The sequence below is a fragment of the Salipiger sp. PrR002 genome, from assembly GCF_010500775.1.
Classification (GTDB): domain Bacteria; phylum Pseudomonadota; class Alphaproteobacteria; order Rhodobacterales; family Rhodobacteraceae; genus Salipiger.
This window is the reverse complement of the sequence record NZ_JAAGOU010000036.1, coordinates 1-50,108: the sequence shown is the minus strand read 5'-3', so window position 1 is coordinate 50,108 and position 50,108 is coordinate 1. Positions and strand designations below refer to the sequence as shown.

42 protein-coding genes and 1 pseudogene are annotated in these 50,108 nt (G+C 66.7%); 16 read left to right on the top strand and 27 right to left on the bottom strand.

The genetic code is table 11. The features are described 5' to 3' along the window. Positions 1-755: calcium/sodium antiporter (locus G0A00_RS22660; protein ID WP_164184893.1), on the bottom strand; the 755-nt coding region annotated here is incomplete at its 3' end. A 654-nt stretch (positions 756-1,409) separates the two neighbouring features. Between G0A00_RS22660 and G0A00_RS22655 the strand changes: the two genes are divergently transcribed. After that, positions 1,410-2,624: an MFS transporter gene (locus G0A00_RS22655; RefSeq protein ID WP_164184892.1), complete on the top strand. Its 1,215-nt coding sequence runs from the start codon at positions 1,410-1,412 to the stop codon at positions 2,622-2,624. Positions 2,625-2,658: 34 nt separating this feature from the next. On the opposite strand, the gene G0A00_RS22650 is transcribed toward G0A00_RS22655, so the two are convergent. Beyond that, positions 2,659-3,555 carry a LysR family transcriptional regulator gene (locus G0A00_RS22650; RefSeq protein WP_164184891.1) on the bottom strand — a complete coding sequence of 299 codons (897 nt, stop codon included), beginning with the start codon at positions 3,553-3,555 and terminating at the stop codon, positions 2,659-2,661. Positions 3,556-3,661: 106 nt separating this feature from the next. Between G0A00_RS22650 and trxB the strand changes: the two genes are divergently transcribed. The 6 genes from trxB (at position 3,662) to G0A00_RS22620 (ending at position 8,711) form a co-directional block, all read left to right on the top strand. Continuing rightward, entirely contained in the window at positions 3,662-4,621 is a 960-nt protein-coding gene (gene trxB, locus G0A00_RS22645) for a thioredoxin-disulfide reductase (RefSeq protein ID WP_164184890.1), read from the top strand. Between the two features lie 39 nt (positions 4,622-4,660). Beyond that, positions 4,661-4,984: a co-chaperone YbbN gene (locus G0A00_RS22640; protein WP_164184889.1), complete on the top strand. Its 324-nt coding sequence runs from the start codon at positions 4,661-4,663 to the stop codon at positions 4,982-4,984. Positions 4,985-4,998: 14 nt separating this feature from the next. Continuing rightward, entirely contained in the window at positions 4,999-5,430 is a 432-nt protein-coding gene (locus G0A00_RS22635; protein WP_164184888.1) for an OsmC family protein, read from the top strand. A 110-nt stretch (positions 5,431-5,540) separates the two neighbouring features. Then, positions 5,541-5,798, top strand: coding sequence for a glutaredoxin 3 (gene grxC / locus G0A00_RS22630; protein WP_164184887.1), 258 nt, complete (start codon positions 5,541-5,543; stop codon positions 5,796-5,798). A gap of 139 nt (positions 5,799-5,937) precedes the next feature. After that, on the top strand, positions 5,938-6,423 hold the full coding sequence (locus tag G0A00_RS22625) for a DUF2938 family protein (RefSeq protein WP_164184886.1): 486 nt from the start codon (positions 5,938-5,940) through the stop codon (positions 6,421-6,423). Positions 6,424-6,875: 452 nt separating this feature from the next. After that, positions 6,876-8,711 carry a TniQ family protein gene (locus tag G0A00_RS22620; RefSeq protein ID WP_164184885.1) on the top strand — a complete coding sequence of 612 codons (1,836 nt, stop codon included), beginning with the start codon at positions 6,876-6,878 and terminating at the stop codon, positions 8,709-8,711. Positions 8,712-8,881: 170 nt separating this feature from the next. Here G0A00_RS22620 and G0A00_RS22615 read toward each other — a convergent pair whose 3' ends face one another. Further along, a complete protein-coding gene (locus tag G0A00_RS22615) occupies positions 8,882-11,170 on the bottom strand; it encodes an adenosylcobalamin-dependent ribonucleoside-diphosphate reductase (protein ID WP_164184884.1) in 2,289 nt (762 codons plus the stop codon). Between the two features lie 222 nt (positions 11,171-11,392). Here G0A00_RS22615 and G0A00_RS22610 point away from each other — a divergent pair, with 222 nt between their 5' ends. Next, on the top strand, positions 11,393-11,824 hold the full coding sequence (locus tag G0A00_RS22610) for a DUF1489 family protein (protein ID WP_066110429.1): 432 nt from the start codon (positions 11,393-11,395) through the stop codon (positions 11,822-11,824). 3 nt (positions 11,825-11,827) lie between these two features. On the opposite strand, the gene G0A00_RS22605 is transcribed toward G0A00_RS22610, so the two are convergent. The 10 genes from G0A00_RS22605 to G0A00_RS26910 all read right to left on the bottom strand — a co-directional run bounded on the left by G0A00_RS22605 (position 11,828) and on the right by G0A00_RS26910 (position 23,213). Then, the gene (locus tag G0A00_RS22605; protein WP_164184883.1) at positions 11,828-12,331 is read right to left on the bottom strand and encodes a YdcF family protein; all 504 of its coding nucleotides are present in this window, start codon (positions 12,329-12,331) and stop codon (positions 11,828-11,830) included. Between the two features lie 174 nt (positions 12,332-12,505). Beyond that, the gene (locus G0A00_RS22600; RefSeq protein ID WP_164184882.1) at positions 12,506-13,579 is read right to left on the bottom strand and encodes a BMP family ABC transporter substrate-binding protein; all 1,074 of its coding nucleotides are present in this window, start codon (positions 13,577-13,579) and stop codon (positions 12,506-12,508) included. Between the two features lie 72 nt (positions 13,580-13,651). Then, positions 13,652-14,560, bottom strand: a complete 909-nt coding sequence (locus tag G0A00_RS22595; RefSeq protein WP_066108872.1) for an ABC transporter permease — start codon at positions 14,558-14,560, stop codon at positions 13,652-13,654. Then, on the bottom strand, positions 14,560-15,645 hold the full coding sequence (locus tag G0A00_RS22590) for an ABC transporter permease (RefSeq protein WP_164184881.1): 1,086 nt from the start codon (positions 15,643-15,645) through the stop codon (positions 14,560-14,562). The genes G0A00_RS22595 and G0A00_RS22590 overlap by 1 nt, the downstream gene beginning before the upstream one ends. After that, positions 15,642-15,818 carry a hypothetical protein gene (locus tag G0A00_RS22585; protein ID WP_164184880.1) on the bottom strand — a complete coding sequence of 59 codons (177 nt, stop codon included), beginning with the start codon at positions 15,816-15,818 and terminating at the stop codon, positions 15,642-15,644. The genes G0A00_RS22590 and G0A00_RS22585 overlap by 4 nt, the downstream gene beginning before the upstream one ends. Next, positions 15,805-17,328: an ABC transporter ATP-binding protein gene (locus tag G0A00_RS22580; protein WP_164184879.1), complete on the bottom strand. Its 1,524-nt coding sequence runs from the start codon at positions 17,326-17,328 to the stop codon at positions 15,805-15,807. Before G0A00_RS22580 ends, G0A00_RS22585 begins: the two co-directional genes overlap by 14 nt. After that, on the bottom strand, positions 17,295-18,245 hold the full coding sequence (xdhC, locus tag G0A00_RS22575; RefSeq protein WP_164184878.1) for a xanthine dehydrogenase accessory protein XdhC: 951 nt from the start codon (positions 18,243-18,245) through the stop codon (positions 17,295-17,297). Before xdhC ends, G0A00_RS22580 begins: the two co-directional genes overlap by 34 nt. After that, complete coding sequence (gene xdhB, locus G0A00_RS22570; protein WP_164184877.1) at positions 18,235-20,661, bottom strand: xanthine dehydrogenase molybdopterin binding subunit; 2,427 nt, start codon at positions 20,659-20,661, stop codon at positions 18,235-18,237. Before xdhB ends, xdhC begins: the two co-directional genes overlap by 11 nt. Beyond that, positions 20,658-22,070 (bottom strand): xanthine dehydrogenase small subunit, encoded by a 1,413-nt coding sequence (gene xdhA / locus G0A00_RS22565; protein ID WP_164184894.1) that lies wholly within the window; start codon positions 22,068-22,070, stop codon positions 20,658-20,660. Before xdhA ends, xdhB begins: the two co-directional genes overlap by 4 nt. Before the next feature lie 240 nt (positions 22,071-22,310). Beyond that, positions 22,311-23,213 (bottom strand): alpha/beta hydrolase, encoded by a 903-nt coding sequence (locus G0A00_RS26910; protein ID WP_164184876.1) that lies wholly within the window; start codon positions 23,211-23,213, stop codon positions 22,311-22,313. Positions 23,214-23,446: 233 nt separating this feature from the next. Between G0A00_RS26910 and dnaE the strand changes: the two genes are divergently transcribed. Then, a complete protein-coding gene (gene dnaE / locus G0A00_RS22555) occupies positions 23,447-26,944 on the top strand; it encodes a DNA polymerase III subunit alpha (protein WP_066108850.1) in 3,498 nt (1,165 codons plus the stop codon). A gap of 152 nt (positions 26,945-27,096) precedes the next feature. Then, positions 27,097-27,870: a hypothetical protein gene (locus tag G0A00_RS22550; RefSeq protein ID WP_164184875.1), complete on the top strand. Its 774-nt coding sequence runs from the start codon at positions 27,097-27,099 to the stop codon at positions 27,868-27,870. A 43-nt stretch (positions 27,871-27,913) separates the two neighbouring features. On the opposite strand, the gene G0A00_RS22545 is transcribed toward G0A00_RS22550, so the two are convergent. Then, positions 27,914-28,120 (bottom strand): SlyX family protein, encoded by a 207-nt coding sequence (locus tag G0A00_RS22545; protein WP_193789530.1) that lies wholly within the window; start codon positions 28,118-28,120, stop codon positions 27,914-27,916. Between the two features lie 339 nt (positions 28,121-28,459). Between G0A00_RS22545 and G0A00_RS22540 the strand changes: the two genes are divergently transcribed. The 4 genes from G0A00_RS22540 to hisG all read left to right on the top strand — a co-directional run bounded on the left by G0A00_RS22540 (position 28,460) and on the right by hisG (position 32,657). Beyond that, the gene (locus G0A00_RS22540) at positions 28,460-29,320 is read left to right on the top strand and encodes a bestrophin family protein (protein WP_164185076.1); all 861 of its coding nucleotides are present in this window, start codon (positions 28,460-28,462) and stop codon (positions 29,318-29,320) included. A gap of 102 nt (positions 29,321-29,422) precedes the next feature. Continuing rightward, entirely contained in the window at positions 29,423-30,895 is a 1,473-nt protein-coding gene (gene hisS / locus G0A00_RS22535) for a histidine--tRNA ligase (protein WP_066107600.1), read from the top strand. A gap of 2 nt (positions 30,896-30,897) precedes the next feature. Next, positions 30,898-31,968, top strand: a complete 1,071-nt coding sequence (locus G0A00_RS22530; RefSeq protein WP_235953332.1) for an ATP phosphoribosyltransferase regulatory subunit — start codon at positions 30,898-30,900, stop codon at positions 31,966-31,968. After that, on the top strand, positions 31,965-32,657 hold the full coding sequence (gene hisG / locus G0A00_RS22525; RefSeq protein WP_164185080.1) for an ATP phosphoribosyltransferase: 693 nt from the start codon (positions 31,965-31,967) through the stop codon (positions 32,655-32,657). Before G0A00_RS22530 ends, hisG begins: the two co-directional genes overlap by 4 nt. Positions 32,658-32,715: 58 nt before the next feature. Here the strand turns inward: hisG and G0A00_RS22520 are convergent, their stop codons facing one another. Next, positions 32,716-33,642: an AEC family transporter gene (locus tag G0A00_RS22520; RefSeq protein WP_164185082.1), complete on the bottom strand. Its 927-nt coding sequence runs from the start codon at positions 33,640-33,642 to the stop codon at positions 32,716-32,718. Between the two features lie 126 nt (positions 33,643-33,768). Then, complete coding sequence (gene yghU / locus G0A00_RS22515; protein WP_164185090.1) at positions 33,769-34,626, bottom strand: glutathione-dependent disulfide-bond oxidoreductase; 858 nt, start codon at positions 34,624-34,626, stop codon at positions 33,769-33,771. Positions 34,627-34,847: 221 nt separating this feature from the next. Between yghU and G0A00_RS22510 the strand changes: the two genes are divergently transcribed. Together G0A00_RS22510 and pdeM are read left to right on the top strand one after the other, a co-directional pair. Next, positions 34,848-37,256 carry a ligase-associated DNA damage response DEXH box helicase gene (locus G0A00_RS22510; protein WP_164185092.1) on the top strand — a complete coding sequence of 803 codons (2,409 nt, stop codon included), beginning with the start codon at positions 34,848-34,850 and terminating at the stop codon, positions 37,254-37,256. Between the two features lie 85 nt (positions 37,257-37,341). After that, positions 37,342-38,004: a ligase-associated DNA damage response endonuclease PdeM gene (gene pdeM / locus G0A00_RS22505; protein ID WP_164185110.1), complete on the top strand. Its 663-nt coding sequence runs from the start codon at positions 37,342-37,344 to the stop codon at positions 38,002-38,004. 187 nt (positions 38,005-38,191) lie between these two features. Here the strand turns inward: pdeM and folD are convergent, their stop codons facing one another. From folD to G0A00_RS22450, 11 genes and pseudogenes are all read right to left on the bottom strand, one after another. Beyond that, a complete protein-coding gene (gene folD, locus G0A00_RS22500) occupies positions 38,192-39,094 on the bottom strand; it encodes a bifunctional methylenetetrahydrofolate dehydrogenase/methenyltetrahydrofolate cyclohydrolase FolD (RefSeq protein WP_164185094.1) in 903 nt (300 codons plus the stop codon). A gap of 5 nt (positions 39,095-39,099) precedes the next feature. Beyond that, on the bottom strand, positions 39,100-39,396 hold the full coding sequence (locus G0A00_RS22495) for a chorismate mutase (RefSeq protein ID WP_164185096.1): 297 nt from the start codon (positions 39,394-39,396) through the stop codon (positions 39,100-39,102). Positions 39,397-39,561: 165 nt separating this feature from the next. Next, positions 39,562-41,232: a formate--tetrahydrofolate ligase gene (locus G0A00_RS22490; protein ID WP_164185098.1), complete on the bottom strand. Its 1,671-nt coding sequence runs from the start codon at positions 41,230-41,232 to the stop codon at positions 39,562-39,564. 95 nt (positions 41,233-41,327) lie between these two features. Beyond that, positions 41,328-41,927, bottom strand: a complete 600-nt coding sequence (locus tag G0A00_RS22485) for an MOSC domain-containing protein (RefSeq protein WP_164185100.1) — start codon at positions 41,925-41,927, stop codon at positions 41,328-41,330. A gap of 117 nt (positions 41,928-42,044) precedes the next feature. Further along, entirely contained in the window at positions 42,045-42,758 is a 714-nt protein-coding gene (locus G0A00_RS22480) for a methyltransferase domain-containing protein (RefSeq protein WP_235953334.1), read from the bottom strand. A 59-nt stretch (positions 42,759-42,817) separates the two neighbouring features. Beyond that, a complete protein-coding gene (gene ftsH / locus G0A00_RS22475) occupies positions 42,818-44,731 on the bottom strand; it encodes an ATP-dependent zinc metalloprotease FtsH (RefSeq protein ID WP_164185104.1) in 1,914 nt (637 codons plus the stop codon). 92 nt (positions 44,732-44,823) lie between these two features. After that, on the bottom strand, positions 44,824-46,146 hold the full coding sequence (tilS, locus tag G0A00_RS22470) for a tRNA lysidine(34) synthetase TilS (RefSeq protein WP_203595482.1): 1,323 nt from the start codon (positions 46,144-46,146) through the stop codon (positions 44,824-44,826). Between the two features lie 35 nt (positions 46,147-46,181). Continuing rightward, positions 46,182-47,027, bottom strand: coding sequence for a tol-pal system protein YbgF (gene ybgF, locus G0A00_RS22465; protein WP_164185106.1), 846 nt, complete (start codon positions 47,025-47,027; stop codon positions 46,182-46,184). Positions 47,028-47,038: 11 nt separating this feature from the next. After that, a complete protein-coding gene (pal, locus tag G0A00_RS22460) occupies positions 47,039-47,569 on the bottom strand; it encodes a peptidoglycan-associated lipoprotein Pal (protein WP_066107637.1) in 531 nt (176 codons plus the stop codon). A 168-nt stretch (positions 47,570-47,737) separates the two neighbouring features. Further along, complete coding sequence (gene tolB / locus G0A00_RS22455; protein ID WP_164185108.1) at positions 47,738-49,072, bottom strand: Tol-Pal system beta propeller repeat protein TolB; 1,335 nt, start codon at positions 49,070-49,072, stop codon at positions 47,738-47,740. A gap of 203 nt (positions 49,073-49,275) precedes the next feature. Continuing rightward, positions 49,276-50,108, bottom strand: a pseudogene (locus G0A00_RS22450) (cell envelope biogenesis protein TolA); the annotation flags it as partial.

Here is a 50,108-nt window from a genome sequence, read left to right as displayed (position 1 = left end):
ACGATATTGCCGAAGGCCACATCCCCCTGCCGCTTCAGCGCGGCGATCACCGAGGTCACAAGCTCCGGCATAGACGTGCCAACCGCAACGATGGTCAGGCCGATCACCGTCTCGCCGATGCCGAAGGCACGCGCGAGGGCGACTGCCCCATCGACGAGCAACGCGCCGCCGAGCACCACGAGGCCAAGCCCGGCAAGCGCGAGCAGCAGCGGCAGGATCAGCCCACGGCGCCGCGAGGGTCTGCCAAGGCCCGGATCGGCCTGTAGAAGGGCCGCGCTCTTATCGTGGATCGCGCCGTGTGCGCCCGTTGTGCGCTCCTGCCGGATAACCATGACGATGTAGGCGACCAGACCCGCGACAAAACCCGCGCCGAGAAGGCGGCCCATGGGCAGCGCGATCGCCAAAGCCGCGAAGAGCGCCGCCACCCCGAGCATCAGCGCCGCATCCCGGCGGAGCGCGGCCTCGGCGACGATCACCGGACAGATCAGCGCCGAGATGCCGCCGATCAGCAGGATGTTGGCAATGTTGGAACCGACGATATTGCCAAAGGCAATCCCGGGCGAGCCGCTGAGCCCGGCCTGCACCGAGGTCACAAGCTCCGGCATCGAGGTTCCGAAGCCGACGAGCGTGAGGCCGATGACCAGAGGTGAGACACCCAGCCGCTCCGCGGCCTGCACCGCTCCTCGCACCAGCAACTCGCCGCCAGCAACCAGCAACACAAACCCCGCGATGAGCGGCAGCCAAGTCTCGACCATGTTGAACTCCGACGCCGACCAGCCGGCGCATCGCGGATGGAAGTGGCGATGCCTGTGATGGCCTTCAAGGTCCGGGAGGTCGGCTCGTGGAGGAATTCACTGCCTCACGGAATTGCTGAGTTGAGGCAATCAAGAATGATCTGCGCTCGATGCATAGTGGTACTGCCGGCCAATCAACGTTTATGTCCGTGTTGAGGAAGACCGCGACTGCCGCGGTTGCGAGGATAGGCCAAAAGTAAATGTCGCGTTTGGGCTCGAACCGGTCATGCGGCACTGCCGCGTGCCGCCTGGCCACTCCATCGGGGCCGCATGACACGACCGGCCCTGAACGGCCATTCGATGTCCTGATGGACGCTGCGGCGCGGTTTCACGGAAGCGGCCGTTCGGGCCTCGGCGCAGCATTTCCGATGGCCCGAGGTCGGCAGGGCGGCCTCTGCGAACATTCGCTGCATTGCGGCAGCTCTTCCCTTGGAATGGAGAGTCTCGCTTTCGCTTGCGCGCGTGGGGCACTCGGCGGTCGCAACCAGAACCACCCACCAAACAGAGCATCAAAACTGATGCCAACTTGGAATTTAACTTGACACAACAGCTTCGGTATCGCTCCGGCATCCCGCTTGCCCTCCCGGCGAGCCCCTCAAGATATCGGAGTATTCCATGCCTATCGGAGTCTGGGCCCTGACGGCCGCGGCGCTCGCCATCGGAATGGCGGAGTTCGTGATCGTCGGCATCCTTCCCCAAATCGCGCGCGACACCGAGGTGAGCCTCGCCACCGCCGGTCTCACCGTCAGCATCTACGCGCTGGCGGTGGCTGTCGCCGCCCCGCTTCTCACCGCCGTCACCGGGCGGTTCGACCGCAAGAAGCTCGTGCTCGGGCTGATGGTGCTGTTTGTCATCGCCAACACGCTCTCGGCCCTCGCGCCGACCTTCGGCACGCTGCTGATCGGGCGCATCCTGTCGGGCGTGGTGCAGGGCGTTTTCTACTCGGTGGCCACGGTGGTCGCAGCGCAGCTGGTGCCCAAGGAGAAGGCCGGGCAGGCCATCGCCACCATGTTCACCGGCATCACCCTGTCGCTGATCTCCGGCGTGCCGGTCGGCACGTTCATCGCGAATTATTTCGGTTGGCGGGCGACCTTCGTCGCTGTGACCGGCATCGGCGTGCTGTCCTTCCTCGCGCTGGCCTGGCTGCTGCCGCGCAACATCGAACGGCCCGCGCCTTCGTCCTTCCTTGAGCAGATGTCGGTTGTGCTGAAGCCGCGGCTGGCGCTCCTGTTCGCGATCACCCTCGTTGGCTATGGCGGCTCTTTCGTGGCCTTCACCTATCTCTCGCCGATCCTCGAGCAGTTCACCGGCATGTCCCCGAACGGCATCGGCACGCTGCTGTTCTTCTACGGCGTCGCCGTGGCGATCGGGAACCTGATCTGTGCCCGCATCGCCGACCGGGTCGGTGCCATGCCGGTGCTGCTTGGTATCTACGGCGTGATGGCGCTGGCGTTGCTGCTGCTGATCCCCTTCGCCGGGAATCTGATGACGGTCGTGCCGCTGGTGATCATCTGGGGCATCGTCGCCTTCGGCTCGGTGTCGATCCTGCAGCTCTACGCGGTGAACCAGGCCAGCCTGATCGCCCCGCGCCTCGTCAACGCCACCTCGAGCATGAACATCTCGGCCTTCAACCTCGGCATCGCGCTTGGCGCGGGCGGCGGCGGCTGGGTTGTCGATCACCTCGGGCTCGGAATGACCGGGCCGGTGGCCGGTGTGGTCGTTCTGGCCGGTCTCGTGCTGGCGCTGGTCAGCGCGCGCGTCGACCGCCGCTATTGTGCCGCGCTGCGCGCCGGGAACGGAGGCACCTGCCCGGACGAGGTTGCCGCCTGATCGGAAAAACCCCTCAAGCAGCGAAGCGGCGGCCCTATGCGGCCGCCGTTTCCGTGTTCAGCGCCAACTGCCGCAGCGTTTCCAGCAGCGGCGACGGGTCCTCACGTCGCCAAGCCAGCGCCACGCTGAGTGTCGGTGCAGGCTCTTCAAGATCGACGATGCGCATGTCGTCGCTGGTGGCGCAGTCGATGCGGTTGGTGACGAAGCTCACCCCCATGCCCGCCTCGACGAGGCACAGGCAGGTCTGCCCCTCGGTGCAATCTTTCACTTTCGGCCGGAAGCCGGAGACCGCACAGGCGCGGATGATCTCGTCATGCACGCCGGGGTTTTCCGACCGCGGCGGGATGATGAAGGTCTCGCCCGCGAAGGCCGAGAGCGGCATCGGCCCGAGGCCGAGCGATTTCAGATGCGGATGGCTCGTCGGCACCGCGAGGCGCATCTGCTCGGAGTGAATCTCCCGCACCTCCAGCGCGTCATCAGCCGCCGGAGCGAGCAGGAAGGCGGCGTCGATCTCGGCGGCCAGCAGCGCCTTCACCTGCGCATCGGTGGGCAGCTCGTGGATCGTCACGTCGATCCCCGGATGCGCCTCGCGGAAGCCGCGGATCACCGCCGGGAACACTGTCTGCATGGCAAGCGGCGTCACCCCGATGGCAAAGCGTTTGCTCTCTTCGGCGATGGCGTGGCGGACGGCGCGCTGCACCTGATCGAGATGCGCCAGCAGCCCCTCGGCCTCGCGGCGCAGCACCACGCCAGCGGCGGTCAGCGCGACGCGGCGGGTGGTGCGGTCAAAGAGCTTCACCCCCAGCTTGTGCTCGAGCTGGGCGATGGTCTTGGTCACCACCGGCTGGCTCATGTTCAGCTGCTCGGCGGCCCGGTTGAAGTTCAGAGTCTCGGCGACCCGCACGAAGCAGCGCAATTCCTTGATTTCCATGGCGCCCTCATTGATGCGATATGAGAATATATGGCGATAGCGTATTAGAACTTAATCATTCGCCTTTGGGGCATATATGACCGCCGTAGCAACAAACGGCAAGGTCATGCACAGAAGACTCATCATCCTCGGCTCCGGCCCGGCAGGCTATACGGCGGCGATCTACGCGGCCCGCGCCGGGCTGTCGCCGCTGCTGCTGACCGGGCTCGAGCCCGGGGGACAGCTCACCATCACTACCGACGTGGAGAATTACCCCGGCTTCGCCGATCCCATCCAGGGCCCCTGGCTGGTCGAGCAGATGCGCGAGCAGGCGCTGCGCATGGGCACCGAGATCGTCACCGACATCGTGACCGAGGCTCGGCTGACCGGCAAGCGCACGCTCAAGGGCGACAGCGGCACGACGTATAGCTACGACGCGCTGATCATCGCCACCGGGGCACGGGCGAAATGGCTCGGCCTGCCGTCGGAGGCACATTTTCAGGGCGGCGGCGTCTCGGCCTGCGCCACCTGTGACGGGTTCTTCTACCGCGGCCGCACCGTGGTCGTCGTGGGCGGCGGCAACACCGCCGTGGAAGAGGCGCTGTTCCTCGCGGGCATCGCCGGGCGGGTGATCCTCGTGCATCGCCGGGACAGCCTGCGCGCCGAGAAAGTGCTGCAGGATCGGCTCTTCGCCCATCCGAAGATCGAGGTCATATGGAACGCCGAGGTTGCCGAGATCATCGGCACCGAGACCCCGCGCGTGGTCACCGGCGTGATCCTGAAAGACCGGATCGCGGGCACGGTTGAAAAGCTCGACGCAGAGGGCGTCTTCGTGGCCATCGGCCACAGCCCGGCGACCGAACTTTTTTCCAACCAGCTGCCGCTCAAGCCCGGTGGCTACCTGCGGACCAAACCCGGCAGTACCGCGACGGCGCTGCCCGGGGTCTTTGCCGCCGGTGACGTGACCGACGACCAGTTCCGTCAGGCGGTGACCGCCGCCGGACAGGGCTGCATGGCGGCGCTTGAGGCCGACCGCTACCTCGCGGGGCTGCCTCTCGACCTCCCGGCCGAGCCCGCCTCGGCCTGACTCAATCCCAACCCAAAGTTCAAGCCAATGGAGAGAGACATGGCAGATGTAACGACGCTCGATACGAGCAATTTCGAAGGCTTCATGCAGGCACCCGGCACCGTGAAGGTGGTGCGCTTCTGGGCCACGTGGTGCCGCCCCTGCATCGCGCTCGAGCCGACCTACAACGAGGTCGCGGGCGAGATGAAGGACAGCGCCAACTTTGGTGAGGTCGACATCGACCTCGCCCCCGAGATCGCCGGAGCCTTCGGCATCCGCTCGGTGCCGACCGTGCTGGTGTTCAAGGACGGCAAGCCGGTCGACATGGTCGTCGGCCTGAACCCCAAGGACAAATACACCACCGCCGTGAAGAGCGCGGCGTAAGAGGAGTAGAGCAAATGGCTGATATCAAAATGACCTCCACCTGGACTGGTGGCTTCAAGGGCGAAGGCAAGATCACCGGCGCGGGCTGGGACGTGGGTATCGGCATCCCGACCGAGCTTGGCGGCAGCGGCGCGGGGGCCGACCCCAAGTCGCTCTTCACCGCCTCCACGCTGGCCTGCTTCACCGCCACCCTGCGCGCGATCACCGAGGGCAAGAAGGTTCCGGTCGAGACGATCTCGGTCGAGACGGACGCCCAGGCCGGTGACGACGATTTCGCGATCCGTCACGTGGCGCGCGTCACCCTGGCCGCAGGCTCGAGTGACGCGGACACCGCGGCCGCCGAGGCAGCGATCGAACGCGCCGACGCGATCTGTGCCGTCGGCAACATCGCCCGCAAGGCTGGCGTGACCATCGCGGTCGAAGCCGACGTGCGCATCGCCGCCTGAGGTCGTACCGCTCTGACCGGTCCCGGCCTCGCTCCGGGACCGGTATCAACGCGAGGCGCTGTCGCCCCGCACCTTTCCCGGTTCAGCCAAACAACGCCCAGGAGGCTTTCATGCCCAAGATCGACATCTACACCTCGCCCTTCTGCGGCTACTGCTCGCGCGCCAAAATGGTGCTCGACAAGAAGGGGGCGGAGTACACCGACATCAACATCATGGTGGTCCCGGAGGGACGCCGCGAAATGCTGTCACGCTCGGGCGGCGCCCACACCGTGCCGCAGATCTTCATCGGCGACATCCACGTCGGCGGCTGTAGCGAGCTTCTGGCGCTCGAGCGTGCCGGAAAGCTGGACGCGCTGCTGGCGGGCTGAGCCTGGCCTGCCGGGGGATCGGCGACTGATCGAAAATCGCAATCAATCAAAGCGCCGGAAAGAATTTATCTTTTGCTGCCCCGACAGATACGCCTGTGCCGCTGCGGCACCGTTCCTGTTTCCCTGTGGAGAGTCCCCCATGACGTTTGACCTCATCACCTTCGTCCTTGTGGTCGGCATCGGCTCGACCGTCGCGCTCGACCTCTGGGGCCTCATCACCGCGAAGATCGGCTGGATGCCGGGCACGCATTGGCCCTCGGTGGGGCGCTGGCTGCTGGGCATTCCCGCGGGCCGGCTGGTGCTCGACGGCAGTGATGACCGCTCGCACAGCCTGAGCGAGGCTTTGACCGGCTGGGTCTTCCACTATGCGATCGGCATCGCCTATGCTGTCATGTTCCCGCTCTTTTGGGGCGTTGATTTCATCTCCGCTCCGACCGTGTTCCCCTTCGTCCTGATCGGGGTGATCATCAGCACGCTGGCCGGTCTCGTCATCCTGATGCCCGGCATGGGCGGCGGCATCTTCGCGCGCAAGTTGCCCAACGCCGGGGCGATGATCACCTACGTGCTCGTGGCGCATGTGGTCTTTGCCATTGCGCAATACCTGCTGGCGCTGTTGGTCGCCTGAAGATGTGCCACGCAATTGAGGGACCATTTCCTCGCCACTCAAGGCAGAGCGGCGGAGCGATTACGGAACTTCCTACCTTGCGCTGTGATCGCACAGTTCTTGCCGAGGCGAATGTCGTGAATGGGCTGGCAGCGGTCATCTGCCGCGGCTGGCACGAAAGTCGGCTCTGGGCCGCAAGCTGCCCTGAAAGCCTGGCACAGCAAGGTCGACTTGGCTGGCTCCGCTGTGAATGTCCCCTGTCGCAAAAGCCGTCGGGTGGTTTCGCGGTTGTCGCGAGCTCGTGTTTCCCGCCCAGCGGCCGGACAACTCGATGAAGCGTGGAGCTATTTTGGCGCTCAAGCATCCTTTTCCGCCCGGCTCAGAGGCCGCCAGTGAACCCTCCTCGGCTCTTCTTGGCATGGGGTACATCCTGAACCTTTGACAGATGAAGTCCCGGCTCATACCTGACCTGCATGACAACTCCGCAGTTCCGATCTCCACTTCACACCACGCTCCGCGACCGGGAGCCTGCTTTTGCCGCGATGTCTCGACTAGCAGCGGTAGGGGGCGTCTCCGCAGCTGATTTCGGCCGCGATGTCGAGATTCCCTTTACCGCCGTGCTTAAGGGTGAGCAGTCGAGTCTGGAGGCTCTCGGCCACCTTTGTGGGCAGCCGGGCGGAGTTTTCCGCGAGTGGACACCCAAGATTGTTGGATCGGCCAAGCGCGGCATTCGGGACCATCTCTTCCCAGTGCGTCCGTTACTGACGTCCGAAGTGCGGGGTCTCCCTTGCTGCCTTCGCGAAGACATTGAAGGCTCAACCCTACCGTCGCATCGAGCGATGACATTCCGGTCCCACTGGCTGATCCACCATGTCAGCCTTTGCCTGCGTCACGAACGCGAATTGGTCGTCTTGTGGAAGGTCTCTGAACAGACACAGCGCTACGACACATCAACACAGTTTCGCCTGATTGCCGATCGCGTAATGGACGAGAGTCTCGGCGGTGATGAACGCGAAGCGACTGACTTCGAGATCTGGTTCGATCAAAGACTGACCGGCGGCCCTCACGAAAAAACGTGGCTGGATGACCACCCCCTGCATGCGGCATCCGTTTTCTGCCGGCTTCTAGGTACCGCGCTCCTGCGACTTCAAGGCATCAACGCTTCGCAAATCGCACCTGGCTCGGTGTGGGCCTGCTATCAATCCGGCTTCGATGTTGCGCGACACGGCGCGCAAGCAATTCTCAGGGAGCTACAGAAACTGAACCACTGCGCCGAACCGCGCCGTGGCCCGAAGGCCGTGTTCCCCTCACTCTACGATGGCCTGGCATACGATTACGTTGATGATCCAGATTTCGCGCCATATCGAGAAGTCTTCACGCAGCACCTTCGAGAAAGCTGGCCTTTAGGGCCTGGAGACGAATTACTTGGCACAGCTGTGACGGTGCGGAAGCTGCATTCGGTGCGAACTGCAGCCGAGGAGACCGGGATCGATTCCCGCCGTCTGCGCAAGTTGCTCGAGGCATCCTCCATGATCGATGCCAGTTTGCCGGACGCATGGGCTGTCTTCGAGGCCGAAGCCGCGAGGCCGATGCTTGCATCTTTGATCAACTTGATGTCCGCGAAAGAATTTTTCGATGCCTTTGATATCGGGCGTTCCCAGTTCAACCTTTTGGTTGAAGACGGCATTTTGCAGCCCTCTCTGGTGGACGCAGATACCAAGCACGTCTGGGATCCGCGTGAAGGAAGGGCCTTTATGGACCGCCTGTTGATCGGGGCCGAAACTATTCAGCAGGCCCAGCATGGTTGGGAAAGCATCGCAAAGTCGGCGCAGCGCCTGAAGCTACGTCCGGCCGATATCATCCGCGCGATTTGGGACGGCAGAATTCAGCGGGTAGCGCGCAACGCGCAGTTTGATGGATACGCGTCGATCCACGTCTACCACGATGAAGTTGCTCAGGCCCTTGCCCAAGAGACACCGTCGGCCGTGTCGCTGGAACTGTTCACTAAGACGGTCGGACTGGGCAACCCGGTCTACCTGAACAGACTGGTGCGTCAAGGGCACGTGCCCACAACTGAGATGCGTAATCCCCGGACCGGGGCGATGCAGCGGTTCATTGGCACTGAGGACGCTGCTGCCTTCTACCTCCGCTTCACCACCCTTAGGCTCCTCTCCCGGGCGAAAGGGACCACCTGGCAGTCATTGTCCCACAGGCTGCGTGCGGCAGGTGTCACCCCTTTTAGCCCGGATGGTTTTGACTACGGTCACGTGTACCTCAAGAAGGACGTTGAAGCGGCGCTTGCGGACTGACCAAGCGGGCCAGCTTCTCGAAAGAAAAGGGCGGTGCCTCACGGCACCGCCCTTTCTTCACCCTCCAGCCAGAAGACTGCCTTGAACCTCGCTCCGGTTTAAAAACCCGGTTTTTGTCGCAAAGACGTAATCCCGATGTCGGACGATAGACTCTACGTCTCAACCCCATCTCACCCGCACTTGGAATGCCCGCAGCTCGAGCAGGTCATGCAGCCTTCGACCATCATCATCGAGAACTGGCCGCAGGAGGGGCAGGCTTTGCCGCGGGGCGCGTCAAGGCCGACGACCTTGGCGGTGGGATCCGCCTTCAGGCCCTTGCCCTCGCCTTCGAGGAAGCCCGTAGCGATCAGGTGCTTTTCGATCACCCCACCAATCGCCGCAAGGATCGAGGGGATGTATTTGCCCTGAACCCAGGCGCCACCGCGCGGATCGAACACCGCTTTGAGTTCCTCGACCACGAAGGAGACATCGCCGCCGCGCCGGAACACCGCCGAGATCATCCGCGTCAGCGCCACGGTCCAGGCATAATGCTCCATGTTCTTGGAGTTGATGAAGACCTCGAACGGACGGCGGTGGCCGCCGACGATGATGTCGTTGATCGTCAGGTAAATGGCATGCTCGCTGTCGGGCCATTTGAGCTTGTAGGTGTGCCCTTCGAGCGACTGCGGACGGTCCAGCGGCTCGGACATATAGACCACCTCGGCCCCGGCCTCGCCGGTTTCCGTGGCCACCGAGGGGCTCTCGGCGGGGGTCTTGTCGGCGCTTTCCGAAACCGACAGCACCGAGCCGGTCACATCGTTCGGACGGTAGGTGGTGCAGCCCTTACAGCCGGTCTCATAGGCTTCCATATAGACGTCCTTGAAGCCTTCGAAGGAGATATCCTCGGGGCAGTTGATCGTCTTGGAGATCGAGCTGTCGATCCATTTCTGCGCCGCCGCCTGCATACGCACATGCTCGAGCGGGGCCAGCGTCTGGGCGTTGACAAAATAGTCGGGCAGTTCGGCGTCGCCAAACTTGTCGCGCCACATCTGCACGGCGTAATCGACCACCTCTTCCTCGGTGCGGGTGCCGTCTTTCTGCAGCACCTTGCGGGTGTAGGCATAGGCGAACACCGGCTCGATGCCCGACGACACGTTGCCCGCGTAGAGCGAGATGGTGCCGGTGGGCGCAATGGAGGTCAGCAGCGCGTTGCGGATGCCATGGGTGCGGATCGCCTCGCGCACGTCATCGTCCATTTGCTCCATATTGCCCGAAGCGAGGAACTTCTCGGCATCGAAGAGCGGGAAAGCGCCCTTCTCCTTGGCCAGTTCCACCGAGGCCAGATAGGACGCCCGCGCGATGCGCTTGAGCCAGCTTTCGGTCTGCGCCGCCGCCTCTTCCGAGCCGTAGCGCAGGCCCATCATCAGCAGCGCGTCGGCAAGGCCGGTGACGCCAAGGCCGATGCGGCGTTTGTTCTGCGCTTCCTCGGCCTGCTGCGGCAGCGGGAAGTTCGACGCATCCACGACGTTGTCCATCATGCGCACCGCGAGGGCCACCAGTTCGTCGAGCTTTGCCTCGGGGATCTCCGCGCCGGTCTCGAACGGCGTGTCCACCAGCCGCGCGAGGTTGATCGAGCCCAGCAGGCAGGCGCCATAGGGCGGCAGCGGCTGCTCGCCGCAGGGGTTGGTCGCGGCGATCTGCTCGATGTAGCTGAGGTTGTTGGCCTTGTTGATCCGGTCGATGAAGATCACGCCCGGCTCGGCGTAATCATAGGTGGCCTTCATGATCTTGTTCCACAGGTCGCGCGCCTTGACCGTGTGGTAGACCTTGCCATCGAACTGCAGATCCCACGAGCCATCTGCCTTCACCGCTTCCATGAAGGGATCGGTGACCAGCACCGACAGGTTGAACATGCGCAGCCGCGCGCTGTCGGCCTTGGCCGAGATGAACTGCTCCACATCCGGGTGGTCGCAGCGCATGGTGGCCATCATCGCGCCCCGGCGCGAGCCCGCCGACATGATCGTGCGGCACATGGCGTCCCAGACATCCATGAACGACAGCGGCCCCGAGGCGTCGGCGGCGACGCCCGCCACATGCGCGCCCTTGGGGCGGATGGTCGAGAAATCATAGCCGATGCCACCGCCCTGCTGCATGGTCAGCGCGGCCTCTTTCAGCATGTCGAAAATGCCCGACATGCTGTCGGGGATCGTGCCCATGACGAAGCAGTTGAACAGCGTCACCGAGCGCGCGGTGCCAGCGCCAGCGGTGATCCGACCCGCGGGCAGATACTGGAAGTCCTCGAGCGCGCCGTAGAATTTCGCTTCCCATGCGTCCGCATCCGTCTCGACCGAGGCGAGCGCGCGCGCGATGCGGCGCCAGCTGTCCTCGACGCTTTGGTCGATCGGGGTCCCGTCCGCTTCCTTGAAGCGGTATTTCATGTCCCAGATCTGTTCGGCGATGGGGGCGGCAAAGCGAGTCATGGCAGCAGACTTCCTTGTTGGCTCGTCGGATGGTGAGGCGCGGCGGCAGAGTCGCGCAGCAGGTGGCAGGCCGGAGGGACTATCGCCAGCGCCCAGCCGATGCAAGAACGCATGATACGAAAGGATACACGTTTTTTCACGGTAGTCCTACCACTGCTTGAAGCTCCTCTCGCAAAGGCTACAATATATATCCATCTTTTTCACGACTCCGTGGGGCACTGCGTGGCTCAGCATATCCATCTCATCAAGCTCAGCGTCGGCACTGAAAGCGTCAAGACATTGGCGGCATGGCAATCGGGCCGCGCGGCGCAGACCGCCGACGGCCTGCCCTGCCATGTCACCCGCATGTGGCCCAAGCGCGAGGCCGAGCTGCTGAACGGTGGCTCGATCTACTGGGTTTTCAAGCGGATGATCCAATGCCGGCAGCGCGTTCTGCGGCTCGACGAGGTGACCGGCAGCGACGGCACCCGCCATTGCGCGCTGGTGCTCGACCCGCAGATCCACCGCGTCGCCGCGGCGCCGCGCCGCCCGTTTCAGGGCTGGCGCTACCTCTCGCCCGAGGATGCGCCGCCCGATCTGACCGAGTCGCGCCCCGATGACGACGAGCTGCCGCCGGAACTGGCTGGCGCGCTGGCCGAGATCGGGATTCTCTGAGGCTCACGCCCGCAGCGTCAGCGCGTACCACAGATAGGCGGGCACCTCGCGCAGACCGGCACGGATCCGCCGCCCCGACAGCGCCACCTTCGGCGAGGCGCTGCGCAGCCCTCCGACCTGCCGCGCCAGCCCCAGCCGCCGCGCCGCCAGACGCGCGCGCGGCGCGTGAAACCCATCGGTGACAAGCACCACCTCCCCTGCCCCCATCTGCCGCAGCAGCGGCAGCGAGAAACGCAGGTTCTCCTCGGTGCTGGTCGACCGCGCCTCAAGGCAGATCGCCGCATCCGGCACCCCCGCTTCCCGGCAGAGCCTTGCGATCACCTCGGCCTCGGAGGGGCCATGCCGCCCAAGCCCGCCCGAGGCGAGCACCAGCGAAACCTCCCCTGCCCGCCAGAGCCGCGCGGCATGCAGCGCCCGCCGCTCCAGCGTCGGCGAGGGCCGCCCACCGGCCCAGACCGCCGCCCCCAGCACCAGCGCCACGCGCGGTGCGCCTTGCTGCGCCGCCATCTCAGGTCCCTTCTTCTCTTTCCAAATACGCCCGCCGGAGGCAGCCGCCAGCGCCGCGCCGGGCAAACGTCGGGGCGTATTTGAGGAACAATGAAGCATCCAGCCCGCAGGCGCCCAAAGAAAACGCCGCCGGGAAAAGCTCCCGGCGGCGCGATGCTCACGTCGCGGCGGCGATCAGTTCGGGATCTCGCCGGTCAGACCTTCGACGTAGAAATCCATGCCCGCAAGCACACCGTCTTCGGCCACTTCGCCTTCGGCCAGCCACGCCGAGCCGTCCTGCTTGTTGATCGGGCCGGTGAACGGGTGGTAGTCGCCCGCCGCGATATCGGCCTTCATCTTCTCGGCGGTGGCTTTCACGTCCTCAGGCACCGGGCCGGTGATCTCGCCGATGCCGACCATGCCGTCACCGATGCCCTGCCAGACGTTTTGGCTCTCCCAGGTGCCATCGACGATCGCCTGCACGCGGTCGATGTAGTAGGGCGCCCAATCGTCGATGATCGACGACAGCCGCGGCTCGGGGGCGTAGTCATACATGTCCGCCGCCTGACCGAAGCCGTAGCCGCCAGCCTTCTCCAGCACCGACAGCGGCGCGGTGGAGTCGGTGTGCGCCAGCACCACGTCGACGCCCTGATCGAGCAGCGCCTGCGTCGCATCCGCCTCTTTCGCCGGGTCGAACCAGGTCGACAGCCAGACCACCGACATCTCGACGTCCGGGTTGGCCTTCTTGGCGTGCAGGAACGACGAGTTGATGCCGCGGATCACTTCGGGGATCGGGAAAGAGCCGATGTAGCCGATCTTGTTCGACTTGGTCATCGCGCCAGCAAGATAACCGGTGACCGCGCGGCCTTCGTAGAAGCGCGCCGAATAGGCCGAGACGTTGTCGGCGGTCTTATAGCCGGTGGCATGCTCGAACTTCACGTCCGGGAATTTCGCCGCGACGTTGATCGTCGGGTCCATGTAGCCGAAGGAGGTGGTGAAGATCAGGTCCGCGCCCGACAGCGCCATCTGGGTCAGCACGCGCTCGGCATCGGCTCCCTCGGGCACGCTCTCCTGCTCGATCAGCTCGATCTGATCGCCGAAGTGCTCTTTCATCTTCATCGCGGATTCATGGTGGTGCTGCGACCAGCCGCCGTCGTTCACCGGACCGACGTAGACAAAGCCGATCTTCGGCACGTCCTGCGCAAAGGCCGGGGCGGCTGCAAGAGCAAGGCCAACGGCGGCCGAGGCAAGAAGCGTTCTGCGTTTCATTCTGTTCAGTCTCCCTGAGTTCAAACTGTATTCAATACCGTCCGGTTTCCCCAGATCAGGCCTGTGCCCCGCTTACGCGGAGGCGTGGAAAGAGCGCCCCAGCGATCCGGGCGCGCCATGCACCCCGCGGGCCGAGATGACGACCAGCACGATGATGGTGATCAGATAGGGCGACATCGACAGCAGCTCGACCGGCACATTGGTGCCCGCCGCCTGAAGGTTCAGCTGCAGCACGGTGACCCCGCCAAAGAGATAGGCGCCGATCAGCACCCCAAGCGGGCGCCAGCTGGCAAAGACGACGATGGCCAGCGCGATCCAGCCCGCGCCCGCGGTCATGCCTTCGGTCCATTGCGGCACGCGCACGAGGCTGACATAGGCGCCGCCGAGCCCCGCGCAGGCGCCGCCGAAGAAGATCGCCGCCATGCGCACCCGCACCACCTTGTAGCCAAGCGCATGGGCGCTTTCGTGGTCCTCGCCCACCGCGCGCAGGATCAGCCCGGCGCGGGTGTATTTCAGGAACGCCCAGACCCCCGCCACCAGCAGCAGGCTCACGTAGACCATGAAGTCATGGCGGAACAGCATCGGCCCCAGCACCGGGATCTCGGCCAGCCCGGGGATCCACAGCTTGCCCGGCCCCGGCGCGCGCACCCCCTCGAAAGAGGCGCCAACCAGCGCCGACAGCCCCAGCCCCACCAGCGTCAGCCCAAGGCCCGTCGCCACCTGATTGGACAGAAGATACTGGGTCAGAAACCCGAAACTCAGCGACAGCACCGCCGCGCCCAGAGCCGCGCCGGCAAAGCCCAGCACCGGCGAGCCGGTGCTCACCGCCACGGCAAAGCCGATCACCGCGCCGGTGATCATCATGCCCTCGACCCCGAGGTTCAGAACGCCGGCCTTTTCGACCACCATCTCGCCGATCGCCGCCAGCAGGATGGGCGTCGCCGAGACCATGATCGAGGCCACAAGAAGTACGGGATCCATCAGGCCAGCTCCCTCTTGGCAAAGCGGATGCGGTAATTGGTGAAGACATCGGTGGCCAGCAGGAAGAACAGCAGCATGCCCTGGAACAGCTGGATCGACGCGCCGGGCAGGCCGAGCATCAGCTGCGCCAGCTCACCGCCGATATAGGTCAGCGCCATCAACAGGCCCGCGAGCAGGATGCCCACCGGATGCAGCCGCCCGAGAAAGGCGACGATGATCGCGGTGAACCCATAGCCCGAGTTGAAATCGATGGTGATCTGCCCCGCCGGGCCGGTCACTTCGAACAGCCCCGCCATGCCCGCCAGCGCGCCGGAGATGCCGAGACACAGAAAGACGATGCGCGCCGGGCTGACTCCCGAAAAGCGCGCCGCCCGCGGTGCCTCGCCGGTGAGGCGGATGTTGAAGCCCTGAATATGCCGCGCCATCAGCACATAGGCGGCAATCACCGCGATTAGCGCGCTCACCACGCCCCAATGCAGGCCGGTGTTGGCGATCAGCTCGTCGTTGAACACCGCGGGCCATTGCTTGAAATTGCGCGAGCCGGGAAAGCCCATGCCTTCGGGGCTGCGCAGCCAGCCCGCCGAGGCCGAGGCGAGGATGTTCTCGGCCACATAGACCAGCATCAGCGACACGAGAATTTCATTGGTGCCGAATTTGGTCTTGAGGATCGCCGGGATCATCCCCCAGGCCCAGCCGCCGAGCGCGCCTGCGACCACCATCAGCGGGAACAGCAGCGCGCTTTCAGAGGGGTAGAAGGCCAGCCCCACCGCGGCGCCGGTGACCGCGCCCATGATGTATTGCCCCTCGGCACCGATGTTCCAGATACCGGCGCGGAAACCGATCGACAGGCCGATGGCGATGAGGATCAGCGGCCCGGCCTTCACCAGAAGCTGCGGCCGCGAATACCCGGCGAACTGCGGGTGAAACAGCGGATCCCAGAAGATCGTGCGGATCGCCTCCAGCGGCGGCTTGCCAAGGAGCGCGAACATGATGCCGCCCACCACCATGGTCAGCACCACCGCCAGCAGCGGCGTCACGATGGTCCAGAGCCGCGACGGCTGCGGGCGTTTTTCGAGGCGGATCATGCAAAGCCTCCCACCGGCGCCGCGCAGATGTCTGCGGCGCGCCATGCGTATTTGGAAAGAGAAGAAGCGGACGGCACTGCGCCGAAGATCAAAGCTTTAGGCTTCTTCTCTTCACAAATACGCATTTCCGCAGGCAGCCAAGCCGCGCCGCGCCGGAGGTCAGGCATCCACATGGGCCACCTCCATGTCATGCGCGCCGCCCATCATCAGGCCGATCTTTTCGATATCGAGCTCGGCGACCGCGCGGGAGGGCGAGAGCCGCCCCTCGTTGAGCGCCGCGAAACGGTCTGAGACTTCCATAAGCTCGTCGAGGTCCTGGCTGATCACGATGATCGCCGCGCCCTTGGCGGCGAGGTCGAGCAGCGCCTGCCGGATCGCCGCGGCGGCGGCGGCATCGACGCCCCATGTGGGCTGGTTGACCACGAAGACCTCGGGGTTCTGGGCGATCTCGCGCCCGACGACGAATTTCTGCAGGTTGCCGCCCGAGAGCGCCCGCGCCGCCGTGCCCGGCCCCGGGGTGCGCACGTCGAAGCGCTCGATCACCTCTTCGGCAAAGGCTTTGGCGCGTTTCCAGTCGATGAGCCCGCGCTGCACCAGCGACTCGCGCCGCGCGGCGGTGAGCACGGCGTTTTCGGTCAGGCTCATATTGGGCGCGGCGGCATGGCCCAGACGCTCTTCGGGGCCCGACAGCAGCCCCGCGTCGCGGCGGCCGATGGGGCCGGTGCGGCTGATGTCCTCGCCCTTGAAGAAGATCGTGCCCCCAGGCGCCAGCCGCTCGCCCGAGAGCGCCATCAGCAACTCGTCCTGACCGTTGCCCGCGACCCCGCCGATCCCCAGCACCTCGCCGGCGCGCACCTCCAGCGAGACCTCGCGCAGCGGTGTGCCGAAAGCGCCGGGGGCGGGCAGCGACAGACCCTTGGTGCTGAGCAGCACCTCGCCCTTTGCGCCGCCACGCGCCGCGGGCGTGTCGAAGCTCGCGCCGACCATCAATTCCGCCATCTGCCGGGCGGTGACGTCGCGCGGCACGATGGTGGCCACGTTGCGGCCCCGCCGCAGGATCGAGGCGGTGTCACAAAGCGCGCGGATTTCCTCGAGCTTGTGCGAGATATAGAGGATCGAGGTGCCCTCCGAGCGCAGCTTGTTCAGCGTCTCAAAGAGGATCTCAACTTCCTGCGGGGTGAGCACCGAGGTCGGCTCGTCCATGATCAGCAGACGCGGGTTCTGCAGCAGGCAGCGGATGATCTCGACCCGCTGCCGTTCGCCCGCCGACAGCGTGCCGACGGTGCGCGTGGGATCGAGCGGCAGGCCGTAGGTTTCCGACACCTCGCGGATCTGCCGCGCCAGATCGCGGGGCTTCGGCGGGTTCTCCATGCCGAGCGCCACGTTCTCGGCCACGTCCAGCGCCTCGAAGAGCGAGAAATGCTGGAACACCATGGCGACGCCCGCGCGGCGTGCGTCCGAGGGTTTGCCCGGCGCATAGGCGGCGCCATCCATCAGCATCTCGCCGCTGTCGGGCTTCACCAGCCCGAAGATCATCTTCACCAGCGTCGATTTGCCCGCGCCGTTCTCGCCGAGCAGCGCGTGGATCTCGCCCTTGTCGATGTCGAAGGAGACATCGTCATTGGCCACGACACCGGGATAGGCCTTGGTCAGGCCCCGGATGCTGAGAAGTGTGTCCTGCACGCCGTCCCCTCCCCCTTTTTTTGCCCCAATAGCTGTCCGGCCACGCCGATGGCAATCGCCTGCGGGTGTCGTCCGTAGATTTTTTGACCAATTGGACAAGTTATGCGCGCGATTTGCGCATCGCCATGTCCAAGCGCCTGCAGCCGCTTGCGAAACCGCGCCCATTTTGTCTCGGAGCCGATCAGCCCGGCGAAACCGAAATCATGGCTGAGAAGCGCGTGGCAGAGCGCGAGGTCAAGCTCGTGGCTGTAGGTGAGGATGAGGTGATCGGCGTCCTTGGGCGCATGCGGCACCGCCAGCGCCGGATCGGCGGCGGGCAGCACGGTGACGCCCTGGGGCACCTCATCCGGAAAGCGCTCGGGACCGGTATCGACCCAGGTGATCGCCAGATCGGGCAGCGGTGCCATCACGCCCACCATGGCGCGGCCCACATGGCCTGCGCCCCAGATCCACAGCTGCCGCGCCGGGCGCGCCAGCGGCTCGACCATCCAGCCCTGCACCAGTTGCGACTCGGGCGGCTTGCCCTGCGCGCGGGCGCGGTCGATCAGGCGCTGCACCGCAAGCGGGCGCGCGCCTTCGCCGCGGGCGATGATCTCGGCCCCCTCCAGCGCCGCCAGCGCCGCCGCGTCGAACACCTCGGTCCAGAGCGTCACCGCGCCGCCGCAGCATTGCCCCAGCCCCGGGCCGAGCGGGTGGCGGCTGAGCCCCGGCGCGCGCAGCGCCTGCTCTGCCGCCATAAGCTCCAGCGCGCCGCCGCCAATGGTGCCGCTCTGGCGCAGCGTGCCGCCGTCGTTCCAGACCAGCATGGCGCAGCCCACCTCGCGCGGGGCCGAGCCCGCCACTTCGGCGATCACCACGCGGGCGACCCGGCCATGCGCCGCGACCGCTGCGCGAAGGGCGTCGAGGTCAAAGCCCATTCTGCACGCTCCGCACCGCATCCAGCACCGCCTCGGGCGTCGCCGGGGCACGCAGGTCGGGATAGGCCTCGCCGCAGGCCGCCACCGCATCCGACAGCGCAAGGAAGGCCGAGATGCCCAGCATGAAGGGCGGCTCGCCCACCGCCTTGGAGCGATAGATGGTCTCTTCCACGTTGTGCCCGTCCCAGAGCGCCACGTTGAACACATCCGGCCGGTCCGAGCAGGCGGGGATCTTGTAGGTCGAGGGGGCATGGGTGCGCAGCGCGCCCTTGCCGTCCCAGACCAGTTCCTCGGTGGTGAGCCAGCCCGCGCCCTGCACATAGCCGCCCTCGATCTGGCCGATATCCAGCGCCGGGTTCAGTGAGGCGCCGCAGTCGTGCAGGATGTCGGCGCGCAGGATGCGGTATTCGCCGGTGAGCGTGTCCATGACCACCTCGGTCACCGCCGCGCCATAGGCGAAGTAGAAGAACGGCCGCCCCTGCCCGCGCACACGGTCCCAGTCGACCTTGGGCGTCTTGTAATAGCCCGTGGACGAGAGCGAGACGCGGCCCTGATAGCACAGCACCGCCGCCTCTTCGAAGCTGAGGTCGGTGCCGCCCACATGCACCATGCCGCCCTCGAAACGCACGTTCTCGGGCAGGTCCTGATGGAGTTCGGCCAGATGCGCGGCCATACGGTCGCGGATCGTGTCGCAGGCGGCCTTCACCGCCATGCCGTTGAGGTCCGAGCCCGAAGAGGCCGCGGTGGCCGATGTGTTGGGCACCTTGCCGGTGTCGGTGGCGGTGATCTTCACCATCTCCAGCGGCACGCCGAAGCGTGCGGCGGCCACCTGCGCGACCTTCTGAAACAGCCCCTGCCCCATCTCGGTGCCGCCGTGGTTCAGCTGGATCGAGCCGTCCTGATAGACATGCACCAGCGCCCCGGCCTGATTGAGATGGGTGAGCGTGAAGGAGATGCCAAACTTCACCGGCGAGATGGCGATGCCCTTTTTCAGCAGCGGGCTGGCCTTGTTCCACTCGGCAATGGCGGCGCGGCGGGCGGCGTAATCGCTGCTCTGCTCCAGCTTCTCGGTCAGCGCGCCGAGGATGAAATCCTCGACCGGCTGACCATAGTGGGTCTGCTGCGGGGCCTCGGGAGCCCGCGTCGGGTGCTGCGCGCCCTCGCCCGCATCGGCTCCGGCGAGCGCCCCGCGCGAGGCCAGATCGTCGCTGTCGTCATGTGCCAGCGGCTCTGTCCCCGCGGGGACATCCTCCTCAGCCGTCCCCGCGGGGACGAGGTCGGCGTAGTAGTTGCGGCGGCGCAGCTCAGCCGGGTCCATCTTCAGGTGATGCGCCACATGATCCATCACCCGCTCGATACCGAACATGCCCTGCGGGCCGCCAAAGCCGCGATAGGCGGTGGCGCTTTGCATATTGGTCTTGAGCCGGTGGCTCTCGACCCGCATGGCCGGGATGTCATAGGCGTTGTCGGCGTGCAGCATGGCGCGGTCGGCCACGGCCAGCGACAGGTCCTGCGCCCATCCGCAGCGGGTGTACTGGGTGAAATCCACCGCCCGCAGACGACCCTCTTCGTCGAAACCGACGGTATAATCGATCCGGAAGTCATGGCGCTTGCCGGTGATCATCATGTCGTCGTCGCGGTCGTAGCGCAGCTTGGCCGGACGCCCGGTCTCATGCGCCGCCACGGCGCAGGCGATGGCCAGCGCGTTGCCCTGACTTTCCTTGCCGCCAAAGCCGCCGCCCATGCGCCGGGTTTCGACCCGCACCGCGTGCATCGGCAGGTGCAGCGCGTGGGCGACCTTGTGCTGAATCTCGGTGGGGTGCTGGGTGGAGCTGGAGACCAGCAGATCGCCGTTTTCCTGCGGCAGCGCCAGCGCCGCCTGCCCTTCGAGATAGAAATGCTCTTGCCCGCCCATCTCGAGCGAGCCGCTGAGCGTGATCGGCGCGGCCTTGAGCGCTTCGGCGGTGTCGCCCTTCTGCCAGAGGATCGGCCCCTGCTCGAAGCGGCTGTCCGCCGCCAGCGCCTGCTCGATGGTCAGGATCGGCTCGCGTTGGTCATAGGTGATCTTGGCCAGCCGCGCCGCCTTGCGCGCGGCAAGATGGCTGGTGGCGGCCACAAGGAAGATCTGCTGCCCCAGATAGTGGATGGTGCCGTCCGACAACAGCGGCTCGTCGTGCAGCGAGGCCGAACAGTCGCAATCCGACGGCAGGTCCTTCGCCTCCCAGACCTTCACCACGCCGGGAGCGGCGCGGACGGCAGAGAGGTCGATGGAGGTGATCGTCCCGGCGGCGATGGTCGACAGACCAAACGCCAGATGCAGGCAATCCGCCGGCAGCGGGATGTCGTCGATATAGCGGGCCTTGCCCGAGACATGCAGCGGCGCCGCGTCATGCGGCAGAGGTTTCGTCACGCTCATGCGGTCACCTCGCGCACGTCAGTCGCCGCGCCGAGATCGGCCAGCAGGTAGCGGGTCAGCATGTTGCGCGCGGCGTTGAGCCGGTATTCGGCGCTGGCGCGCATGTCGGACATCGGCTGGTAGTCCTGCGTCCAGGCTTCCCACGCGGCGATCACCGCATCGTCGCTCCACGGCTGGCCGATCAGCGCCGCCTCGACCTTTGAGGCGCGCTTGGGGATCCCCGCCATGCCGCCAAAGGCGATGCGCGCCTCGGTGATCACGCCCGCTTTGGTGCGGATCACGAAGGCACCGCAGGCTGCCGAGATGTCCTGATCGAAGCGTTTCGACAGCTTGTAGACGCGCAGCCGGTCGTCCTGCCGCGGAATGCTGACGGCCTCGACGAACTCGCCGGGCGCGCGATCCTGCTTGCCGTACTCGAGGAAGAACGCCTCGAGCGGCACCTCGCGCCGGACATCGCCCTTGCGCAGATGCAGCGTGGCGCCCAGCGCGATGAGCACCGGCGGGTTGTCCCCGATGGGCGAGCCGTTGGCGATATTGCCGCCGATGGTTGCCGCCGCCCGCACCTGCGCCGAGCCATAACGGCGCAGCATCTCGGCATAGCTGGGGAAATGCTCTTTCATCAGCACCAGCACGCGGTCCATGGTGACCCCTGCGCCGATGCGTATCGCATCATCGGTGACCTCGATCTGCTGCAGATCGGCGCAGCGGTGCAGGAAGATCACCTGATCAAGCTCGCGCAGCTGCTTGGTGACCCAGAGGCCGACGTCGGTGGCACCCGCCACCAGCGTGGCATCGGGGCTCTGTTCGTAGAGGCGCGCCAGCTCATCCGCGCTTTCGGGGGCGGAAACTGCCGAAGGGTGGCTGTCTGCCCCCCGCTCGGCTGCGCCGAGCCCCCCCGAGGATATTTGCGCCAAGAGGAAGTCCCGGTCGGCCATCCAGTCCGGCACGGGCGCGCTTTCGGCGGCCTCGGCGGCGCGGATGATCGGCGCATAGCCGGTGCAGCGGCAGAGGTTGCCCGCCAGCGCGTCATCATGCCCGGTGTCGCCGTTGAGATGGGCCGTGGCCATGGAAACCACGAAGCCCGGCGTGCAGAAACCGCATTGCGAGCCGTGGTGATCGACCATCGCCTGCTGCACCGGGTGCGGCGTGCCATAGGGGCCCGCGATGCCCTCGACCGTGCGCAGCGCCTTTCCGTCAAGCTGCGGCAGGGAGAGGATGCAGGCGTTGACCGCCCGCGATCCCTGCGCGTCGGTGACCATCACCGTGCAGGCACCGCAGTCGCCTTCGTTGCAACCTTCCTTGGTGCCGCGCAGCCCGCGTTCTTCGCGCAGCCAGTCGAGCGCCGTGCGCGTCGGGCAGACGTCGCGCAGCACGACCTTTTCCCCGTTCAGAAGAAAGGAGATGTCCATGTTGATGACCTGCCGCCTTACCATGATCACATCCCCGCTGCGCGCTCTCGATGCGGCGTAGAAAGCGCGCGGATTATTATCGCTTTGGACGTAAGGCTAGGCGCGGCGCTTCGCGCTTGGCAAGGAAAAACTGCCCGTTTCGCAGGCAACGCCGCGCAAAGCTGCGTTGAATTCCCCCAGAAAACACGGTGATTTGCCGCATATGCGGGCACTTTGCGTAAATTTAAGGCTGTGCGTTGATCAGGGGCGCGTCAGAAACTCTGTGAGACTGCGGATCGCCGAGGTCATGCCAAGGATCGAGTTGTGATCGCCCTGCTCGAGAAGGTCCAGCTGTGCTTTGGGCAGGGCCTGCGCGAGATCGCGGGCGTCGGCGGATGGCGCGGCGAAATCATGCCGCGCGTGCAGCACCAGCGCAGGCTCGGTCCGCGCCTCCACCAAGGAGCGCCACGGGGTGTCAGGCCGGTAGGGTCCGCAAAGCTGGCTCACCCGGCGCTCAAAGGCTGCGAGGCAGCGCCCCGATATCCCATATTGCGTGGCCCCGAGCCGCATCAGCTTCATCAGGTCCACCGGCGTCGAGATCAGAGCGAACCGCTGGCAGGAAAACCCTTCGGCCATGGCGAAGAGCAGCCCGCTGGCCGAAACGCAATGCGCCGCCACCGCGTCATAGGGGCCGTGGCTGTCGCCGCATTGGTGGATCGCCCGGACAATCTCGACCAACCCGCAGCGCGTGCGGCCTTTGCGCAGATGGCCGGGCAGCACCAGCAGATCGACCTGCGCCCCGCTGCGGCGCAGGCTGGCCACCAGCCGGACGAACTGCCGCGCGTGCCCGTCATGGCCCGGCACGATCAGCACCCGCCGCGTCGCAGCCGCCTTGCCCGACGCGGGGTAGCGCAGCACCGCCATGTCTTTTCCGAGCGGCAGCAGCCGCGCCTCCCGGCGGGTCTTTTCGGGATCGAGATAGGATGGGGAGCTCATATAGCGGCCAGCGAGGAACCGTCCGGTCAGCCCCGGCAGCAGCCGCGCGGCCAGCGCCAGCGCCTGACGTCTGCGCCCAGTTGCCGGAACATCGGGAGCGACGGCGGACGCTGGCTGCGTCTGCGCGCCCTGCACCTCATAGCCTGCCATCGCGTTCTTCACCGTCACTCGTCACTCACTGGGTATCGCGTTAAATTGATTGCGCCAACAGGGGCAGTGTCGCAAATCATTTCGCCGGAAATGGGGCGGGAAGTTTGCGCAAATGTGGATTTGCATAACCGATTTGAGGCATCGCCTTTGGGAGCGCCACTGGGAGCGCCTCTGGCACCAGCCGGTCAAAGTTCGGCGCCCTGGCCACGGCGGCTCTTTCGCGCGGCGCACGGGCGCAATACTCTGCCCTCATGAGCGATCCCCGATTCATCCACCTCCGCGTCCATACCGAATACTCCCTGCTTGAAGGGGCCGTGCGGCTGAAGAAGCTGCCAGGCCTCTGCGAGGCCATGGAAATGCCCGCCGTGGCGGTGACGGACACCAACAACCTCTTTTCGGCGCTGGAGTTTTCGGTGACCGCCAGCGGCGCTGGCGTGCAGCCGATCATCGGCTGTCAGGTCGATCTACGCTACGTCGAGCCGGTTCCGGGTGAAAAGCCCAAGAGCCCCGCCCCCATCGTGCTGCTGGCGCAGAATGAGCGCGGTTACGAGAACCTGATGAAGCTCAACTCCTGCCTCTACCTGCGCGGCGACGGGCAGGAGGCGCATGTGACGCTGGAGGAGCTCGAGACCTATGGCGCGGGGCTGATCTGCCTTTCGGGTGGCCCCGACGGCCCCATTGGCCGGCACCTGCGCGAGAACCACCGCGCCGCGGCGCAGACGCTGCTGACCCGGCTGCATCAGATTTACGACGACCGGCTTTACGTCGAGCTGCAGCGCCACCCCGGAGAGAATGGCCTGCCGCCCGAAGAGCGCATCGCCGAGCGCGGCCATGTGGAGATGGCCTATGAGATGGGCCTGCCGCTGGTCGCCACCAACGACGTCTATTTCCCCAAGGCCGAGATGTATGAGGCGCATGACGCGCTGATCTGTATTTCCGAGGGGGCCTATGTCGACCAGCAGGAGCCGCGCCGCCGCCTGACGTCGCAGCACTACCTCAAGAGCCCGCAGGAGATGGCGACGCTGTTCGCCGACCTGCCCGAGGCCATCGAGAACACCGTCGAGATCGCCAAGCGTTGCGCCTTCATGGCCTATCGCCGCGACCCGATCCTGCCGAAATTCGCCGACGACGAGGTCGAGGAACTGCGGCGGCAGGCCAACGAAGGCTTGCAGGCGCGTCTGGCGGTGATCCCGCATGCGGTCTCGGTCGAGGAGTACCAGAAGCGGCTCGACTTCGAGCTTGGCATCATCGAGGGCATGGGCTTTCCCGGCTACTTCCTGATCGTTGCCGACTTCATCAAATGGTCGAAGGACAACGACATTCCCATCGGTCCGGGCCGCGGCTCGGGCGCGGGCTCGCTGGTTGCCTATGCGCTGACCATCACCGACCTCGACCCTTTGCGCTACTCGCTGCTGTTCGAGCGCTTCCTCAACCCCGAACGTGTGTCGATGCCCGACTTCGACATCGACTTCTGCATGGACCGGCGCGAGGAAACGATCCGCTACGTGCAGGAGAAATACGGGCGCGACAAGGTGGGGCAGATCATCACCTTCGGCGCGCTGCTGTCCAAGGCCGCCGTGCGCGACGTGGGCCGGGTGCTGCAGATGCCCTATGGGCAGGTTGACCGGCTGTCGAAGATGATCCCCGTCGAGGGCGTCAAACCCGTCTCTATCGAGAAGGCGCTGCAGGATGAGCCGCGGCTGCGTGAAGAGGCGCGCAACGAAGAGGTCGTCGACCGGCTGCTGACCTATGGCCAGCAGGTCGAGGGGCTGCTGCGGAACGCCTCGACCCACGCCGCGGGCGTGGTGATCGGCGACCGCCCGTTGGATCAACTGGTGCCGCTCTATCAGGATCCGCGCTCGGACATGCCCGCCACCCAGTTCAACATGAAGTGGGTAGAACAGGCGGGTCTGGTGAAGTTCGACTTCCTTGGCCTGAAGACGCTGACGGTGATCCAGAACGCGGTGAACCTGATCCTGAAGTCGGGGCGCCCGATCCATGTCGCCGCCGATGGCGCAGAGCTTTACGATCCGCCCGAGGGCGCGGAAAACCAGATGAACCTCATCCCGCTGGATGACGAGAAGACGTATGAGCTCTACTCGGCGGCCAAGACGGTGGCGGTGTTCCAGGTGGAAAGCTCGGGCATGATGGATGCCCTCAAGCGCATGAAGCCCACCTGTATCGAGGACATCGTGGCGCTCGTGGCGCTCTACCGCCCCGGCCCGATGGAGAACATCCCGGTCTATTGCGAGGTGAAGAACGGGCTGCGCGAGATCACCTCGGTGCACCCGTCGATCGACCACATCCTTGCCGAGACGCAGGGAATCATCGTCTATCAGGAACAGGTGATGCAGATCGCGCAGGAGATGGCGGGCTACTCGCTCGGCGGCGCCGACCTGCTGCGCCGCGCCATGGGCAAGAAGATCAAGGAGGCGATGGACGCCGAGCGCCCGAAATTCGAGAAAGGCGCGGCTGAGAACGGCGTCGACAAGAAGAAGGCCACCGAGGTCTTCGACCTTCTGGAGAAATTCGCCAACTACGGCTTCAACAAATCGCACGCGGCGGCCTATGCGGTGGTGTCCTACCAGACCGCTTGGCTGAAGGCGAACCACCCGGTGGAGTTCATGGCGGGCGTCATGAACTGCGATATCCACCTGACCGACAAGCTCGCCGTGTATTTCGACGAGACGAAGAACGGGCTGAAGCTGCCCTATGTGCCGCCCTGCATCAACCGCTCGCAGGCGAGCTTCGACGTGGTCGAGGGCGAACTGGTCTATGCGCTCGGCGCGCTGAAGAACGTCGGCCTTGATGCCATGCGGCTGGTGGTCGAAGGGCGCGGCGACACGCCCTTCACCACGCTCTTTGACGTGGCGCGGCGGGTCGATCTGAAGCGCGTCGGCAAGCGCCCGATGGAGATGATGGCCCGCGCCGGTGTCTTCGATCAGCTCGACAAGAACCGCCGCCGGGTGTTCGACAGCCTCGATGCGCTGGTCGCCTATTCTGCCGCGATCCACGAGCAGAAGGCGTCGGCGCAGGTCTCGCTGTTTGGTGAGGCCGGGGATGACCTGCCCGAGCCGCGGCTTTCGCCGGTGCCCGACTGGCTGCCCGCAGAGCGGCTGTCGGAAGAGTTCAAGGCCATCGGCTTTTACCTGTCGGGCCACCCGCTCGACGATTACATGCCCGCGCTGAAGCGGCGCGACGTGATGACCCTCGAAGAGGCGACCAACAAGGCGCGCGGCGGTCCCTGCATCGCCAAGCTGGCGGGCGTTGTCGCCGGGCGGCAGGAGCGCAAATCGGCCAAGGGCAACCGCTTTGCCTTTGCGCAGCTGTCGGACCCCACGGGCGCCTATGAGGTGACGCTCTTCTCTGAGACGCTGGAGAAGAGCCGCGAGTTTCTCGAGACCGGCTCGAAGGTGGTGATCACCGTCGAGGCCACGATGGAGAGCGACCAGCTCAAGCTGCTGGCGCGCTCTGTGGGGCCGGTCGAGCAGGTGGTTGCGGGCGCCGGGGCCACGGGGCTGAAGATCTGGATCGAGGGCGCGGGGGCGATCAACCAGATCGCTTCGGTGCTGAGCCGCGCCGCCGAACAGATGCCCAAAGCCGGGCGCGGGCCGATCCGGCTCTGCCTTGCCGACAACGGGCTGCCCGGCGAGGTCGAGATGGACTTGCAGCAGGACTTCCCGGTGACTCCCGAGATCAAGGGCGCGGTGAAATCGCTGGGCGGGGTGCTGGCGGTCGAGGACTTCTGAGCCCCGACCCTCGGCGCGCCGCCGCCGATTTTCTGCGCGGCACAAAGGGTTTGTGGATTTGGCCCCGGCCAAAGGTTAAACGAAGGTTAAAGTTTTCGGCGCCATTACGGCATCGCAAACACCCTCGCCAGACCTCAGCCGGGAGACCGCTTTTGCACCGCCCTGCCCTGACTTCACGCTTTGGAGGCCTTGGCTGCGGCCTCGCACTGGCGGCGCTGGCCGCCTGCAGTGAGACGCGCGACGTGCCGCGCCTGTCCGAGGTCGAACTGGCCGAGGACGCCGGTGAGAGCGCCGCGCTGCCCTCGGAAGCCGAACTGACCGAAGACGGTGGATTTCTGGAAAGCACACAGACCCCCGCGCGCCGCGCCCAAACGGCGCCGCAGGGCGGGCTGCTTGGCTGGCTCGGCGGCAGGGCCAGCGCGGCAAAGGCGGGCAGCGGGCCGGATGCGCAGCAGGTGCCCTTTGGCACCGCCCTGCCCTATGGCGAGATCGCGCGGGTCTGCGGCGTGCCGGGCCGGCAGCTTGGCGTTCCGGTGGCGCAATACCCCGAGAACCGCCGCGGCTATGTGCTTTATGACAGCCGCCCCGGAACCACGGCAGCGCGGGCGCTTTATATCACCGGCTTCGACGATGGCTGCGCGCGGCAGGTGACCGGCGCGCTGGCGCTTTTCGGCGCGCCGCAGTTGCACGAGGAGTTGCGCTATGGGCTGGCGGGGCACACGCTGCCCAGCGGACCGGTGCAGGGCGCCTATGAGACGGTGAAGGCCGAGGTCTGCCGCGTCTCCAGCGGCAAGCCCTGTGGCCGCGCGATGACCCGGCTGGCGCGCGATACCGCCTTCCTCAGCGTCTATCCGACCTTCGGCAGCGCCTCATATGTGAACATGCTGCTGCACGACGGGCAGGTGGTCGCACTCGAACGGCACTGAGCCGCGCGGTGTTCAAGTCGCGCTCAGTCGTGTTCAGCCCCGCTCAGTAGTGCGGCGGCCGCTCGTCGCCGATGACCACGCCGCCGCCACCGTCGGTCTCGCGCTCGGCCTCGCGTTCGAGCAGCATCTGCACCCGGTATTGCAGCAGGGCGATATCCTTGTCCTGCCGCGCCACGGTCTCGGACAGATCATCCACCGCGCGCAGAAGATGCGCGATGCGTTCCTGCAGGCTTTCCAGTTCTTGCGACATGGCAGCGCCTCCTTCGGCAAATGGGTGGCGGTTTCCTTTGGGCTGCAGATAGGCAGAGAGACCGGCGGAGTCCATGGGCGGCAGGTGTTGAGGTGGAGGCGCTGGGGTTTGGGGGCGCTGCCCCCTCTTCGCTGCGCGAATTCACCCCCGGCGTATTTGGAAAGAGAAGAAGCGGGAGCGCGGGCCGCGTCCGAACGCCGCAGGCGGGCACGCGCGGCGGGCGCGGCGTTGCGCCGGGCGGTGCCGGGGATTAACGCTCGACCTGCCGGACGGGCGGTTCGCGGGAGGGTGCCGCCGCGCGCCGCGCAAGAGACCGCGTCAAATCCATAGGTGCCTCCCGTGATCCTGCGCAAACGTCCCGGCCTGCTCGGGCTTTTCTTCGTTCTCAAGGGCTCGGTGGTCCAGAAAATCTGGATCCAGCTGCTGGCCGTGGTGCTGATCTCGATCGCCGTGGTTTTCGCGCACCGCCAGTTTCCCGGCCTCGTGCCGTCGCTCGATCCGGCCCCCTTCGCGCTGATTGGCATCGCGCTGTCGATCTTCCTGAGCTTCCGCAACGGTGCCTGCTATGACCGCTGGTGGGAGGCGCGCAAGCTTTGGGGGCTGATGATCCAGACCGCCCGCGACCTGCTGCGCCAGACGGTGATGATCGAGGGCACGCAGGAACGCCGTGCGCTGCTTTTGGCGATCGTCCGCTTCGCCAAACGCGCCGGACAGCAGCTCCGCGGCGGCGGCGCGGGACAGAGCCCCGAGACCGCCGATGCGGCGCTCACCGAGGCCGGGCGCATTGTCTCGACGCTGGAGCGCAGCGGCGCGCTTACGCAGGTCGAGACGCTGGTGCTGCACGAGAGCCTGTCGCGCATGGCGCAAGCGCTGCTTGGCTGCGAGCGGCTGGCCAGCACGCCGGTGCCTTTCGCCTATTCGCTGCTGCTGCACCGCACCGCCTATATCTACTGCATCATCCTGCCCTTCGGCTTCGCCGACACGCTGGGCTGGATCGCGCCGCTGGCGACCGGGCTTGTGGCCTATGCGTTCTTCGGCCTCGACGCGCTGGCCGAGGAACTGGAAGAGCCCTTTTCGGACAAGCAGAACGCCATGCCGCTCACGGCCTATGCCACCACCATCGAGATCGCGCTGCGCGGCGGGCTGGGCGATACGGACCTGCCGCCGCCGCCAAAGGCCGTGGACTTCGTGCTGCGCTGACCGCCCTAGCCGGGGAATTGCCGCGAGAGGCGGGGCTTTGCTTGCTCCTTGCGGGCCGAGCGGCTATGGGGAGCGCGCAATCTGGACAGCCGGAGCGAGGCCATGGCCAAGGAAAAGAAAGCCCCCCGCCCCCGGGCGCAAACGCCCAAGGGGTTCCGCGACTATTTCGGCACCGAGGTGACCGAACGCGCAGAGATGCTGCATACCATCGCCGGGGTCTATCATCGCTACGGCTTCGAGGCGCTGGAAAGCTCTGCCGTGGAGACCGTCGAGGCGCTCGGCAAGTTCCTCCCGGATGTGGACCGTCCGAACGAGGGGGTCTTTGCCTGGGAAGACGATGACGACGGCTGGGTGGCGCTGCGCTATGACCTGACGGCGCCGCTGGCGCGTGTCTACGCCCAGCACCGCAACGACCTGCCGACCCCCTACCGGCGCTATGCCATGGGGCCGGTCTGGCGCAATGAAAAGCCCGGACCGGGCCGCTTCCGCCAGTTCTATCAGTGCGATGCGGATACCGTGGGCGCGCCCTCGGTGGCCGCCGATGCCGAGATCTGCGCGATGCTGTCGGACACTCTGGAAGAGGTCGGCATTCCGCGCGGCGACTATCTGGTGCGGGTCAACAACCGCAAGGTTCTGAACGGCGTGCTCGAGACCATGGGCCTGTCGGATGACGCGCAGCAGCAGGCGGTGCTGCGCACCATCGACAAGTTCGACAAGGTCGGCGAGAGCGGCGTGCGCGAGCTTTTGGGCAAGGGACGCCTCGACGCCTCGGGCGCCTATATCGACGGCGTGGGCCTTTCCGACGATCAGGCGGCGCCGGTGCTGGCCTTCCTGACCTCCAAGGGCGCGGACGCGGGTGCAACGCTCGCCAATCTGCGCGCCGCCATTGGCGGCTCGGCAGTGGGCGCCGAAGGTGTCGACGAGCTGGAGCAGATCGCCACGCTGCTGGACGCGGGCGGCTATGGCTCGAGCCGTATCGAGATCGACCCGTCGGTGGTGCGCGGCCTCGGCTATTACACCGGCCCGGTGTTCGAGGCAGAGCTGACCTTCGAGATCCTCGACGAGAAAGGCCGCAAGCGGCAGTTCGGCTCGGTCTCGGGCGGTGGGCGTTACGACGATCTGGTCAAGCGCTTCACCGGCCAGTCGGTGCCCGCGACGGGCGTGTCGATCGGTGTCGACCGGCTGCTCGCCGCGCTGCGCGCCAAGGGCCGCATCGGCGGCACCGCGCAGGGCCCGGTGGTGGTGACCGTGATGGATAAGGCGCGCATGGCCGACTATCAGGCGATGGTCGCCGAGCTGCGCAACAACGGCATCCGCGCCGAAGTCTACCTCGGCAACCCGAAGAACTTCGGCAACCAGCTCAAATACGCCGACAAGCGCGAGTCGCCCGTGGCCGTCATCGAGGGCGGCGACGAGAAAGAGCGCGGCGTGGTGCAGATCAAGGACCTGATCCTCGGCGCGAAGCTGGCGCAGAGCGCCAGCCTTGAAGAGTGGAAGGAACGGCCCTCGCAATACGAGGTGCCGCGCGATCAGCTGGTCGCCAAGGTGCGCGAGATCCTGAACCAATGGGCGTGAGCATGGCTGCCGAAAAGGCCGAAGCGGAACGGCTGAAGTCGGTCTTCGCCGAGGCCGGGGCGCTGCCGCTCGACTGCGCGATCATGCAATCGGCCGAGACGCTGCTGGACCTCTACGGCGAGGATATCCGTGCCCGCGCCTATGTGACCCACGATCCGAACCGCGGCGAGGTCATGCTGCGCCCCGACTTCACCGTGCCGGTGGTCGAGATGCACATGAGCCACGGCGCCGAGCCCGCCCGCTATACCTACGCCGGTGAGATTTTCCGGCGGCAGGAAGAGCACCCCGAGCGCCCGTCTGAGTATTTTCAGGTGGGTTACGAGGTGTTTGACCGGGGTGATCAGGCGCAGCTCGATGCCGAGGTCTTCGGCCTGTTCGCGGAAGTGCTGCAGCCCTATGCGCTGCGCCCGGTGACCGGCGATATCGGCATTCTCACCGCTGCCGTGGCGGGGCTGCAGACCTCGCAGGCGCGCCGCGACGCGCTGCTGCGGCACATCTGGCGCCCGCGCCGGTTCCGCGCGCTGCTCGACCGGTTCTCGGGCAAGACCCCGGTGCCCGCGCCGCGCGCCGCGATGCTGGCGCAGGCGGACCCGATGGCCAAGGCCGGTCCGGTGATCGGCATGCGCTCCGAGCGCGAGATCGCCGAGCGCATCGCCGCGCTGCGCGCCGATGCCGCCGAACCGCCGCTGCCCCGCGCGCAGGTGGAACTGATCGACGCGGTGCTGGCCGTGCGCGAGACTTGCTCTTTCGCGCTTGAGCATCTGCGCGACATCGCCGTGGACATGCCCGCTCTGCTGCCCGCGCTCGAGACCTTCGAGCGCCGCTGCGAGGCGCTGTCGGCCCGCGGCGTCGACGTGGCCGAGCTGGACTTCGAAGCCAGCTATGGCCGCAGTTCGATGGAATATTACGACGGCTTCGCCTTTGGCTTCGTCTGCGAGAGCCGTCCCGACCTGCCCCCCATCGCCACCGGCGGGCGCTATGACGCGCTGACCCGGCGGCTTGGCGGCGGTCAGGAGATTCCGGCGGTGGGCGGTGTGATCCGTCCGGGCATCCTTCTGGAGGTGGCGAAATGAGCATCAAGCTTGGCGTGCCCTCCAAGGGCCGACTGATGGAGAAGACTTTCGACTGGTTCGGCGCGCGCGGCGTACAGTTGTCGCGCACCGGCTCCGAGCGGGAATACGCCGGGGCCGTCGAGGGCGTCGACGGCGTGTCGCTGGTGCTGCTCTCGGCCGGGGAAATCCCGCGCGAGCTGGCGGCGGGGCGTATCCACCTCGGCGTCACCGGCACCGACCTAATCCGCGAGAAGCTGGTGCAATGGGATCAGAAGGTCGAACCGCTGGCCGAACTGGGCTTTGGGCAGGCCGATCTGATCGTCGCCGTGCCCGCGGCTTGGGTCGATGTGGACACGCTCGACGATCTCGACGGCGCCGCCGCCGCCTTCCGGGCGACACATGGCTTCCGTATGCGCATCGCGACGAAATACCACCGGCTGGTGCGCGACTACCTGCGTATGGGCGGCGTGGCCGATTATCAGCTTGTCGACAGTCAGGGCGCGACCGAGGGCACGGTGAAGAACCTCACCGCCGAGGCCGTGGCCGACATCACCTCGACCGGCGAGACGCTGCGCGCCAACCACCTCAAGGTGCTGGCCGAAGAGCCGGTGCTGCGCTCGCAGGCGACGCTGTTCCGCTCGCGCGCAGCCAAGATGAACGACGCCGACCGCGACGCGCTGCGCACGCTCACGGATATGCTCGGCGTCTGAGGGGCTTTTGCTCAAACGGGCCCCGCGGCAGAGCGGCGGGGTCTCCTTCGGCTCCGCGCTAGACGGCCCCGCAGGCCCAGAGAACAAGCGGCAGGGTCAGCACCGAAAGCAGCGTCTGACCGGTGATGATCCCGGCCATATAGGGCCCGTCGCCGCCGAGCTGCCGGGTGAGCACATAGGCCGTCGGCGCAGAGGGCACCGCCGAGAAGACCACCAGTACCAGCGCAGACGTGGTTTCGAGCCCGAAGAGCGCGGCCACCGCCACGGCCAGCGCGGGCATGCACAAAAGCCGCAGCAGACTGACACCCGCAAGCGCCGGCAGGTCTTTGCGCAACGCCTCGGGCTGCAGCGCCGCGCCGACGCAGAGCAGGCCCAGCGGCAGGCTGCCCTGCGCCAGAAGCTTCATGAAAGAGCCGGTGCCGAAGGGCAGCCCAACCCCGCTCAGCGCCACGGCGATGCCCGCAAGGCAGGCGAGGATCAGCGGATTGCGAAAGATCGTCCGCAGCAGCAGCACCGCGCCGCGCCGTCCGCCTGCCCCGCTGCCGCTTAGGGCGAGGATCGACAGCACGTTGACCAAAGGGACCGCCACCGCCAGATAGACCGCCGCCAGAGCGCTTGCGCCGCTGGCCCCCACGCTGGCCCCCACGCTGGCAAGGACGGCCACCCCGAGATAGGTGTTGAACCGGATGACGCCCTGCAGGCCCGGACCGAAGCGCGCCGCAGGGCTGGGCCGGACGCGCCGCGCCAGCGCCATAGCCGCAGAGGCGATCAGGATGGTCGCCAGCGCCGCGCCGCCGAGGCGCAGCACCTGCGGGTCGCGCACCGGCGCGGCGGCGAGGCTGGAGAAGAGCAGCGCCGGGAACAGCACGAAATAATTCAGCCGCTCGGCGGCGGGCCAGAAAGCATCAGACGGGAAGCCGGATCGGCGCAGTACGAAGCCCAGACAGATGAGCGCAAAGATCGGCCAGATGGCGGTAATCAGCATGTCATCCTGTTGTGGTCATCCTGTTCCGGGCATCCTGCTCTGGCCGCGCCCGGCGAAGGGCCAATCTCTTGGAAGAGATTTGCAAGAGCCTTCGAAGGCTCTTGCAAGGGGTCCGCTGGCAGCGTGTCAGCCCGCGAGCTTGTCCTGCGTGCGCAGATCGAAGTCCGAGGCGTCATGGCGCTCGTGCAGTTGCTCTTCGAGCGGGCCGACGGCCTTGTTGACCATACGGCCGCGCTGCACTGCCGGGCGGGCGTCGATCTCCTTGGCCCACCGCTGGACGTTGGCATAGCTTTCCACGTCGAGGAATTCCCCGGCGCTGTACTGCCGCCCCAGCGCGAGATTGCCGTACCAGCACCAGATCGCGATATCGGCAATGGTGTAGTCATCACCGGTCATGAACTTGCGGTCCGCGAGGTTGCGGTCCAGCACGTCGAGCTGGCGCTTGGTCTCCATCGCGAAACGGTTGATCGGATATTCCATCTTCTCAGGCGCGTAGGCGTAGAAATGGCCAAAGCCGCCGCCCAGATAGGGCGCGCTGCCCATCTGCCAGAACAGCCAGCTGAGCATCTCGGCCCGCACCTCGGGCTTGCCGAGGAAGGCGCCGAATTTTTCCGCCAGATGCAGCAGGATGGCGCCGGATTCGAACACCCGCACCGGCGTGGCTCCCGAGCGGTCCATCAGCGCGGGAATCTTCGAGTTGGGGTTCACGTCGACAAAGCCCGAGCCGAACTGATCGCCCTCGTTGATGCGGATCAGCCAAGCGTCATATTCGGCGTCATGGCCGGCGGCGAGCAGCTCTTCGAACATCACCCCGACCTTCTGGCCGTTCGGCGTGGCGAGGCTGTAGAGCTGGAACGGATGTTTGCCGACCGGCAGCTCCTTGTCGTGGGTCGCCCCGGCGATCGGGCGGTTGATCGAGGCGAACTGGCCGCCGCTTTCGGCTTCCCAAGTCCACACTTTGGGAGGGGTGTAATGCGCAGTCATGAGAGGGGCTCCATGATTTTTGATTGAGCCAGACCCTAGCGGTTTGAAACGGAAAGGCCAGAGATCGACCTGTGCATTGCGGCACAGGCGCCTGTTGATGCTCCGCCAAGCCTTCGGGGGCGCTGCCCCCGTCCGCGCCATGCGCGGCCTCCCCCGGGATATTTCCGCCAAGAGGAAGGCGGGACGTTTTTCCTGTGTTCCCGGCGCACTATCTTGGGGGCATGACCTCGCTTCCCGCCTCCCTGTCCAATTGGTTCGACCGCCGCGGCTGGCAGATGCACCCGCATCAACGCGCCATGCTCGAGCGCGCCGGGGCACCTGCGCTGCTGCTTATTGCGCCAACCGGCGGCGGCAAGACGCTGGCGGGCTTCCTGCCGACGCTGGCTGAGCTGACCGAAGCACCGCGGGCCGGGCTGCACACGCTCTATGTCTCGCCGCTGAAGGCTCTGGCGGCGGACATTCGGCGCAACCTGCTGATCCCCATCGAAGAGGCCGGGCTGCCGATCCGGGTCGAGGACCGCACCGGCGACACGCCCTCGTCACGCAAGCGCCGCCAGCGCGCCGATCCGCCGCATATCCTGCTGACCACGCCTGAGAGCCTCGCGCTGCTCACCTCCTATGAGGATGCGCCGCGGATGTTTCAGGGGCTGAGCCGGGTGGTGGTCGATGAGATCCACGCGCTGGCCGAGAGCAAGCGTGGCGACCAGCTGATGCTGGCGCTGGCGCGGTTGCAGCGCATGTGCCCGGACCTGCGGCGGGTGGGGCTGTCGGCCACGGTCGAGGACCCCGCCGCCATTGCCCGGCTGCTGGCGCGGCATCCGGACCCCTGCGAGATCGTCGAGGCCGACCCCGGCCCCGAGCCGGACATTTCGATGCTGCAGACCGAGGCAGCGCCGCCCTGGTCGGGCGGCGGCGCGGCCTATGCCATCCCGGCGGTGCTGGAGCAGGTGAAGCGGCACCGCACAACGCTCATCTTCCACAACACCCGCGCGCAGGCCGAGATCTTCTTTCATAAGCTCTGGCTGGCCAATGAGGACGCTCTGCCCATCGGCATCCACCACGGCTCGCTCGACCGCGGCCAGCGCGAGAAGGTCGAGGCCGCCATGGTGCGCGGCGATCTGCGCGCCATCGTCTGCACCGGCTCGCTGGATCTGGGCATCGACTGGGGCGACGTCGATCTGGTGATCCAGGTCGGCGCGCCGAAGAACGTCAAGCGGCTGGTGCAGCGCATCGGGCGCGCCAACCACCGCTACAACGCCCCCTCCAAGGCGCTGCTGGTGCCCGCCAACCGTTTCGAGGTGGTGGAATGCGTGGCGGCGCTCGAGGCGGTGCGGGCGCGCGATCTCGACGGTGAGAGCCGCGGACCCGGTCCGCGCGACGTGCTGTGCCAGCACATCCTCATTGCCGCCTGCGCCGCGCCCTTCGAGGCGGATGCGCTCTATGCCGAGATGACCACGGCGGGCGCCTATGCCGGGCTGAGCCGCGCGGAGTTCGACGATTGCCTGCAGTTCTGCGCCACCGGCGGCTACGCTTTGCGCGCCTATGACCAGTGGCAGCGCCTCAAGCAGCGCGAGGATGGGCTGTGGCAGCTGCGCGATCCGCGCTCGGCGGTGCGCATCCGGCAGAACATCGGCACCATTCAGGACACCGACACGTTGAAGGTGCGCTACCGCGGGCGCGGCGGTGCGCCGCTGGGCGAGATCGAGGAGGGCTTTGCCGCGCAGCTCACCCGCGGCGACACCTTCCTCATCGGCGGGCAGATTGTGCGCTATGAGGGGCTGCGCGAGATGGTGGTGCAGGTCAGCCGCGACGCGCACCGCAAGCCCAAGATCGCCACCTTCATGGGCACCAAATTCGCCACCTCCACCCAGCTTTCGGAGCGAATCCTGCGGATGTTCCAGCAAGAGGACTGGCCCGCCCTGCCCCCGCACACTGGCGATTGGCTGCGCCTGCAACGCGATGTCTCGCGCCTGCCGCAGCCCGGACGGCTGCTGATCGAGAGCTTCCCGCATGACGGGCGCGAGCAGCTGGTGGTCTACGGGTTTGCCGGGCGCAACGCGATGCAGACGCTGGGGCTGCTGCTGACCAAGCGGATGGAGGAGGAAGGGCTGGCGCCCATGGGCTTTGTCGCCACCGATTACGCGACGCTGATCTGGGGGCTCGACGAGGTCATCGACCCGGCGCCGCTGTTTGATCTGCAGGCGCTGGAGGCGGGGCTCGAAGGCTGGCTGGCCGGCAATGCCGTGATGAAGCGCACCTTCCGCGCCTCGGCCACCATCGCCGGGCTGATCGAGCGCAACATCGGCGGGCAACGCAAGACCGGCAAGCAGGCGACCATGTCGTCGGACATCCTCTACGACACGCTGGTGAAATACGACCCCGAGCACCTGCTGCTGCAGATCACCCGCGAGGAAGCGATGCGCGGGCTGGTGGATTTCTCGCGCATCCGCGAGATGTGCGCCCGTGTCGAAGGCCGGATCGACCTTGTGCGGCTGGAGCGGCTCTCGCCGCTCTCGGCGCCGCTGTTTCTGGAGCCGGGGCGCGTGCCGATCCGCGGCAGCGCCGACGAGCGGCTTTTGGAGGAAGAAGTGGGCGCGCTGCTGCGCGAGAGCGGGCTGGCCGAGATCTGAGTGCGCTTGCGCCCCGCCCGCCAGCCAGCGCGGTTTCGGGGCAAGTGTCTTGCGGGGCGCGCGGCGCTCTGGCATGGCAGCGCGCATGACACGGCTCGGCTTCGACTTTCATGGCGCGGCACTGGAGGCGCTTGGATCGGGGGCGCTTTATTGGCCCGCCGAAGGGCTGCTTGTGGTCTCGGACCTGCACTTCGGCAAATCGGCGCGGCTGGCAGCGCAGGGCGGCGCGCTGATGCCGCCCTACGAGGGGCGCGAGACCCTGCTGCGGCTGGAGCGTGACCTCGACGCCACCGGTGCGCGGCGCGTGGTCTGCCTTGGCGACAGTTTCGATGCGGTGGGGCTCGATCTGGTGCTGCCCGAGGAAGAGCAACTCTGGATCGCCCGGCTGCAGGCGGGGCGCGAGTGGCTCTGGGTCGAGGGCAACCACGATCCCGGCCCGGTGTCTCTGGGCGGCACGCATCTGGCGGAACTGCGGCTGAACGGGCTGGTGCTGCGACACATGGCCGAAGATGGCGCGCGTGGAGAGGTCTCGGGGCATTACCACCCCAAAGCGCGCATTGCGCTGCGCGGGCGGGTGATCTCGCGGCCCTGTTTCCTGCTCGACGATGCCCGGCTGATCCTGCCTGCTTATGGGGCCTATACCGGCGGGCTGCGCACCGACAGCGCGGTGCTGTCGGGAATGATGGGCGACGGCGCGCAGGCGATCCTGACCGGGCCGAAGCCGGTTCGGCTGCCGATGCCGAGGTAGCGGCAGACTTCACCCCGGAATCAAGGCCGCAGGCCGCCGGGGAAGCGCCTGCCCGTCCCGGCGGGCTGGCGCTATGTCACCGGTGCACGACGCTCAGAGGTCGTCCGATCATGGCAGGCATAAAGCGAAGACCTCGCGCGGCAGAGCGCCACCCCACGGGCAGGCGCTCCCCCGGCTCCACTTTCGGTTACGCCGTCAGCCCCTCGGGCTCGGGCAGGCCGTTGGCGCGGCAGCAGGCGGTCACGGTGTTGGCCAGCAGGCAGGCGATGGTCATCGGGCCGACGCCGCCGGGCACCGGGGTGATCGCGCCTGCGACCTCTGCCGCCGAGGCGAACGCGACGTCGCCCACCAGACGGGTCTTGCCCTCGCCCTTCTCGGGCGCGTCGACGCGGTTGATGCCCACGTCGATCACCGTCGCGCCGGGCTTCACCCAGTCGCCGGGAATCATCTCGGGGCGGCCCACTGCGGCGACCAGAATGTCGGCGCGGCGGCAGACCTCGGGCAGATCCTTGGTGCGCGAATGCGCGATGGTCACCGTGCAGCTGTCGCCCAGCAGCAGCTGCGCCATCGGCTTGCCGACGATGTTCGAGCGGCCCACGACCACAGCATTCAGCCCCGACAGCGAGCCCAGCTGATCGCGCAGCATCATCAGGCAGCCGAGCGGGGTGCAGGGCACCATGCTCTTTTGTCCGGTGCCCAGAAGACCGACGTTGGAGATGTGGAAGCCGTCCACATCCTTGGCCGGGTCGATGGCGTTGATCACCAGATCGGAGTTCATGTGCGGCGGCAGCGGCAGCTGCACGAGGATGCCATGCACCGCCGGATCGGCGTTGAGCTTTTCGACCAGCGCCAGCAGGTCGGCTTCCGACGTGTCCTCGGGCAGCTTGTGCTCAAAGCTCTGCATGCCGACCTCAAGGGTCTGCTTGCCCTTGTTGCGCACATAGACCTGACTGGCGGGATCCTCGCCCACCAGCACCACGGCGAGGCCGGGGGTGATGCCATGCGCGTCCTTCAGCCGGGCGACATGGCCCGCGACCTTCTCACGGACCGTTGCGGCAAAGGCCTTGCCGTCGATGATGGTTGCACTCATGTGGCTCACTCCTGTCCCAGCACCGCTTCCTCGCGGCGGATCGACCATTCCACCAGCTCGCGCCAGAGCATCTCGCTCAGATCCGGATCGATCCCCTCGGCCTCGGCATTGCGCCGGGCGTTGGCGACGACCTCGTCGACGCGGGCCTTGATCCGGGCGGGCAGTCCCGCGCCGGTCTTGATCTCGGCAGCACGGTCGATGAGGCTCTGACGATGCGCCAAGAGCGCGGTAAGCGCCTTGTCGGTGTCGTCGATCTCGGCGCGCAGCGCCGTCATGTCACCCAAGGTTGCGGGATCGCGCATGGGCGTCTCCTTGCAAGTTTTTCCGTGGCCGTTGCGCCCCCTATGCCGCGATGCGGCGCAAGGATCAACGCACCAGTGCGGCGGATATTGCGCCAATCGCGACAAAGCATGCGCCAATCGGAAACGCGCGGCGCTTTTTCGGTGCCGCGCGGCAGGGGCAGTGGCTCAGAAGAGCCCCTCGACCTCACCCTCTGCGTTGAGGCCGATGCTCTCGGCGGCGGGCACGCGGGGCAGGCCGGGCATGGTCATGATGTCACCGCAGATCGCCACGACAAAGCCCGCCCCGGCCGAGAGCCGCACTTCGCGGACCGGCACCGTGTGCCCCTCGGGCGCGCCGCGCAGGGTCGGATCGGTCGAGAAGGAATATTGCGTCTTGGCCATGCAGACCGGCAGCTCGCCAAAGCCCTGTTCTTCCCAGTCCTTCAGCTGCGCCAGAACCCGTGCATCCGCCGTAACCTCGCCCGCATGGTAGATGCGCTTGGCGACGGTCTCGATCTTCTCCCACAGCGGCAGCTCATCGCCATAAAGCGGGGCGAACTGCGCCGCATCGCCATCGGCAATATGCGCCACGCGCTCTGCCAGCGCGGTGATGCCCGCCGAGCCCTCGGCCCAGTGGCGGCACAGATGCGCTTCGGCGCCGCGCGCCTCGGCGTAGGATTTCACCGCCGCCACTTCGTCCTCGCTGTCGCCCGCGAAATGGTTGATCGCCACGACGACCGGCACACCGAACTGGCGCAGGTTCTCGATATGGCGGCCAAGGTTGGCACAGCCCTTCTTCACCGCGGCCACATCTTCGCTGCCAAGGTCGGCGCGCGCCACGCCGCCGTTCATCTTCAGCGCCCGCACCGTGGCCACCAGCACCACGCAATCGGGGTGCAGCCCGGCCTTGCGGCACTTGATGTCAAAGAACTTCTCGGCCCCGAGATCAGCGCCAAAGCCCGCCTCGGTCACCACGTAGTCGGCCAGACGCAGCGCGGTTTTGGTGGCGATCACCGAGTTGCAGCCATGGGCGATATTGGCGAAGGGCCCGCCATGCACGAAGGCAGGCGTGTGTTCCAGCGTCTGCACGAGGTTGGGCTGCATCGCGTCTTTCAGCAGCACGGTCATCGCGCCATCGGCCTTGAGATCGCGCGCCAGCACCGGGGTCTTGTCGCGGCGATAGGCGACGATCATCCGGCCAAGGCGGTCCTGCAGGTCGGCAAGATTGTCGGCAAGGCACAGGCAGGCCATGATCTCGGAGGCGACGGTGATGTCAAAGCCGCCCTGACGCGGGAAGCCGTTTGGCGCGCCGCCAAGGCCGGTCACCACGTCGCGCAGCGCCCGGTCGTTGACGTCGAGCACCCGGCGCCAGACCACGCGGCGCAGGTCGATCTCGAGCGCGTTGCCCCAGTGCACATGGTTGTCGATCATCGCCGACAGCAGGTTGTGCGCCGCCGTGATGGCGTGGAAGTCGCCGGTGAAATGAAGGTTCATCTCCTCCATCGGCACCACCTGCGCGTGACCGCCACCAGCCGCCCCGCCCTTCATCCCGAAGTTCGGCCCGAGCGAGGCTTCGCGGATGCAGATCGCCGCCTTCTTGCCGATCGCCTGCAGCCCGTCGCCAAGGCCGACGGTGGTGGTGGTCTTGCCCTCGCCCGCCGGGGTCGGGTTGATCGCCGTGACAAGGATCAGCCGCCCCCGCTTGCGCTCGCCCAGCCCCTCGATGAAGCTGGCCGAGACCTTCGCCTTATCATGGCCATAGGGAATGAGGTCGGCCCCGGTGATGCCGAGCTTTTCGCCGATCTCTTGAATGGGGCGTTTCTGCGCGGCGCGGGCGATTTCGATGTCGGTGGTCATGGCGGGGCCTTCCTGCGGAGTGGTCTCGTGCCCCGTCCATAGCCGCTCTGGCGCGCGTGGTCACGCGCGAAGCGTTCGAGCCCTGCGCGAAGCGCTCAGCCCTTGCGCGCCGCGTCGAGATACGCCCAGACCGGCTGGTCGGGGATGTGCAGCGTCAGCGTGTCGCCGATCGAGAGCGTGCCCGGACGCTCGACCCAGGCGGTCACCCCACGCTTGCCCTTGGCGGCGGATTTGAACGCCTTGCCGTGGCCTTTGTGCTCGGCCTCGATCTCGCGCGCGGGCAGGTTGCAGGGGCGGTTTTCCATGTCGATCACCAGCGTCGCCCCATCCGGCCCCTGCAGACGCGAGGACGGCGGGATGTGGCTGAAGTCGGGGATGCCTTCGAGGATCAGCGTCGCCCCGGCGAGCACCGGATCGATGGCCTCGAGGTCCAGCGTCGCGGCGATCTCGGCGAGGTCTTCGGCGGCGACGATGCTGAGTTGCCGGGCGTTGGCGATCTCGGTGCCGCGCTTGTGCTGCGACGTCACCCGCGAGCAGGACGGGCGCGTCAGACCGGCATGGCGCTCGTCTTGGGGCCCAGCCCAATCCAGTTCGATCGACTCGACGGGGACGGAGCGGATGCTGTCGCCTTCGACCGGCACACGGCCAAGCCAAGTGATGCGGGCAGAGAACTGGGTGGGCTTGAGCGCGGGCATGGGAGGGGTCCTTGGACAGCTTACGTTACGGCGCCAAGTTGGGCCACAGATAGGCGGCAAGGTCGAGGGGGTATCGGACCCGGTTCCTGCGCAATCGCCGCCGGACCCGGGCCGCTGTCAGATCGTGACGGTGAAGAACAGCCGCCGGAACGGGAACAGCGCGCCGCCGCTCTCGTCCATCGGATACACCGTACGGATCACCGCCTCGTAGGCCGCGACCAACTCGGTCCGCTCGGCCTCGGTCAGCGGCTCCAGCACCGGGCGGGCGAATGTGGCTTGGGTGAAATGGCGCACCGGATGGCCGTTCTCCTGCGGCGCGAGATACTGATAGTACTCGGTTTCCCAAAGCGCGGTCTCGCCCTGCGGTGCCAACAGCGCGTGATACTCTGCCGGGCGCAGGATGCCGGGGATCGTCGCGGGATCGACACGGCCCGGATAGCGTTCCTCCACCAGAGCCAGCCACATGCGGTGCGAGGGCGCATTGTTCTGCGCCGGGACCTGCACCGCCAGCGTGCCGCCGGGGGCCAGCATGGCCAGCAGGCGCGGCAGCAGGATGTCGTGGCCATGGGTCCAATGCAGCGCCGCGTTGGAAAAGATCAGCGCGGGCGGGCTTTCGGCATGCCACGCCGAGATGTCGGCCTGATGCAGCGCGTCGTAGCAGCCGGTGGCGCGCGCCTTGTCCAGCATCGCGGGGCTGAGATCGACCCCTTCGAGCCTCCGGCCCAGCTGCGCCAGCGCGGGACCCACATCCCCCGCACCGCAGCCAAGATCCACCACCGGCCCCTCGGGCAGCGCCGGCAGTGCGCGCAGCAGATCGAGCGCGGGGCGCAAACGATGACCCCGGAACCTGTGATAGGTCCCGGGGTCCCAGTCTTTATGACCGTCTTGGCTCATGCAGAGGGTTCGGGCTCCATCCCACCCTCGTCCGTCGGCTTGGCCTTCGGCTTGGTCTTGGGAATGGCGGTGACGCTCGGCGTGTCGTCCGAACCGCTGTCCTCGCCGCCCGAAGCATTCGGCGGCTCGCCCTTCATCACGCGCTTGATCTCGTCGCCGGTGAGCGTCTCATACTCAAGCAGGCCCTGCGCCAGACGCTCCCATTCCTCGTTCTTCTCGGTGAGGATCTGGTAGGCGCGCTCATAGGCGACCTGAATGAAGTTGCGGACCTCTTCCTCGATCAGCTCTTTGGTATGCGCCGAGACCGACAGGCCAGCGGTGTTGCCCTGATAGCCCTCATGCGCCTCGGAGTAATCGATGTTGCCGATCTTGTCCGACATGCCCCAGCGCAGCACCATGGCACGCGCCAGCGCCGACGCCTGCTGGATGTCGCCCGCCGGACCGTTCGAGACGTTGGGCTCGCCGTATTTGATGATCTCGGCGGCCTTACCGGCCATGGTCATCGCGAGCTTTTCCTCGCATTCCGACTTGTGCCAGTTCAGGCGGTCGATCTCGGGCAGCGAAACCACCATGCCGAGGGCGCCGCCGCGCGGGATGATCGTCGCCTTGTAGACGGGATCGCACTGCGGCAGCGACAGGCCGACGACGGCGTGACCGGCCTCGTGGTAGGCGGTCTTTTCCTTCTGATCGGCGGTCAGGACCATCGACCGGCGCTCGGCGCCCATCATGACCTTGTCCTTGGCATTCTCGAAGTCTTCCATCGTCACGAACCGGCGGCCAACGCGGGCGGCCATCAGCGCCGCCTCGTTCACGAGGTTCGCCAGATCCGCGCCCGAGAAACCGGGGGTGCCGCGCGCGATGATGCGCAGGTCGACATCCGGGCCGAGCGGGGTCTTGCGGGCGTGCACGCCGAGGATCTTCTCGCGGCCCTTGATGTCGGGGTTGCCCACCATGACCTGACGGTCGAAGCGGCCCGGACGCAGCAGCGCGGGGTCGAGAACGTCGCGGCGGTTGGTGGCGGCGATGATGATCACGCCTTCGTTGGCCTCGAAACCGTCCATCTCGACCAGCAGCTGGTTGAGGGTCTGTTCGCGCTCGTCGTTGCCACCACCGTAGCCCGAGCCACGGTTGCGGCCCACGGCGTCGATCTCGTCGATGAAGACGATACAGGGGGCGTTCTTCTTGGCCTGCTCGAACATGTCGCGCACGCGGGACGCGCCGACACCGACGAACATTTCCACGAAGTCCGAGCCCGAGATGGTGAAGAAGGGCACGCCCGCCTCGCCCGCGATGGCGCGCGCCAGCAGCGTTTTACCGGTGCCCGGAGGGCCCACCAGCAGAGCGCCCTTGGGGATCTTGCCGCCGAGGCGCGAGAACTTCTGCGGGTTGCGCAGGAATTCCACGATCTCTTCGAGTTCTTCCTTGGCCTCGTCGATGCCCGCCACGTCGTCAAAGGTGACGCGGCCATGCTTTTCGGTCAGCAGCTTGGCCTTGGACTTGCCAAAGCCCATGGCGCCGCCTTTGCCGCCGCCCTGCATGCGGTTCATGAAATAGATCCACACCCCGATCAGCAGCAGGAAGGGCAGAAGGCTGAGCAGGAACGCTTGGAAGCCAGATTGCTCCTGCGGCTCTGCGCGCACGGTGACGCCCTTGTCGATCAGCGTATCGGTGACCCGGGCATCCTCGGGCTTGACGGTGACGTAATCCTGTCCGTCGTTGCCGCGGTAGCGGATCTGCTCGCCGTCGATGGTGACGGTGCTGACGGATTGAGAATCGACCGCCTCCATGAAATCCGAGTAGCTGATTTCCCGGCTCTGCAGCGTGCTCCCGCCCCCAGAGAAGAGGTTGAAAAGCGCCAGAATCAACAGGAAAAGAACGACCCAGAAGGCGATATTTCGTGCGTTGCCCAAGGACGGCCTCCTAAAATGACGTATCTCGCGCTTCTCGCGAAGACGCGATGTGTGCCTAACATAAGGGCTGAGCCAGCCGGTTCAATGCGATTTCACCCGGTTTGCGGGCCGGATTGCAGGAATGCCGCGAAGCTGAGGCCCTTGCGACCAGAGCGGCAGAGCTCAAAGACGGGCGCGGCGCCCCCCGAAAGCGCCACCGCATCGCAGGCCACCAGCCGCGCGCCGTCGAAAAGCGCCGGTGCCGAGCGGGCGGCGTGATAGGGCACCGGCGGCGGCGCGGTGCGGTCACGCTGCGCCCAGCCGTCGTCGCCAAGCGCACGCAACTCGGTGCCCTTCCGCACGTCGAGGCAGAGCCGCCAGCGGCCATCCCAGAGCGCGCCTTGTGTGGCGGGGCAGACGGTGTCACGCACCGCCTCATACTCGCGAAAGATCGCGACCCGCCCGCGCTCTATGCGCAGCTCGCAGCCATGCAGCGTGCCGCCACCCCCGCCAAGCAGCCGGTCGAGCAGAGCCTCCAGCGGTGCCTCGCGCGGGCGGTACTCTGCGCCAGAGACGAACTGCAGCGCCGCAGCGAGCAGCCGCAACTGAGTGTCACGCTCAATGGTCTGGAAGGCGGATTGGTCAAACAGCAGATCGCCCGCGCGCTCGGGCGGGATTTCGACAGCGATCTCTTTCCAGACCTGCAGCGCGCGCGCCCGCAGCGCCTCGCCCGCCCGCGCCATGCGCTTTGCGGCGGCTGTCAGGTCGGGGCCGGAGAGCTCACCTTCCGCCTCGAGCCGGGCGATCAGCTTGCGGGCGCGCACCCGGTCATAGCTGTCATCCTCGTTCGAAGGATCGTCCGCCCATGTGCCCTTGAGCACGCGAAGGTAGTGGCGCAACTCCTCGCGGCCCATGTCGAGGCAGGGTCGGACGATGCGCATGGGCCGGGCCTCGCCCGGCTCAAAGACCTCGCGCACCGGCTGCATCGCCGACAGCCCTTCGACCCCGGCACCGCGGGCAAGGCGCATCAGAAAGGTCTCGGCCATGTCGTCCGCGGTGTGCGCCATGAGCACGTCGCGAATATCGCCGCGCCAGCGTCCGATCAGCGACAGACGCGCGCGCCGCGCCGCATCCATCAGGTTGCCCTGCCCGTCCCAGTTCCAGCGAAGGGTGCTGTGCGGCCAGCCCAGCTCGGCGCAGGTCTGCGCGACCATGCGTGCCTCCTCGGCCGCCTCGGGCCGCAACCCGTGATCGACGGTGACCACATGCAGGCGAACGCCCCAGACATGGGTCCAATTGTGCGCCAGCGTGAGCATCGCCATGCTGTCGCCGCCGCCAGAGACGGCCAGCGCGATATCGGAAGGAAAGTCAGGCCCCAGCGCCGCGCCCATGGCATCGGCAAAGCGCTGGTCCAGGGTTGGCGTCACCGCGGTCATTCCCGGCTGCCTCACTGCCCGGCTCACTGGCTGCCTCACTGGCAGCCGAGACGGTCCATTTCGGTCTGCGCCTTGTCGACGGCCGCATTGCCCGGATAGCGCGTGGCCACCTCGCCCAGCGTCACGCAGGCCTCGTTGGTGCTGCCAAGCTGCCCGAGCGCCGCGCCAAGCCGCCACAGCGCGTCGGGGGCAACCTCGCTCTCGGGGTAGTTGGCGTAGGCGCCAAGGAAGCGCCGCGCGGCCTCGCGCGTGTCGCCTGCCTCGCTCAGGGCCCGGCCCTCGCCGAGATAGCTTGCCGCCTCTAGCGGAGAACCCGGGTAGGTCTGGCGGAAGGACGCAAACTCACTCGCGGCGGATTGAAAGTCACCGTTGGCGAGCGCCTCCTGGGCTCGCCGGAAATCGGTTTCTTCGCCAACTGCAAGTTCGGCCCCGTCCGACGGCAGCGCATCCCCGCCAGAGGAGGCGCTCTGCGACGGCGCGGGCGCAGGCGTGCCCGAGGTCGCCGGCTGATCGCCGCCAAGCGGGCGCGTCTGGCCGATGTTGCCGATGTCGCAGCCCGGCTCGATCTCGCAGATGCGGAATTCCAGATCGCCGATCCGGTTGGTGCCGTCGCTGACGACGCTGTCGATCCGGTGGCTCAGCTCTTCGGTGCGCGCGGTCAGCCGGGTCAGTTCGGCCTCGATCGCGTTGACCCGATCAAGCGTGCTGCCGCCGACATTGGCCGAGCCAATGCCGGTGGTGTTGAGCTCTTGCTTCAGCTTCTTGAGCTGACTGTCGAGCATGACAAGCTCCTGGCGGAGGTCCGCCAGGGTCTCACTCTGCTGGGCCTGCGCGCCGCTCGCGATCAGGCCCAGACATAGGGCAATGCCGGTCAGACGCATCAGGCCCTCCTTCAGCTCGTCATGCCCATGGAGATCACCGTCACCGCGCGGCGGTTCTTGGCGTAGCAGGCTTCTTCCGAACAAATCTCGACCGGACGCTCCTTGCCGTAGGAAATCTGACGCAGGCGGGTCGGTGCCACGCCCTTGGAGATCAGATATTCCATCACAGCGTTGGCACGGCGCGCACCAAGCGCGATGTTATACTCGCGGGTGCCCTGCTCGTCCGCGTGGCCTTCGATCACCGCGAGGTAATCGGAGTTGGTCATCAGCCACTGCGCCTGCGCGTCGAGCGTGGCCTGCGCCTGTGCCGAAAGCGTCGACTGGTCGACGGCGAAGAGCACGCGGTCGCCGATCGCCTGATTGAAGTAGGCCGAGGAGGTCGGGTCGTTCGCCGAGCCCGGCACCATGCCGCCATTGGCGCCCGCGCCATAACCCGCGCCAGCACCGGCACCATAGGCGCCTTCGTTGAAACGGTCGGGGTTGGTGCAGGCAGCAAGGCCGAGACCGGCCACCAGCATCAGAACCTTCGGAAGATATGTCATTGGATCACTGTCCTGCTCGTGTGTTTGCCGCAAGGCTATCACAGCGCGAAAGCCTTGGGAACGTGGCGTCTCTGGGCGCGGATAACCCTTTTGAGAGAATTGTTTCCGGCGCATCGGGACGCAAAGCGAAGGGCGCGCTCCGGCGGAGCGCACCCATTTGTCCTGCGGTTACTGCAGCGGCCCCCAGCTCGGGTCAGAGGCGCCGTCGGGCGTGCGCACCCGCTTGAGGTTCCGCCCCGAGATGTCGACCGTGTAGAGCGAGCTTGCGCCCTGCGCTCCCTGCGTCTCACGGGCGAACATCAGCACGCGGCCATTCGGCGCCCAGGTCGGGCCCTCGTCGAGGAAAGAGGCCGTGAGCAGCCGCTCTTCCGAGCCGTCCGTGCGCATCACGCCGATGTGGAAGCGCCCGGCGTTCTGCTTGGTGAAGGCGATGAGATCGCCGCGCGGCGACCAGACCGGCGTGCCATAGCGGCCCTGCCCAAAGCTGATGCGGGTCGGCTCGCCGCCGCTCACCGGCATGACATAAAGCTGCTGGCTGCCCGAGCGGTCGCTTTCGAAGACGATCTTGCTGCCATCGGGTGAGAAGCTGGCACCGGTCTCGATCGAGGGCGCGGTGGTCAGCTGCCGGGTCTGGCCGGAATTGATGTCCATCGCGTAGATGTCGGTGTTGGAGCCGCGGGTCATCGAATAGAGCAGTTGCGAGCCATCGGGCGAGAAGCGCGGCGCAAAGCTCATCACCCCGTCCGAGGTCGGCAGGATGCGGCTTTGCACAGAGCCCACGTCGAGCACATGGATGCGCGGCTCGCCGGTCTCATAGCTGGTGTAGAGCACCCGGTCGCCGTTCGGCGAGAAGCGCGGCGCGATGACGATCGAACGGCTGTCGGTCAGATACTGCACGTTGGCGCCGTCGTAATCCATCACCGCAAGGCGCTTGGCGCGCTCATCCTTCGGCCCGCTCTCCGAGACATAGACCACGCGGCTGTCGAAATAGCCGCTCTCGCCGGTGATGCGCGAATAGACCTGATCGGCGACCTTATGCGCCAGCCGCCGCCAGCCATCGGTGGTGGCCGAGAACTGCATGCCGTCGCCCAGTTCGGTGCCCGCAAAGACATCCCAAGCGCGGAACTTCACGGTCAGCCGCCCTGCCCCGTCAGAGCTGACGGCGCCGGTGATCAGCGCCTGCGCGTTGATCGCCTTCCAGTCCGAAAATTGCACCGGGCTCGAGAAATTCGACACGCGGCTGATATGCGCATCGCGCGGAATTTCGCGGAAGAGGCCGGTGCCGCTGAGGTCTTCGGCGATCACCCGGCTGATCTGCTGCGCGTACTCCGCCGCATCGCCGCTCTCGGCGACGAAATCGGGCACCGCGAAAGGCAGTGGTTCGATCACGCCCTCGGTGATCTCGATGCGCAGGGGGCCATCCTGCGCGAGCGCCGGTGCCGCCACGCCCACCGCCGTCCCGGCAGTGCCGAGGGCAAGGATCAGGGCCAGAATTCTTGTCATGCTCGTAGTCTCCTTCCCGGTCGCCGTGCCGCGCCGCGGATTGCCTGCCAGTTTGCCTGCTTTTGGTCGTCCTCGGGGCGAACATAGCGCGGGACCCCGCCCCGGACAAAGAGCCGTGTCATGCGGCCCAAGTCGGCCCATATGCTGACCTGCGTGCCAGGCCGTACGTCGACCTGAGTGCAGGCGCTTGCCGAAATGCCCCATCACCGCTGCCTCATCTGCTCGGGATTGAAGGTCATTTCGATGGTCTTCCACTGATCGTATTTGTCGGCAGGCAGCGAATAGCCGTCCCCCTGACAGCGCAGAATGGCGCGCCGCGCGTTCTGGAACGCGGTCTCTGCCGCGGAGGCATCGCCACCCGACGAGCCCAGCATCTTCAGGCTCGACGAGACCACGCGGCCCGACGCGTCCATATCCATACCGACGGTCACGGTGACATTCGCCGCCTGACTGCCGACATCCACGACCCAGCATTTCTGTACCGCCACACGCAACGAGTCGCGCTCGCCCTGCGTCAGCGGCGGCCCCGAAGGACCACTCTGCTGCGCCGCGCCGCCACCGCCTCCGGCAAGCGCCTGCGCGATGGCATCGGCCACGGCATCGTCCGCGCTGTCCTGCGCGGGGGGCGTTTCCTTCGGCGGCTCGGGCTTGCGCTCGGCGGTTTCGGTGCGCGGCTGCTCTGCCGGTTTCTCGGGTTTGGGCGCGGGCTCCGGTTCCGGCTGCGGCTCGGGGCGCTGCGCGAGATTGGTCGGACGGGTCAGCGGGCGGCGCGAGGCATCGGGCGCGAGCACCGGCGCCTCGGGCACCGGCTCTGCCGCCGCGGCGGGTTCCTCGGCCTCGGTGACGATCTCGGTCGCGGTTTCCTCGGGCGCGGTCGCCTCCTGCTCTTCCTCGGCCACCTGCGGTGCCTCGGCATCGGGCTCGGCGGCCTGCTGCACCTCTTCGGCCACCTGCGTGTCGGGCTCGGGCGGGGCGACGGGTTCGGGCGCCACGCGCGGCGCCGGGCGCGGCACCGGGCGGTCGGCCACCTCGGGCG

What these genes read in the sequence shown, in the direction of transcription:
- G0A00_RS22655 (WP_164184892.1), top strand. Translation starts at nt 1,410, where the DNA reads ATGCCTATCGGAGTCTGGGCCCTGACGGCCGCGGCGCTCGCCATCGGA.
- G0A00_RS22650 (WP_164184891.1), bottom strand. Translation starts at nt 3,555, where the DNA reads ATGGAAATCAAGGAATTGCGCTGCTTCGTGCGGGTCGCCGAGACTCTG.
- trxB (WP_164184890.1), top strand. Translation starts at nt 3,662, where the DNA reads ATGCACAGAAGACTCATCATCCTCGGCTCCGGCCCGGCAGGCTATACG.
- G0A00_RS22640 (WP_164184889.1), top strand. Translation starts at nt 4,661, where the DNA reads ATGGCAGATGTAACGACGCTCGATACGAGCAATTTCGAAGGCTTCATG.
- G0A00_RS22635 (WP_164184888.1), top strand. Translation starts at nt 4,999, where the DNA reads ATGGCTGATATCAAAATGACCTCCACCTGGACTGGTGGCTTCAAGGGC.
- grxC (WP_164184887.1), top strand. Translation starts at nt 5,541, where the DNA reads ATGCCCAAGATCGACATCTACACCTCGCCCTTCTGCGGCTACTGCTCG.
- G0A00_RS22625 (WP_164184886.1), top strand. Translation starts at nt 5,938, where the DNA reads ATGACGTTTGACCTCATCACCTTCGTCCTTGTGGTCGGCATCGGCTCG.
- G0A00_RS22620 (WP_164184885.1), top strand. Translation starts at nt 6,876, where the DNA reads ATGACAACTCCGCAGTTCCGATCTCCACTTCACACCACGCTCCGCGAC.
- G0A00_RS22615 (WP_164184884.1), bottom strand. Translation starts at nt 11,170, where the DNA reads ATGACTCGCTTTGCCGCCCCCATCGCCGAACAGATCTGGGACATGAAA.
- G0A00_RS22605 (WP_164184883.1), bottom strand. Translation starts at nt 12,331, where the DNA reads ATGGCGGCGCAGCAAGGCGCACCGCGCGTGGCGCTGGTGCTGGGGGCG.
- G0A00_RS22600 (WP_164184882.1), bottom strand. Translation starts at nt 13,579, where the DNA reads ATGAAACGCAGAACGCTTCTTGCCTCGGCCGCCGTTGGCCTTGCTCTT.
- G0A00_RS22595 (WP_066108872.1), bottom strand. Translation starts at nt 14,560, where the DNA reads ATGGATCCCGTACTTCTTGTGGCCTCGATCATGGTCTCGGCGACGCCC.
- G0A00_RS22590 (WP_164184881.1), bottom strand. Translation starts at nt 15,645, where the DNA reads ATGATCCGCCTCGAAAAACGCCCGCAGCCGTCGCGGCTCTGGACCATC.
- G0A00_RS22585 (WP_164184880.1), bottom strand. Translation starts at nt 15,818, where the DNA reads ATGTGGATGCCTGACCTCCGGCGCGGCGCGGCTTGGCTGCCTGCGGAA.
- xdhC (WP_164184878.1), bottom strand. Translation starts at nt 18,245, where the DNA reads ATGGGCTTTGACCTCGACGCCCTTCGCGCAGCGGTCGCGGCGCATGGC.
- xdhB (WP_164184877.1), bottom strand. Translation starts at nt 20,661, where the DNA reads ATGAGCGTGACGAAACCTCTGCCGCATGACGCGGCGCCGCTGCATGTC.
- xdhA (WP_164184894.1), bottom strand. Translation starts at nt 22,070, where the DNA reads ATGGACATCTCCTTTCTTCTGAACGGGGAAAAGGTCGTGCTGCGCGAC.
- dnaE (WP_066108850.1), top strand. Translation starts at nt 23,447, where the DNA reads ATGAGCGATCCCCGATTCATCCACCTCCGCGTCCATACCGAATACTCC.
- G0A00_RS22545 (WP_193789530.1), bottom strand. Translation starts at nt 28,120, where the DNA reads ATGTCGCAAGAACTGGAAAGCCTGCAGGAACGCATCGCGCATCTTCTG.
- hisS (WP_066107600.1), top strand. Translation starts at nt 29,423, where the DNA reads ATGGCCAAGGAAAAGAAAGCCCCCCGCCCCCGGGCGCAAACGCCCAAG.
- G0A00_RS22530 (WP_235953332.1), top strand. Translation starts at nt 30,898, where the DNA reads ATGGCTGCCGAAAAGGCCGAAGCGGAACGGCTGAAGTCGGTCTTCGCC.
- hisG (WP_164185080.1), top strand. Translation starts at nt 31,965, where the DNA reads ATGAGCATCAAGCTTGGCGTGCCCTCCAAGGGCCGACTGATGGAGAAG.
- G0A00_RS22520 (WP_164185082.1), bottom strand. Translation starts at nt 33,642, where the DNA reads ATGCTGATTACCGCCATCTGGCCGATCTTTGCGCTCATCTGTCTGGGC.
- yghU (WP_164185090.1), bottom strand. Translation starts at nt 34,626, where the DNA reads ATGACTGCGCATTACACCCCTCCCAAAGTGTGGACTTGGGAAGCCGAA.
- G0A00_RS22510 (WP_164185092.1), top strand. Translation starts at nt 34,848, where the DNA reads ATGACCTCGCTTCCCGCCTCCCTGTCCAATTGGTTCGACCGCCGCGGC.
- pdeM (WP_164185110.1), top strand. Translation starts at nt 37,342, where the DNA reads ATGACACGGCTCGGCTTCGACTTTCATGGCGCGGCACTGGAGGCGCTT.
- folD (WP_164185094.1), bottom strand. Translation starts at nt 39,094, where the DNA reads ATGAGTGCAACCATCATCGACGGCAAGGCCTTTGCCGCAACGGTCCGT.
- G0A00_RS22495 (WP_164185096.1), bottom strand. Translation starts at nt 39,396, where the DNA reads ATGCGCGATCCCGCAACCTTGGGTGACATGACGGCGCTGCGCGCCGAG.
- G0A00_RS22490 (WP_164185098.1), bottom strand. Translation starts at nt 41,232, where the DNA reads ATGACCACCGACATCGAAATCGCCCGCGCCGCGCAGAAACGCCCCATT.
- G0A00_RS22485 (WP_164185100.1), bottom strand. Translation starts at nt 41,927, where the DNA reads ATGCCCGCGCTCAAGCCCACCCAGTTCTCTGCCCGCATCACTTGGCTT.
- tilS (WP_203595482.1), bottom strand. Translation starts at nt 46,146, where the DNA reads ATGACCGCGGTGACGCCAACCCTGGACCAGCGCTTTGCCGATGCCATG.
- ybgF (WP_164185106.1), bottom strand. Translation starts at nt 47,027, where the DNA reads ATGCGTCTGACCGGCATTGCCCTATGTCTGGGCCTGATCGCGAGCGGC.
- pal (WP_066107637.1), bottom strand. Translation starts at nt 47,569, where the DNA reads ATGACATATCTTCCGAAGGTTCTGATGCTGGTGGCCGGTCTCGGCCTT.
- tolB (WP_164185108.1), bottom strand. Translation starts at nt 49,072, where the DNA reads ATGACAAGAATTCTGGCCCTGATCCTTGCCCTCGGCACTGCCGGGACG.